General features: G+C 65.6%; 48 protein-coding genes, 2 tRNA genes, 1 other RNA gene and 3 pseudogenes (2 of these 54 cut by a window edge). 20 read left to right on the top strand and 34 right to left on the bottom strand.

The window, feature by feature from the left end:
* Positions 1-335, top strand: partial view of a gephyrin-like molybdotransferase Glp gene (gene glp, locus ACCD11_RS06840; RefSeq protein WP_413313136.1) — the end only. It extends 979 nt beyond the left edge of the window; 335 of the gene's 1,314 nt are visible here — the last part of the coding sequence; its start codon lies off the left edge, out of view; its stop codon occupies positions 333-335.
* Between the two features lie 14 nt (positions 336-349).
* Here the strand turns inward: glp and rnhA are convergent, their stop codons facing one another.
* Positions 350-799 (bottom strand): ribonuclease HI, encoded by a 450-nt coding sequence (rnhA, locus tag ACCD11_RS06835; protein WP_056518034.1) that lies wholly within the window; start codon positions 797-799, stop codon positions 350-352.
* Positions 800-841: 42 nt separating this feature from the next.
* Positions 842-1,612, bottom strand: a complete 771-nt coding sequence (locus ACCD11_RS06830; protein WP_193386569.1) for a class I SAM-dependent methyltransferase — start codon at positions 1,610-1,612, stop codon at positions 842-844.
* On the opposite strand from ACCD11_RS06830, the gene gloB reads away from it, so the two are divergent.
* Both gloB and ACCD11_RS06820 read left to right on the top strand, forming a co-directional pair.
* Complete coding sequence (gene gloB, locus ACCD11_RS06825; protein ID WP_007836677.1) at positions 1,611-2,399, top strand: hydroxyacylglutathione hydrolase; 789 nt, start codon at positions 1,611-1,613, stop codon at positions 2,397-2,399. The two genes, ACCD11_RS06830 and gloB, sit on opposite strands and share 2 nt — an antisense overlap.
* A complete protein-coding gene (locus tag ACCD11_RS06820; protein ID WP_007836676.1) occupies positions 2,396-4,003 on the top strand; it encodes a transglycosylase SLT domain-containing protein in 1,608 nt (535 codons plus the stop codon). Before gloB ends, ACCD11_RS06820 begins: the two co-directional genes overlap by 4 nt.
* A gap of 33 nt (positions 4,004-4,036) precedes the next feature.
* Here ACCD11_RS06820 and ACCD11_RS06815 read toward each other — a convergent pair whose 3' ends face one another.
* From ACCD11_RS06815 to dnaX, 8 genes are all read right to left on the bottom strand, one after another.
* A complete protein-coding gene (locus ACCD11_RS06815; protein WP_413313132.1) occupies positions 4,037-5,221 on the bottom strand; it encodes a low temperature requirement protein A in 1,185 nt (394 codons plus the stop codon).
* Positions 5,222-5,291: 70 nt separating this feature from the next.
* Positions 5,292-6,128: an ABC transporter permease gene (locus tag ACCD11_RS06810; RefSeq protein ID WP_413313130.1), complete on the bottom strand. Its 837-nt coding sequence runs from the start codon at positions 6,126-6,128 to the stop codon at positions 5,292-5,294.
* Positions 6,128-6,943 (bottom strand): ABC transporter ATP-binding protein, encoded by an 816-nt coding sequence (locus tag ACCD11_RS06805; protein WP_413313129.1) that lies wholly within the window; start codon positions 6,941-6,943, stop codon positions 6,128-6,130. Before ACCD11_RS06805 ends, ACCD11_RS06810 begins: the two co-directional genes overlap by 1 nt.
* A gap of 45 nt (positions 6,944-6,988) precedes the next feature.
* Entirely contained in the window at positions 6,989-8,026 is a 1,038-nt protein-coding gene (locus ACCD11_RS06800; RefSeq protein ID WP_007836672.1) for an ABC transporter substrate-binding protein, read from the bottom strand.
* 137 nt (positions 8,027-8,163) lie between these two features.
* Positions 8,164-8,556 (bottom strand): MAPEG family protein, encoded by a 393-nt coding sequence (locus tag ACCD11_RS06795; RefSeq protein ID WP_042673964.1) that lies wholly within the window; start codon positions 8,554-8,556, stop codon positions 8,164-8,166.
* A gap of 15 nt (positions 8,557-8,571) precedes the next feature.
* Entirely contained in the window at positions 8,572-9,162 is a 591-nt protein-coding gene (gene recR, locus ACCD11_RS06790) for a recombination mediator RecR (RefSeq protein ID WP_007836670.1), read from the bottom strand.
* Between the two features lie 9 nt (positions 9,163-9,171).
* Positions 9,172-9,504 carry a YbaB/EbfC family nucleoid-associated protein gene (locus ACCD11_RS06785; protein ID WP_007836669.1) on the bottom strand — a complete coding sequence of 111 codons (333 nt, stop codon included), beginning with the start codon at positions 9,502-9,504 and terminating at the stop codon, positions 9,172-9,174.
* 55 nt (positions 9,505-9,559) lie between these two features.
* A complete protein-coding gene (gene dnaX, locus ACCD11_RS06780) occupies positions 9,560-11,404 on the bottom strand; it encodes a DNA polymerase III subunit gamma/tau (protein ID WP_413313127.1) in 1,845 nt (614 codons plus the stop codon).
* A 181-nt stretch (positions 11,405-11,585) separates the two neighbouring features.
* On the opposite strand from dnaX, the gene ffs reads away from it, so the two are divergent.
* An RNA gene (ffs, locus tag ACCD11_RS06775) (signal recognition particle sRNA small type) lies at positions 11,586-11,682 on the top strand.
* Positions 11,683-11,741: 59 nt separating this feature from the next.
* On the opposite strand, the gene ACCD11_RS06770 is transcribed toward ffs, so the two are convergent.
* Genes ACCD11_RS06770 through ACCD11_RS06760 form a run of 3 tightly spaced genes read right to left on the bottom strand, consistent with a single transcriptional unit; the run spans position 11,742 to position 18,816 of the window.
* Positions 11,742-12,983: a TIGR03862 family flavoprotein gene (locus ACCD11_RS06770; protein ID WP_413313125.1), complete on the bottom strand. Its 1,242-nt coding sequence runs from the start codon at positions 12,981-12,983 to the stop codon at positions 11,742-11,744.
* Positions 12,980-16,240, bottom strand: a complete 3,261-nt coding sequence (locus ACCD11_RS06765) for a UvrD-helicase domain-containing protein (protein ID WP_413313124.1) — start codon at positions 16,238-16,240, stop codon at positions 12,980-12,982. The genes ACCD11_RS06770 and ACCD11_RS06765 overlap by 4 nt, the downstream gene beginning before the upstream one ends.
* A complete protein-coding gene (locus ACCD11_RS06760; RefSeq protein WP_413313122.1) occupies positions 16,237-18,816 on the bottom strand; it encodes a PD-(D/E)XK nuclease family protein in 2,580 nt (859 codons plus the stop codon). Before ACCD11_RS06760 ends, ACCD11_RS06765 begins: the two co-directional genes overlap by 4 nt.
* Positions 18,817-18,973: 157 nt before the next feature.
* On the opposite strand from ACCD11_RS06760, the gene trxA reads away from it, so the two are divergent.
* Together trxA and rho are read left to right on the top strand one after the other, a co-directional pair.
* Entirely contained in the window at positions 18,974-19,306 is a 333-nt protein-coding gene (gene trxA / locus ACCD11_RS06755) for a thioredoxin TrxA (RefSeq protein ID WP_019653039.1), read from the top strand.
* 182 nt (positions 19,307-19,488) lie between these two features.
* The gene (gene rho / locus ACCD11_RS06750) at positions 19,489-20,754 is read left to right on the top strand and encodes a transcription termination factor Rho (protein WP_007836663.1); all 1,266 of its coding nucleotides are present in this window, start codon (positions 19,489-19,491) and stop codon (positions 20,752-20,754) included.
* 54 nt (positions 20,755-20,808) lie between these two features.
* On the opposite strand, the gene ACCD11_RS06745 is transcribed toward rho, so the two are convergent.
* Complete coding sequence (locus ACCD11_RS06745) at positions 20,809-21,876, bottom strand: oxidoreductase (RefSeq protein ID WP_413313119.1); 1,068 nt, start codon at positions 21,874-21,876, stop codon at positions 20,809-20,811.
* 181 nt (positions 21,877-22,057) lie between these two features.
* Between ACCD11_RS06745 and ACCD11_RS06740 the strand changes: the two genes are divergently transcribed.
* The 3 genes from ACCD11_RS06740 (at position 22,058) to ACCD11_RS06730 (ending at position 25,482) form a co-directional block, all read left to right on the top strand.
* Positions 22,058-22,327: a type B 50S ribosomal protein L31 gene (locus tag ACCD11_RS06740; RefSeq protein ID WP_007836661.1), complete on the top strand. Its 270-nt coding sequence runs from the start codon at positions 22,058-22,060 to the stop codon at positions 22,325-22,327.
* Positions 22,328-22,405: 78 nt separating this feature from the next.
* Positions 22,406-24,142 (top strand): hypothetical protein, encoded by a 1,737-nt coding sequence (locus tag ACCD11_RS06735; protein WP_007836658.1) that lies wholly within the window; start codon positions 22,406-22,408, stop codon positions 24,140-24,142.
* Positions 24,139-25,482 (top strand): MATE family efflux transporter, encoded by a 1,344-nt coding sequence (locus ACCD11_RS06730; protein ID WP_007836656.1) that lies wholly within the window; start codon positions 24,139-24,141, stop codon positions 25,480-25,482. The genes ACCD11_RS06735 and ACCD11_RS06730 overlap by 4 nt, the downstream gene beginning before the upstream one ends.
* A 13-nt stretch (positions 25,483-25,495) precedes the next feature.
* Here ACCD11_RS06730 and phoR read toward each other — a convergent pair whose 3' ends face one another.
* From phoR to pstS, 7 genes are all read right to left on the bottom strand, one after another.
* The gene (phoR, locus tag ACCD11_RS06725; RefSeq protein ID WP_007836654.1) at positions 25,496-26,833 is read right to left on the bottom strand and encodes a phosphate regulon sensor histidine kinase PhoR; all 1,338 of its coding nucleotides are present in this window, start codon (positions 26,831-26,833) and stop codon (positions 25,496-25,498) included.
* Between the two features lie 44 nt (positions 26,834-26,877).
* On the bottom strand, positions 26,878-27,570 hold the full coding sequence (phoB, locus tag ACCD11_RS06720; protein WP_007836652.1) for a phosphate regulon transcriptional regulator PhoB: 693 nt from the start codon (positions 27,568-27,570) through the stop codon (positions 26,878-26,880).
* 131 nt (positions 27,571-27,701) lie between these two features.
* Positions 27,702-28,403: a phosphate signaling complex protein PhoU gene (gene phoU, locus ACCD11_RS06715; RefSeq protein ID WP_007836651.1), complete on the bottom strand. Its 702-nt coding sequence runs from the start codon at positions 28,401-28,403 to the stop codon at positions 27,702-27,704.
* Between the two features lie 9 nt (positions 28,404-28,412).
* Positions 28,413-29,195 carry a phosphate ABC transporter ATP-binding protein PstB gene (gene pstB, locus ACCD11_RS06710; RefSeq protein ID WP_007836650.1) on the bottom strand — a complete coding sequence of 261 codons (783 nt, stop codon included), beginning with the start codon at positions 29,193-29,195 and terminating at the stop codon, positions 28,413-28,415.
* Positions 29,196-29,212: 17 nt separating this feature from the next.
* Entirely contained in the window at positions 29,213-30,097 is an 885-nt protein-coding gene (pstA, locus tag ACCD11_RS06705) for a phosphate ABC transporter permease PstA (RefSeq protein ID WP_007836649.1), read from the bottom strand.
* The gene (gene pstC / locus ACCD11_RS06700) at positions 30,094-31,176 is read right to left on the bottom strand and encodes a phosphate ABC transporter permease subunit PstC (RefSeq protein ID WP_413313115.1); all 1,083 of its coding nucleotides are present in this window, start codon (positions 31,174-31,176) and stop codon (positions 30,094-30,096) included. The genes pstA and pstC overlap by 4 nt, the downstream gene beginning before the upstream one ends.
* Before the next feature lie 32 nt (positions 31,177-31,208).
* Positions 31,209-32,243, bottom strand: a complete 1,035-nt coding sequence (gene pstS / locus ACCD11_RS06695) for a phosphate ABC transporter substrate-binding protein PstS (RefSeq protein ID WP_007836647.1) — start codon at positions 32,241-32,243, stop codon at positions 31,209-31,211.
* 262 nt (positions 32,244-32,505) lie between these two features.
* On the opposite strand from pstS, the gene ACCD11_RS06690 reads away from it, so the two are divergent.
* The gene (locus tag ACCD11_RS06690; protein WP_007836646.1) at positions 32,506-34,026 is read left to right on the top strand and encodes a Ppx/GppA phosphatase family protein; all 1,521 of its coding nucleotides are present in this window, start codon (positions 32,506-32,508) and stop codon (positions 34,024-34,026) included.
* 6 nt (positions 34,027-34,032) lie between these two features.
* Here ACCD11_RS06690 and ACCD11_RS06685 read toward each other — a convergent pair whose 3' ends face one another.
* From ACCD11_RS06685 to ACCD11_RS06670, 4 genes are all read right to left on the bottom strand, one after another.
* The gene (locus tag ACCD11_RS06685; protein ID WP_413313113.1) at positions 34,033-34,881 is read right to left on the bottom strand and encodes a hypothetical protein; all 849 of its coding nucleotides are present in this window, start codon (positions 34,879-34,881) and stop codon (positions 34,033-34,035) included.
* A 199-nt stretch (positions 34,882-35,080) separates the two neighbouring features.
* Positions 35,081-35,542 carry a SixA phosphatase family protein gene (locus tag ACCD11_RS06680; RefSeq protein WP_413313111.1) on the bottom strand — a complete coding sequence of 154 codons (462 nt, stop codon included), beginning with the start codon at positions 35,540-35,542 and terminating at the stop codon, positions 35,081-35,083.
* A 19-nt stretch (positions 35,543-35,561) separates the two neighbouring features.
* Positions 35,562-37,700: a polyphosphate kinase 1 gene (gene ppk1, locus ACCD11_RS06675; RefSeq protein WP_237726152.1), complete on the bottom strand. Its 2,139-nt coding sequence runs from the start codon at positions 37,698-37,700 to the stop codon at positions 35,562-35,564.
* Positions 37,701-37,846: 146 nt separating this feature from the next.
* Complete coding sequence (locus tag ACCD11_RS06670; RefSeq protein ID WP_007836639.1) at positions 37,847-38,725, bottom strand: GNAT family N-acetyltransferase; 879 nt, start codon at positions 38,723-38,725, stop codon at positions 37,847-37,849.
* A 138-nt stretch (positions 38,726-38,863) separates the two neighbouring features.
* On the opposite strand from ACCD11_RS06670, the gene ACCD11_RS06665 reads away from it, so the two are divergent.
* The 3 genes from ACCD11_RS06665 to ACCD11_RS06655 all read left to right on the top strand — a co-directional run bounded on the left by ACCD11_RS06665 (position 38,864) and on the right by ACCD11_RS06655 (position 41,478).
* Entirely contained in the window at positions 38,864-40,543 is a 1,680-nt protein-coding gene (locus ACCD11_RS06665; RefSeq protein WP_413313109.1) for an FAD-dependent oxidoreductase, read from the top strand.
* 108 nt (positions 40,544-40,651) lie between these two features.
* Complete coding sequence (locus tag ACCD11_RS06660; RefSeq protein ID WP_007836635.1) at positions 40,652-41,356, top strand: glutathione binding-like protein; 705 nt, start codon at positions 40,652-40,654, stop codon at positions 41,354-41,356.
* Positions 41,357-41,401: 45 nt separating this feature from the next.
* A tRNA-Pro gene (locus ACCD11_RS06655) sits at positions 41,402-41,478 on the top strand.
* Positions 41,479-41,589: 111 nt separating this feature from the next.
* Here ACCD11_RS06655 and ACCD11_RS06650 read toward each other — a convergent pair.
* Positions 41,590-42,543, bottom strand: coding sequence for a hypothetical protein (locus tag ACCD11_RS06650; protein WP_413313195.1), 954 nt, complete (start codon positions 42,541-42,543; stop codon positions 41,590-41,592).
* A complete protein-coding gene (locus ACCD11_RS06645; protein WP_413313107.1) occupies positions 42,543-43,913 on the bottom strand; it encodes a glycosyltransferase in 1,371 nt (456 codons plus the stop codon). The genes ACCD11_RS06650 and ACCD11_RS06645 overlap by 1 nt, the downstream gene beginning before the upstream one ends.
* 243 nt (positions 43,914-44,156) lie before the next feature.
* On the opposite strand from ACCD11_RS06645, the gene ACCD11_RS06640 reads away from it, so the two are divergent.
* Both ACCD11_RS06640 and ACCD11_RS06635 read left to right on the top strand, forming a co-directional pair.
* Positions 44,157-44,233 (top strand) — tRNA-Arg (locus ACCD11_RS06640).
* 65 nt (positions 44,234-44,298) lie between these two features.
* Positions 44,299-44,547 (top strand): nucleoside 2-deoxyribosyltransferase, encoded by a 249-nt coding sequence (locus ACCD11_RS06635; RefSeq protein WP_413313194.1) that lies wholly within the window; start codon positions 44,299-44,301, stop codon positions 44,545-44,547.
* A 295-nt stretch (positions 44,548-44,842) separates the two neighbouring features.
* On the opposite strand, the gene ACCD11_RS06630 is transcribed toward ACCD11_RS06635, so the two are convergent.
* The 3 genes and pseudogenes from ACCD11_RS06630 to ACCD11_RS06620 form a co-directional block, all read right to left on the bottom strand.
* Positions 44,843-45,475 (bottom strand): hypothetical protein, encoded by a 633-nt coding sequence (locus tag ACCD11_RS06630; RefSeq protein ID WP_413313105.1) that lies wholly within the window; start codon positions 45,473-45,475, stop codon positions 44,843-44,845.
* Positions 45,475-48,870: an RHS repeat-associated core domain-containing protein gene (locus tag ACCD11_RS06625; protein WP_413313193.1), complete on the bottom strand. Its 3,396-nt coding sequence runs from the start codon at positions 48,868-48,870 to the stop codon at positions 45,475-45,477. The genes ACCD11_RS06630 and ACCD11_RS06625 overlap by 1 nt, the downstream gene beginning before the upstream one ends.
* Positions 48,871-49,212: 342 nt before the next feature.
* A pseudogene (locus ACCD11_RS06620) lies at positions 49,213-49,497 on the bottom strand (DUF6531 domain-containing protein); the annotation flags it as partial.
* A 955-nt stretch (positions 49,498-50,452) separates the two neighbouring features.
* Between ACCD11_RS06620 and ACCD11_RS06615 the strand changes: the two are divergent.
* A pseudogene (locus ACCD11_RS06615) lies at positions 50,453-50,668 on the top strand (IS30 family transposase); the annotation flags it as partial.
* 25 nt (positions 50,669-50,693) lie between these two features.
* On the opposite strand, the gene ACCD11_RS06610 reads toward ACCD11_RS06615, so the two are convergent.
* From ACCD11_RS06610 to ACCD11_RS06595, 4 genes and pseudogenes are all read right to left on the bottom strand, one after another.
* Complete coding sequence (locus ACCD11_RS06610; RefSeq protein ID WP_007828419.1) at positions 50,694-51,143, bottom strand: hypothetical protein; 450 nt, start codon at positions 51,141-51,143, stop codon at positions 50,694-50,696.
* 212 nt (positions 51,144-51,355) lie between these two features.
* Positions 51,356-52,012: pseudogene (locus ACCD11_RS06605) on the bottom strand (type II restriction endonuclease); the annotation flags it as partial.
* 187 nt (positions 52,013-52,199) lie between these two features.
* Complete coding sequence (locus tag ACCD11_RS06600) at positions 52,200-53,606, bottom strand: heavy metal sensor histidine kinase (protein ID WP_413313103.1); 1,407 nt, start codon at positions 53,604-53,606, stop codon at positions 52,200-52,202.
* Positions 53,603-54,286, bottom strand: a complete 684-nt coding sequence (locus ACCD11_RS06595) for a heavy metal response regulator transcription factor (protein WP_413313101.1) — start codon at positions 54,284-54,286, stop codon at positions 53,603-53,605. Before ACCD11_RS06595 ends, ACCD11_RS06600 begins: the two co-directional genes overlap by 4 nt.
* A gap of 190 nt (positions 54,287-54,476) precedes the next feature.
* Here ACCD11_RS06595 and ACCD11_RS06590 point away from each other — a divergent pair, with 190 nt between their 5' ends.
* The 4 genes from ACCD11_RS06590 to ACCD11_RS06575 all read left to right on the top strand — a co-directional run.
* Positions 54,477-54,866 carry a hypothetical protein gene (locus ACCD11_RS06590; RefSeq protein WP_413313100.1) on the top strand — a complete coding sequence of 130 codons (390 nt, stop codon included), beginning with the start codon at positions 54,477-54,479 and terminating at the stop codon, positions 54,864-54,866.
* Positions 54,867-54,924: 58 nt separating this feature from the next.
* Entirely contained in the window at positions 54,925-55,359 is a 435-nt protein-coding gene (locus ACCD11_RS06585; protein WP_007828408.1) for a hypothetical protein, read from the top strand.
* Positions 55,360-55,475: 116 nt separating this feature from the next.
* On the top strand, positions 55,476-55,847 hold the full coding sequence (locus ACCD11_RS06580) for a hypothetical protein (RefSeq protein WP_413313098.1): 372 nt from the start codon (positions 55,476-55,478) through the stop codon (positions 55,845-55,847).
* Positions 55,844-56,277, top strand: the beginning of a protein-coding gene (locus ACCD11_RS06575) for a TolC family protein (RefSeq protein WP_413313096.1). It continues 991 nt past the right edge of the window; 434 of the gene's 1,425 nt are visible here — the first part of the coding sequence; it begins with the start codon at positions 55,844-55,846; the stop codon falls past the right edge of the window. The genes ACCD11_RS06580 and ACCD11_RS06575 overlap by 4 nt, the downstream gene beginning before the upstream one ends.

The raw sequence follows: 56,277 nt of genomic DNA, 5'->3' as shown, positions 1-56,277 counted from the left end.
ATCCGGTGGCCGTGATGGTGACCTTCCTGGCCTTCGTGCGGCCGGCGCTGCTGCGCCTGATGGGCTGCCACGACGCGGCAGCCGCGCCACCGCCCTTGCTGCGTGCACGCTGCACGGGCCCGATCCGCAAGAAGCCGGGCCGCACCGAATACCAGCGCGGCTTCGTGAAGACCATGCCGGACGCGTTGCCTGAGGTGTGCGTCGCGAGCCACCAGGGCTCGGGGGTGCTCAGCTCGATGGTCGAAGCCAACGGGCTCGTGGTGCTGCACCACGAGCAGGGCAATGTCGCGGCGGGCGGCGAAGTCGACGTGATGATGTTCGACGGCAACATCTAAGGCGCCCCGAACGGTCAGATCCGGCCCAAGGCCTTGTCCACGCCCTTGTTGGCCAGCATGTCGGCGCGCTCGTTGCCCGGGTCTCCCGAGTGGCCCTTGACCCAGCGCCACTCGATCTGGTGGCCGCCCTCGCTCACCAGCTTGTCGAGCCGCTGCCAGAGTTCGACGTTCTTCACGGGCTGCTTGCTGGCTGTCATCCAGCCCTTGGCCTTCCAGCCGCGGATCCACTCGGTGATGCCCTTGCGCACGTACTGGCTGTCCAGGTAAAGCAGCACCTTGCAGGGCCGCTTGAGCGCAGCCAGGCCTTCGATGACGGCAGTCAGCTCCATGCGGTTGTTGGTGGTGTCGAGTTCACCGCCGAACAGGTCTTTCTCGGTGGAGCCCGACTTGAGCCACGCGCCCCACCCGCCAGGGCCGGGGTTTCCCTTGCACGCGCCATCGGTGTAGATCACGACTTCGTTCAAACCGGCTTTTCCTTCTTCATCATCATTCGTTCTCGTTCATTCTCAATTCTTGCCGACCTCGTTGCGGTGCACCTTGCCCGCGATGGGCACTGGCGCCGTGGCGCGGGCGCCCGAGCGGCGCCACTCGGCGCTCAGCAGGCGCATGCCGCGCACCCGCTTCACGGCGACCAGGAAGTAGGCTGCGCCAAAGATCGGCCACCAGCGCTCGCCGGCGGCATCCATCCAGCGCGAGCGCTCCAGCCAGGCTTCGCTGCGCACCGCAGGCCGGTAGACGCCGAAGCGGCCCGACTCCACCTCGAAGCTCAGGAGCCGCAGCCAGTCGCGCATGCGCCAGTAGCCGATGAACTCCCCGCCTTCGGGCAGGTACAGGTCGCCGATGCCGAGCCGGCGATAGAGGTGTGCGCGTCGCTGCCGCATGCCCCAGAGGCTGGCCGGGTTGAACCCGCAGATCACCACGCGGCCCTCGGGCACCAGCACCCGCTCCACCTCGCGCAGGGTGGCGTGCGGGTCGGGGCTCAGTTCGAGCGCGTGCGGCATCACCACCAGGTCGAGGCTGTTGGCTGCAAACGGCAATGCCGCGAAGTCGGTCAGGAGCGTCGCCCTGCCGCCTCGGGCAGGGTCGTCCAGCGCCAGCCAGCGGTGCGGCATGCGGTTGGCGCGCAAGCCGTCGACCTCGGCCGCACCCAGCTGCAGCGCGTGATAGCCGAACACGTCGGCCACCGCCTGATCGAACTGGGCCTGCTCCCAAGCCAGAAGGTAGCGCCCCGGGGGGGTCGCGAACCAATCCTGCAAACCTATAATTTGACCGCTCATGACCCTTGTTCCGCTGCCCGCCTTCGCTGACAACTACATCTGGATGCTGCACGACGGGTCCCACGCCATCGTGGTGGATCCGGGCGACGCCCAACCGGTGTTCGACGCGCTGGCGCGCCACAAGCTGCAGCTGGCCGCGATTCTAGTCACGCACCACCATCCCGATCACACAGGGGGCGTGGCCGCGCTGCACGAGGCCACCGGCGCACCCGTGTGGGGGCCGGCGCGCGAGCGCATTCCCGAGCCGTTCACGCCGCTGGCGCAAGGCGACATTGCCGAGGTGCTCGGCCTGCGCTTCGAGGTCATCGACGTGCCGGGCCATACGGCCGGCCACATCGCGTACTTCCTGCCTGCGGCGCAAACGGCGGGTGGCGATGCGCCGCTGCTGTTCTGCGGCGACACGCTGTTCTCCGGCGGCTGCGGGCGCCTGTTCGAAGGCACCCCCGGGCAGATGCTGGCTTCGCTCGATGCGCTTGCCGCATTGCCGGGCGACACGCGTGTCTGCTGTGCGCACGAATACACACTTTCTAACCTGCGTTTTGCCCAGGCGGTGGAACCGGGCAACGCCGAACTGGATCACTACAACGCGCGCTGCGAAAGCCTGCGCGCGCAGGGGCAGCCCACGCTGCCGTCGCAACTGGCAATCGAACGCCAGGTCAACCCCTTTCTTCGCAGCCGCGAAGCCACTGTCCTTCGAGCGGTGCGTGCCCACGCCGAGCTGGCTGCCGATGCAGCCGAGGCCGATGTGTTCGCCGCACTGCGCCAATGGAAAAACGACTTCCGATGAAACTGATCGCTGCCACCTGCCTTGCAGGTTCACTGGTGCTCGCGGGCTGCGCGGGCACGAGCAACAACAACAGCTCCTCCCCCTCTTCTTCGTCGGCCGGCGGCACCGGCGCCAAGGCCACGGGTAGTGCGGCACCCATCTACCCACGCGACTCTCTATCGCCCCTCGCCACCGGACAGGCCCAATCGCAGAGCGTGGTCACGCTCGCGCCGCCGGTCGACATGTGGGACCGCATCCGCCGCGGCTTCAAGATGCCCAACCTCGACAGCGACCTGGTGCGCGATCGCGAGCAGTGGTATTCCAGCCGGCCCGACTACATCCAGCGCATGACGGAGCGCTCGAACAAGTACATCTTCCACATCGTCGAGGAGCTCGAGCGGCGCAACATGCCGACCGAACTCGCACTGCTGCCCTACATCGAGAGCGCGTTCAATCCACAGGCCATCTCCAGTGCGCGCGCCGCGGGCATGTGGCAGTTCATGCCGGCCACCGGCACCGACTTCGACCTGAAGCAGAACATCTTCCGCGACGACCGCCGCGACGTGGTGGCCTCCACCCGCGCCGCGCTCGACTACCTGCAGAAGCTCTATGGCATGTTCGGCGACTGGCAACTGGCCCTGGCCGCCTACAACTGGGGCGAAGGCAGCGTGAGCCGCGCCATCGCCAAGAACCAGCGCCTGGGCCTGCCCACCACCTACAGCGACCTCACGATGCCCGCCGAGACGCGGCTCTACGTGCCCAAGCTGCAGGCCGTGAAGAACATCGTGGCGAATCCGCAGGCCTTCAACACCGAGCTGCCGCTGATCGCCAACCACCCGTACTTCCAGACCGTCACGCTCACGCGTGACCTCGACGTGGAACTCGCCGCCAAGCTTGCCGACGTGCGGCTCGAAGACTTCCGCGCGCTCAACCCCGCCGCGCACAAACCGGTGCTGATCGCAGCCGGCACGCCGCAGATCCTGCTGCCGTGGGACAACGCGGCCGTGTTCCAGCGCAACTTCGATGCCTATTCGCAGGGTCAGTACGCCAGCTGGACCGCCTGGGTCGTGCCCAACACCATGACCGTTGCCGACGCGGCCCAGCGCTCCGGCATGAGCGAAAGCGACCTGCGCGCCATCAACAACGTGCCGCCGCGCATGCTCATCAAGGCCGGCTCGACGCTGATCGTGCCGCGCGGCGCCCGCGTGAAGGAAGACGTGGCGGCCGTGGTGGCCGACGGCGGCCACCTGAGTTTCCAGCCCGAAATCGTCACCCACCGCACGACGGTGAAGGCCGGGCGCGCGGACAGCGTCGCCAGCATTGCGCGCCGCTACAACCTCAAGCCCGCCAACGTGGCCGAGTGGAACGACGTGAAGCCCAACCACGCCTTCAAGCGCGGCTTCAGCGTGGTGGTGTACCTGCCGATCCGCGCCACGGTGGCGGCGCGCGCCGGCACCGGCGTGGCGGTCGCGCGCGGACACGCGGTGGCGGTATCTGCGAAGCGCGGCGCACCGGTGAAGGTTTCGGCGCCGCGGGGCACCAATGTTGTCAAGGTGCCTGCCAGCAGCAAGCAGCAGGTGGTGCGCGAGAAGCGCGGCGGCATGCCGGCCAAGAAAAAACGCTGAAACGGCGCTCTTCCTGCTTCGGCCTCTGGAGGTTCAGCGGGCCGCTGCCGCAGCCCATGCCCTGCGGCGCACCACGGCTTCGAGTGCGGCCACCGCGATCATGACGAGCGTCGTGAGCGTGCCCACCACCATCACCGAGAGGTGCGGAGCAAAGACTGCGAGCACGGCCAGCAGGCCCAGGCCGTAAAGATGCGACTGCGGCAGGAAACCGCGCACCACACGCTTGAACAGCGCATTGCCGAACAGGTACAGCGCCGGCCCGCCGATGAGTGCGCCGAGATACTTGAGCTCGGCATGGTGCGAGCCCTCGTTGATCGTGAGCTCGTCCGCCACCGCGCACACGATGATGCCCGCCACCAGGATCACGTGCGTGTAGTGGAACTTGGCGCCGATGCCACCGGGGTCGGGCGAATGCTCGATGGCATGGGTCGCCTCCCTCGCGCTGGTGTCGAAGTACATCCACCACATCGCGAGGCTGCCCGAGAAACCCACGAGCAGCGCGAACAGGTCGATGCCGTGCCATTCAGTGTGCCGGCCGAAGGCGATGCCGGTGGCCAGCACCGACTCGCCCAGCGCGACGATCACGAACAACTGGCAGCGTTCGGCGAGGTGCCCGCCGTCAATGGTCCAGTCGGCGGTCGTGGAGCGGCCCAGTCCCGGAAAGCGCAACCCGATCATCGGCGCGATGTATTCGCACAGCACGCCGACGAACCACAGCGCGAGGCGCGCCTGCCCTTCGGCCAAGCCGCCCGCGATCCAGAACGCTCCGGCCAGGCAGTTCCATGCCAGCAGCCGGCGAAAATTGGGTGTGAGCGGATCGTTCGAGCCGATGGCGATCAGCATGCAGAACGTGCGCCCCGCCTGGATGCCCACGAAGCACAGCGCGAACACCAGTCCGCGCTCTGCGAAGGCACCGGGCAGCGCCGAGGCCATCACCATGGCCAGCAGCATGATGGCGAACAGCACGCCTCGAATGCGTAGCGCGCCAGGGTTGAACCAGTTGGTGGTCCATGCCGTGTACTGCCAGCCCAGCCATACCGCGAACCACATCACCAGCGTCTGGAACGCGCCCGACAGCGTGAGGTGGTCCAGCAGATAGTGGGAGAGTTGCGTGACCGAAAAAGCATAGACCAGATCGAAGAACAGCTCTTCGTTCGAGACCCTGGCAGCCTCGTTGCGCGAGCGCAGGGTCGTGGCCCGCTTGTTGTCGTGGCTCATTGGCTTACTACCCCCGTGAATTCGTTGCCGCGCTCTCCGGAGCGTCGCGCAAGATCATCGCATGAGGGAGCTACAGCTTCTCGGTTTCGCCGGTCTTGGGCTGCCACTTCATGAGCCGCTTCTCGATCAGCCCCACGATGCCGTCGAGCACCAGCGCAAAAGCCGTGAGCACCACGATGCCGGCGAACACGGTGTTGACGTCGAAGGTGCCTTCGGCCTGCAGGATCAGGTAGCCCACGCCGCGCGCCGAGCCCAGGTATTCGCCCACCACCGCGCCCACGAAGGCCAGCCCGACCGAGGTGTGCAGGCTGGAGAACACCCAGCTCGTTGCGCTCGGCAGGTACACCGTGCGCAGCAGCTGCCGCTGGTTCGCGCCCAGCATCTTCGCATTGGCCAGCACCACCGGGCTCACCTCGCGCACGCCCTGGTAGACGTTGAAGAACACGATGAAGAACACCAGCGTGACGGCCAACGCCACCTTGCTCCAGATGCCCAGGCCGAACCACAGCGCGAAGATGGGCGCGAGGATCACCCGCGGCATCGAGTTGGCGGCCTTGATGTAGGGGTCGAGGATCAGGCTCGCCGTGGGCGCGAGCGCCAGCCACAGCCCGCAACCCAGGCCGAGCACCGTGCCGATGCCGAAGGCCAGCACCGTCTCCAGCAGCGTGGTTCCCAGGTGCAGGTAGATGTCGGCGTTGCCCTTGAGCCCGTCAGGGAACAGCGCATTGGGCGGCACCTCGAACGGCAGGAACCAGCTCCAGATGCGGCCCGCCACCTGGATCGGCTCGCCGACGAAAAAGGCGAACTGCTGGTTGCGCGAGGCAATGTGCCACGCCACCAGGATCACTACCAGCAACGCCAGCTGCCAGAAGCGCGCGTTGCGCTCGTTGAGTCCGAGGCGGGGCATCACGCGGCCTTCCTCAGCTGCTGCGCGTAGCCCTTCAACACCTCGTCGCGCAGCACCTCCCAGATCTGGGTGTGCAGCTCGACGAAGCGCGGCTGCGTGCGCACCTCGGCAACGTCGCGCGGACGCGCCAGGTCGATGGCGAACTCGCCGATGGGGTGCGTTGCCGGGCCGGCCGACAGCACCACCACGCGGTCGCTCATGGCAATGGCCTCGTCGAGATCGTGCGTGATGAAGAGCACGGCCTTCTTCCTTGCGCTCCAGAGGTCGAGCACTTCGTTCTCCATCAGTTGGCGCGTCTGGATGTCGAGCGCGCTGAAGGGTTCGTCCATGAGGATGATGTCGGGGTCGAGCACCAGCGTCTGTGCCAGCGCCACGCGCTTGCGCATGCCGCCCGAGAGTTGGTGCGGGTAGCGGTCGCCGAAGCCTGATAGGCCCACGCGCGAGAGCCATGCCTCGGCCTGCTGGCGCGCTTCGGCATCGGACACACCGCGGTACTGCAGCCCCACCATGACGTTGTCGATGGCGCTGCGCCAGGGCATCAGCGCCTCGGTCTGGAACATGTAGCCGGCGCGCGTGTTGATGCCCGCGAGCTTCTGGCCGAAGACCTTCACGGTGCCCGAAGAAGGTTCGAGCAAACCCGCACCAACGTTCAGTAGCGTCGACTTGCCGCAGCCCGTGGGGCCGACCACCGAGACGAACTCCCCCGCCTTGATGCGCAGCGTGGTGTCGGCCACCGCGGTGTAGCGCTGGCCTGGATCGTCCTTCGAATGGAAGGTGCAGCTGATGGAGAGAAGTTCGAGTGCGTGGTCGGACATGGCGTAAAAAACCCGGCCTGAGCCGGGTCGCGGGGACGTTCGAAATCAGGCTTTGAACCGGTCTTTCGCGCGCCGAGCAAAATCGTTGGTGTAGGTCTTTGCGAGGTCGATCCTGTCGGCCTTCACGGTGGTGTCGAAGCTGGCGATCGCGGTCAGCGCGGTCTTGGGACCGTCGACCGGCACGAGGCCGTCGGTGGCGATCGACTCGCGCACCTTGTCGAAGGACGCGAGGTACAGCGCCCGGTCGCCGAGCAGATAGGTCTCGGGCACCGTCTTGATGATGTCGCCGGGCCCCGCCGTCTGCAGCCACTTGAGCCCGTGCACGATGGCATTCGCCAGCGCCTGGCAGGTGTTGGGATTCTTCTGGATGAACTCGCTCGACGCATACAGGCAGGCTGCCGGCATCGGGCCGCCGAACACCTGCTGCGTGCCCTGGAGCGTGCGCGTGTCGCTGATGATCTTCACGTCGCCCTTCTGTTCGAGCATCGTCATCACCGGGTCGGTGTTGCTGATCGCGTCGATCTGGCCCGAGCGCAGCGCGGTGAGCGCGCCGGCCGCCACGCCGACGCCGATGTAGCTCACGTCGCTGGCCTTGAGGCCGCCGCGCGACAGCACGAGGTTGGCGACCATGTTGGTCGACGAGCCTGGCGCCGAGACGCCGATCTTCTTGCCCTTGAGGTCGGGAATGCCGGTGTAGCCCGCCATGTTCTTCGTCGACACGCCCACGGCGATTTGCGGTGCGCGGCCCTGCAGCACGAAGGCCTGGAAGAACTGGTTCTTGGCTTGCAGGTTGATGGTGTGTTCGTAGGCGCCCGAGCAGACATCGGCCGAACCGCCGACCACCGCCTGCAGTGCGCGCGCGCCGCCCGCGAAATCGGAAATCTCCACATCGAGCCCCTCGGCCTTGAAGTAGCCGAGCTGTTCGGAAATGGTGAGCGGCAGGTAGTAGAACGCCGCCTTGCCACCCACCGCGATGGAGATCCTGGTCTTTTCCAGCTTCGCCTGCTGCGCAAAGACGCGCGGCAACGCGATGGTTGCGGCGGCGATGGCGGAAGCTGAAATGAGGGTTCGGCGATGGAGCATGAAACGGTGCCTGCGGGCTCGGTGATTCCTGGGACTGAATCGAGCTTAGGGGCCGCATCAGGCGACGGCATCGGGGTGATCCCGTGCGGGTTTTCACGTAATCATGAAGGCCTCGCCGCGAAGCCCGCGCCGAAGCGTCAGCGCGCCAGGAAAAGTATCGCGACGTTGACCATGAACCCGAGCGCCCAGACAGCACTGCGCGCGCTGCCCAGACCCTTGATGTAGAGCACGATGTAGATCGCGCGCAGCACCACGTAGGCCGCGGCGAGCATGTCCAGACGCGCCTGTGCCGCGCCGAGCTGGTGCGCGATGATCACCGCGCCGATGAAGAACGGCAGGCCTTCGAAGCTGTTCGCCTGCGCGCTGTTGGCGCGCGCGCGCCATCCGCCCTGCTTCGCGGCCCAGTCGCGCGGATGCTGGTTGTCGCGCGGGCCGAAGCTTCCAGCCTTGGCGATCCACGCCGCGAAATACGGCAAGCCGCAGGCGATGAAAACGCACCAGTAGGCGATGGTGAGCAAGGAAAAAGTCATGCTCGCATGCGCGTGCTACCTGCGATCCACCAGGGCATGCGCGATGGTGCCGAGATCGACGTATTCGAGTTCGCTGCCGGCCGGCACGCCGCGCGCAAGGCGCGTCACCGTGAGACCATGCTGCTTCAGCGCCTCGCCGATCACGTGCGCGGTGGCTTCGCCCTCGGCGGTGAAGTTCGTGGCCAGGATGACCTCGCTCACCGTGCCGTCGCGCGCGCGGTCGAAGAGCTTCTGCAGTCCGATGTCCTTCGGCCCGATGCCGTCGAGCGGACTGAGCTTGCCCATCAGCACGAAGTAATAGCCGCGGAACGCGCCGGTGCGCTCGAGTGCGGCCTGGTCGGCCGGCGTCTCGACCACGCAAAGCTTGGTTCCGTCGCGCCGCGAGTCCATGCAGACGCTGCAGATCGGCGCCTCGGTGAAGGTGTTGCAAAGCTCGCAATGCCGAACGTGACCCGCGGCCTGCTGCAGCGCGCGCGCGAGCAGCTGCGCACCCTCGCGGTCGTGCTGCAGCAGATGGAACGCCATGCGCGAGGCCGACTTGACGCCGACACCGGGCAGGCGGCGCAGCGCATCGATCAATGCGTCGAGCGAACCGGCGTCTGCCATCTCGGCCGCTTAGAACGGCAGCTTCATGCCGGGCGGGAGACCAGGCATGCCGGCCGTGAGCTTGCCCATCTTCTGCTCGCTGGTTTCCTCGGCCTTGCGCACGGCGGCGTTGAAGGCGGCCGCCACGAGGTCTTCGAGCATGTCCTTGTCGTCCGCCAGCAGGCTGGGGTCGATGGTGATGCGCTTGACGTCGTGCTTGCAGGTCATGACGACCTTGACGAGGCCGGCGCCGGATTCGCCTTCGACCTCGATGTGGGCGAGTTCTTCCTGGGCCTTCTTGAGGTTGTCCTGCATTGCCTGCGCCTGCTTCATGAGGCCGGCCAGTTGTCCTTTGTTGAACATCGTTGGTCCTGATTGTTGGGTTGAAAAGTGGGTGAAGGATAAGAGAGATGGGAGCTCAGGCCGGTTTCAGGGTTCCGGGAACGATCTTCGCGTCGAAGTCGCGCATCAGCGCCTGCACTTCAGGGTCGCTCATGATGGCCTCTTCGGCCACGCGCTGGCGCTCGTCGGCGGCCTGCTTGTTGCGGCGCGCGGGGCTGTCGACCACGCCGCCGATCTCGATGGCGAGCTTGATGTTGTGGCCGAGGTTGTTCAGCGCAGCTGTCAGCTTTTCGCGGCTCGACGGCTGGTTGAGCGTCTCGCGCTCGATGCGCAGCAGCCACTGGTCCGTGTCGCGGCCCACCAGCTGCGACTGCAGCGCCAGTTCGCGTGCAAGGGCCGTGATGGCCTCGGCCGCGACCAGTTCGGAGACCGTGGCGTACCAGAAATCGCCGTCTTCGCTGGTCGGAATGGGGGTGAATGTGCTGCGCGGCTCATCGGGGCGCGGCGTGTCCCGGACACTTGGTGGAGGCTGCACGCGAATGGGCACGCCGACGACCCTGGCGGTCGTATCGCTGGCCTCGGGGCGGGATTCGGCCTGTCGGGGTTCGTCGACCACCGCGAGGCGATGGCCCGCCGGGACCGGGGCGGCATGGGCGGGCGCCGCAGCAGGCGCTTCAGCTTCAATCGGAGCGCGAACGACCGGCATGGGTGCCGGAGCGGGGGCTGCGGCACGCACCGGAACCTGCGGCGCCGCGGCCGCAGCTTCATTCAGAGTTTTTTTTTCCGTGGAGGCCGTCGAAGCAGCCGCGTTGGAGGGTTTGAAGGCCAGTAGCCGCAACAGCACCATGGTCAGCGCGGCGTACTCGTCCGGGGCCAGGCCCAGTTCGCCGCGGCCGTGCAGGCACAGGCTGTAGAGCAGTTGCGTCTCGTCGGCCGGCATCAGCGCAGCGAGGCGCGCGGTGTCGGCCGCGTCGGGATCGGTGGCGGCATCGGCCGACTCCGCCCGCGAGGGCACGGCCTGCAGCACGGCCATGGCCTGCAGCACAGCCGTCATTTCTTCCAGCGTGGAGGCGGCGGACATGCCGTCGACGCGCAGCGCCTCGGAGGTTTCGACCACCGTCTTGCCGTCGCCCTGCGCGAGCGCCTCGATCAGGCGGAACACATGCCCTCGATCGACGCTGCCGAGCATCTGGCGCACGCCCGCTTCCACGAGTTCGCCGTTGCCGAAGGCGATGGCCTGGTCGGTAAGCGACAGCGCGTCGCGCATCGAGCCGCGCGCCGCGCGCGCCAGGAGGCGAAGCGCCTGCGGCTCGGCCGGAACATTCTCGGTGTGCAGCACGCCGGTGAGGTGTTCGAGCACCGTCTCAGGTGCCATCGGCCGCAGGTTGAACTGCAGGCAGCGCGACAGCACCGTGACCGGCACCTTCTGCGGATCGGTCGTGGCCAGCACGAATTTGAGGTACTCGGGCGGTTCCTCGAGCGTCTTCAGCATCGCGTTGAACGCGGTGTTTGTGAGCATGTGCACTTCGTCGATCATGAAGACCTTGAAGCGCCCCTGCACCGGCTTGTAGACGGCTTGCTCGAGCAGCGACTGCACCTCGTCCACGCCGCGGTTCGAGGCCGCGTCGAGCTCGGTGTAATCCACGAAGCGGCCCGAATCGATGTCGCGGCAGGCCTGGCACACACCGCACGGCGTGGCCGTGATGCCGCCCTGCCCGTCCGGGCCCTGGCAGTTGAGCGACTTCGCCAGAATCCGCGAAACAGTGGTCTTGCCGACACCGCGGGTGCCGGTGAAAAGATAGGCGTGATGCAGGCGCTGCGTGGTCAACGCGTTCTCGAGCGCCTGCACCACGTGCCCCTGGCCGACCATCTCACCGAAGGTTTTCGGACGGAACTTGCGAGCGAGCACGAGATAAGACATTGGGGGCATTCTAAAAGGCGCGAGGCGCCGATCCGGCCCCGGTCACAAGAAAGGAGAGGCTTCTCTGCCCCGCTCCGGAGGAGCGCCGCGCACGGCCGCCCGAAGCGGCCGCCCCGCCTCCTGGAAGGGGGTTGGCGAAGCGACACGAAGTGCGCGAAAACTGGGGGTTAGAATCCAGGCTGACGGGCCTCCCTGCATGGTGAAGTGGCCAACCGGGTCAGGTGGGGAACCAAGCAGCCCTAACTGCGTAGTCAGTGCCAGGGGTAAGGCTCGTCAACCTCTTCAGCAGCTTCGTTTCATTCCGTGCGAAATGAAACGAGGCTTGCAACAATCACTCTCAGCCCAGACCCAGACGACGAATCGCGCCGCGCGCCGCGGCCGCGCCGCTGGCCATCGACGCTGTCAGCAGGTAGCCGCCGGTCGGCGCCTCCCAGTCGAGCATCTCTCCTGCCGCAAACACGCTGGGCAGCGCGTTCGACATCAGCTGCGCATCCAGCGCGTCGAAGCGCACGCCGCCTGCCGTGCTGATCGCCTCGTCGACCGGCCGCGTCGCGATGAGCTTCAAGGGCACCGCCTTGATCGTCGCGGCCAGTTGCGCGGCGTCCTGCATCGCTTCGCGGCTCAAGGCCTCGTGCAGCACCCCCGCCTTGATGCCCTCGAGCCCCAGCCGGCTCTTGAGATGGCTGCTGAGCGAACGCGCGCCGCGAGGGTGCGTCACTGCGGCCAATACCTGTTCGGCACTGCGGTCGGGCAGCAGATCCAGCAACAGCGTCGCGCTGCCCTTCGCGGCAATCTCGTCGCGCAGCAGCGCCGACGCCGCATAGATCAGGCTGCCTTCGATCCCCTTGGCCGTCGCGACGAACTCGCCCTTGCGCGCAAAGTGCCTCCCGTGGCTGTCGGTGAACGAGATCGCGACCGACTTGAACGGCTGCCCGGCAAAGCGGCTGGAGAAATGCTCACTCCAGCCGGTGCCGTCGAAGCCTGAATTGGCCGCCAGCAGCGGCGCCACTTCCACACCCTGCGCCTGAAGCCACGGCACCCACGCGCCATCGGAGCCGAGGCGAGCCCAACTCGCGCCGCCAAGCGCCAGCACTACCGCATCGGCCTTTGCAGCAATGCCGCCGGCAGGCGTCGCGAACCGCAGCGACGCCGTGTCGAAAACCCCATCGCCCATCCAACGATGCCGCATATGAAACTGCACACCCGCCGCGCGCAAACGATGCAACCACGCGCGCAGCAGCGGCGCGGCCTTCATGTCGGTCGGAAACACGCGCCCCGACGTACCGACGAAGGTCTCGATGCCCAGGCCGCTCGCCCATTCGCGCATCTGCTGCGGTCCGAACAGCGCCAGCATCGGTTCGAGCTGCGCGCGGCGCTCGCCGAAGCGGGTCATGAACACATCGAAGGGCTCCGAGTGCGTGAGGTTCAGCCCGCCACGGCCGGCCAGCAGGAACTTGCGGCCGACCGAAGGCATCGCGTCATACACATGCACCTGTGCGCCGGAAGCGCTCAGGACTTCAGCCGCCATCAGGCCGGCAGGTCCGCCGCCGATGACGGCGACGGTAGGGGAAACAGTCATTCGAGATTTACCAGTTCGCCCTGCCCGGTGAGGAACGCGACGCGCACCGTGGCACCGGGATAGGCATGTTGCACCGCTGCGCGATAGCGCTGCATCTGTGCGATCAGCGCAGCGTCCCGTTCGGGGCGCGCCGCAGATTTGTAGTCGAGGATCCACCAGGCGCCGCTGTCGCGCTCGCGCACCAGACGGTCGATGCGCAAGGTCTCGCCTTCATGCACCAGCGTGACTTCGTTGCCATGCCAGTCGACCCTGCGATCGTCCCACACCCAGGCGCCCTCGCCCGCGCGGATGCGCTGCGCCAGCGCGGCGGCACCGCGCGCCTGCTGCGCATCGAGCATGAATTCGCGTGCTGCAGCGCGCACGTGGGCCGCAGGCAGCGGCTCGCCAGGGACAGCCCATTCGAGCAGTCGGTGCATGGCCTGGCCGAAGGCGGCGGCGCGCGCGTCAACGGTGGTGTCTGGCGCTTTCTTGGTGGCAGGTTGTTCGACCAACACGGGCGCCGCAGGCATGCGCTTCATCGAGAAGCTGCCCGCGCCGGAGTCGGTCGGCAAGGCGACCAGCGGCTCGTCGGCCTCGGTAGGCTCGCACAGCGGCTCCAATCGCGCCCACCAGCTGCCTTCGTTGGCGCGCGCCGGGCGCACCGACGACAGCACCAGCCGCTCGCGTGCCCGCGTGGTCGCGACGTAAAGGCCGTTGAGCTCTTCACGATGGCGCGCGCGCTGCTCCTCTTCGAGCAATGCCGCCGTGCAGGCCGGCGGCGTCTTCTCGCTCGCAAGGAACACGAAGCGCGTCGGCGCGCTGTCGCTGCCCTTCCATTCGACCAGCACGCCCATGGTCTGGGCGCGCGGTGGTGCCGCGTCGCAGTCGAGCATGAGAACGGTATCGGCCTCCAGTCCCTTCGCGCCATGCACGGTCAGCAGTTGCACCGCATCGGGCGCGGCAACGGCCGGGGCGCGCACGCCGCCAGCGCGCAACGCACGCACCAGTGCATACGGTGTCGCGAAACGTGCGCCGTCAATCTCGAGCGATGCGGACAGCAGGCCGCGCAGATTGGCCAGCGCGCTCTGGCGCATCGCGGCGGAAACTGCGGCGCCGAATTTCGCGAGCAGATCGCCATCGTGAAAGATCGCGTCTAGCGCGTCGTGGGGCGGCAGTGTCATCAGCCAGCGCTGCCACTTCCTGAGCTTTGTGCCCGCCTCGATCAACGCCGGCGGCAGGCTTTCGTCCTTCAGGATCAGCGCGAACCAGCTCACCGGGCCGCGCTCGCGCTGGCGCAGTGCGAGCTGCACCAGCGCCTCGTCACCGATGCCGAACACCGGCGACTTCAGCGCCCGCGCCAGCGAAAGATCGTGCGCGGGCGACACCAGCGCGTCGATCAGCGCGACCACGTCCTGCACTTCGGGTGCGTCGTGCAGATCGTTCTTCTCTGGCTGCTGCACGGGAATGTGGCGCTGGCGCAATGCGTCCTGCATGGCCGAGAGCCGGCTGCGGCGGCGCGCCAGCACCATGATCTGGCGCGGCGGCGTGCCGTCGGCGATGCGCTGCGCCACCCATTGCGCGGCCTGTTCGCATTCCTTCTGCAGCAGCTGTTCTTCGGGCAGCACGCGCGGTGTGACGAGGCTGTCGCGCCAGTGCAGCATGCCGCCGTCGGCCGGTGCCGCGTCGGACGCATCGCCGAGTGCGTCGCGGTCGATGGCCGGCAGCTTGAGCAGTTCGCCTTCGTCGCCGCGCTCGGTGGTGTGGGCGCGGTAGCCATCGAACTCACCGGCCTCTTGCGCCGCCAGCATCGCCGTATTGACCAGCCCGACCACGGCCCGCGCATTGCGGTGGGTGTGGTCGCAGTTAAGCAACTCGCCGTCGAGCCCTTCGCGCACGAACTTCTTCGCGGCGATGAACACCTGCGGCTCGGCGCGGCGGAAGCGGTAGATGCTCTGCTTCGGGTCGCCCACGATGAACACGCGCGGCGCGCGGCCCTGCGCCCCGGTGTACGCGCTGAGCCAGCCGTACAGCGCCTGCCACTGCAGCGGGTTGGTGTCCTGGAATTCGTCGATCAGCAGGTGCGCAATGCGCGCGTCGAGCCGCTCCTGCACCCAGCCCGACAGCGCCGACTGGCCGAGCAGCAGTTGCGCGGCCTGCTCGACGTCGTTCATGTCGACCCAGCCGTGGGCACGCTTCACATCGGCAAAGGCTGCGATCAGCAGGCGTGTGAGGCGCGTCATGCGCTGCTGGTAGAGCCATGCGGCGTGCTGGGCCTGCGCGCCGCACAGCACCTGCAGCTCGGCCTCGGCTTCCTGCGCGGCGGGGAACTTCTGCAGGTTCTTGTTGAGGCGATCTTCGGTGGCGATGAAGAAGTTCTTGCGCAGGTGCGCGAGCGCGGCCGCCAGCGAATCGGCTGGAGGCTCGCCCATGCCGAACACGTCGATGATGGCCTCGGCCGCCTTCTGCGGCGTCTTGTTGCTCTCGCGGCCGAGCGCGGCGGCGCGGTCAAGCCAACGGCGGCGCACCGGCTCGCCGAGCAAGGCCTCGGTCGGTTCATCAAGGCCTTCGAGCGACGGAAAGAACACGCTGAAATGCTGGACGGCATTCTCTGCATCGGCCAGTGAGAACTCGACGCGCTTCGAGAGCGCCTCGCTCAGGGCCTTGGCCGTCTGCGAGCGGCCGTGCGTCGCGACGACGGCGTAGTAATCGGCCAGCGCATTCTTGTCGGCGGTGACGGCCTCGAAGAAGGGCCGCCACGTGTGGCCGCGCGCCTCGGCGTCGTCTTCGAGCAGTTCGTAGTTCGACGGCAGGCCCAGCTCGCGCAGCACCGCGAGCGGCGCATTGCGCAGCAGGCCCGCGAACCAGGCGTGGAAGGTGCGGAACTGCACCGGCCTGCCGCCTTCGAGCAGGCGCCTGTAGAGGCCCTTCAGGCGCGGCACGGCGGCCAATGCGGCCGCCGGCTCGACGCCGCGCATCACGAGCTGGCCGACCAGTTCTTCCGGCGTCCGTTCGGCAAAATCCTCGAGCCACTGGTCGAGCCGCTCGCGCATCTCGCCGGCCGCCTTCTTCGTGAAGGTGATGGCCAGGATCTCATGCGGCTCGCAGGCAGACTCGCCTTCTTCGAGCAGCGCGCGCAGGATGCGCGACACCAGCATCCAGGTCTTGCCCGCGCCCGCACAGGCTTCGACGGCGACCGAGCGGCGCGGGTCGCAGGCGACGGTATAGAAGGCCTCGCGCGTGACGTGCCGGCCGTTGTGTTCGTAGGCAGCGCCGTTCATTTCGCAATGCCCCCGGGCCGGGGGACCTCGTTGCCCCAGAAGTCCTTGCGGCAAAGGCCGCGTGCGGCGCAGTAGTCGCAGACGGCGCCCTCCCCTAATGGCGGCAGTGCTGCCCCCTGCGCAATGCGCGTGAAGTCGTCGATGATGCCGGCCACCAGCGCATCCCGCGCCTCGACCACGGCGGGCTGCTCGACGGTCTGCGTGCCGGAGGACTTTTCCCCGACGTTCACATAGGCCGCACGCAAGGTGTCGTCGGCCACCAGCGCGGCATAGAAGGCCAGTTGCGTGTCTTCGGTCGGGTCTTTCACGCGCTCCTTGCTGACGGCGGCGGACTCGGTCTTGTAGTCGATCACGAAAGCCTGGCCGTCTGGCATGCGGTCGATGCGATCGAGCCGGCCGATCAGCCGCAGCGTGCCCAGGGACTGCTCCTTCCAGGGCTCGGCTTCGACGAAAACCGCGCCGCCCGCCTCGTGCCCCGTCAACCAGTTGAGGTAGCCGTCGCGCACCGCGGGCCAGGCCGCGGCGAAAGGCAGGAACTCGGCTGCGGACAGGCTGAGCTCCTGCGTCGCGCGCCGGGCGGCCTCTTCGATGAGCGCGGTGCGTTCCTGGGCGTCCTGCGTCGCAGCCTCAGCCAGCGTCTCGTGGAAGTGACCAAGCACGGCATGCAGCCAGTTGCCGAAGTCGCGCTTGTCGATCTCGGCATCGAGCTCGTCGGCGCTGCGCAGGCCCAACTGCCGCAACGCGAAGAAGCGGTAGGGGCAGCGGCGCAGGTCTTCGTACACGCTGGTCGAGATGTTCTCCAGTGGCAGGAGCGCGCCGGAAGGGGTCGGATATTCGGTTGGCTGCACGGTCACGTCGCGCGGCGTGCGCGGATCGGCCGAGGGCTGCAGCGCGTGATCGAGCTGCAGCGCCTGCACCAGCGGACTGGGCCGTACCGGCTCGCCGCTGGCGTCGGACTGGCGCCAGATCAACTCGCACGACGAGTTGTGCAGGGCCGCGGCCCAGGCCGCGCGTTGCGCAGCTTCGAGCGTTTCACGCGACGCCAGGCCCAGTTCGAGTCGTTGGGCGGCGCTCCAGTTGCCGGGCGGCTCGGGCGACGCAGGCAGGCGCCGGTCGTCGCAGCCGGGGATGACCACGGCGCCGAACGCACGGCCCAGCAATTGGTACAGCGGCAGCACGACGACCTTAGGTGCCTGGTCGCCCGCGGGGGGCACGAAGCTCGCGTCTTCCAGCACGTCGCGGACCCAGGCGGTGAATTCGGCCAGCGTGTGGCGCCCGCCGGGGAAATCGTCGTCGTCGCCATGCGCGCCGGCATCGAGCCACAGGGCGCCGATCACTTTGCCGCCCGCGAGGTCTTCGTCGAGCAGCGCCCATTGGCCGCTGGCTTCCAGCAGCTCGCGCAACGCGCGCAGCCAGTCGGCCAGGGGGCGGGACCGGGCCATGGGCGCGCGTCGCGCCTCGATGGCCCCGGTGAAGGACAGCAACGTGGCGTCCTGCGCTTTCTCGCTGCGCGCCACCAAGGCACACCAGGCCAACCAGTCGCGCAGGCCCTCGCGGCGCAAGCGGGCTTCGAGCAGTTGCACAGCCGGTGCATCGCCATCGGCGCCGCTCTTGAGCCATTCGAGCACCTGGTCGCTGGCGGCGTCGTGGGCGCAGGCGCGCAGCGCGCTCATCAGCGTGGCGGCAGCGCGCGTGGTCGACAGCTTCCAGCCCGTTTCGTCGTGCGTGACGATACCTTGCGCACTCAGCTGGGCACTGATGCGGCGCGTGAGGGCGCGGTCGGTTGCGATCAAGGCGACCGGTGCGCGGTCTTCGGCGAGGTGGCGCAGCACGCAGGCGGCGGCGAGTTCGGCTTCGTCTTCGGGGTCGAGGGCGACGTGCGAAACCGCAGCCTGCGTGGGCGCGCCCGAAGGCACGAGCGAGAGATGAAGAGCGCGGTCGCCCCACAGCTTGCAGAGCGACTGCGTGAGCGGATCGGCCAGGAAGCCCTCGAGCACGATCAGCGCGTCGACCTGCGCGCGCGTGCTGTCGCGCAGGAGCACGTCGGTGGCATAGCCCGAGGTCGAGGCCCACGCGACGGCGATGCGGATCAGCGCGCTCTCGATGCGAAACCATTCCGACTCGCTGCCCGCCTCGGCCACGCCCGCCGCGCGTTGCGCCCATTCGCCGCCCCGCTCTTCGGGACTCACGGCAGCTGCAAGAGGGGCCAGTTGATACGCCAGTTCGACGACGCGGCCGGCAAGGGCGAAGCGCTCGGCGCTGAAACCGGCTTGCGACAGCAGCGCCTGCGCCGTGACCAAGTCGCGCGCCATGTCGTGCGCGATGTCGTAGCCGGCCGGCACGAAGCCGCCCGCGCTGCGGGCCCAGTTATGGGTGGTCTCGAAGCGCGGCACGAAGCCTGGGCTGCCGCAGCGGGCCCACATGGCGCGCGCCACGGCCATCAACTGCGCGTAGGGCACCAGCACCACGGTGCGGGCGGCATGCAGCTGGCGATCGGCCAGCGCGCGGACGATCCGCGCAACGACGCCATTGGCGGGATCGCACCACAGGGCCTGGACAGGGAGGCCTTCGTTCATGTTCTATCGAGGGGTTGGAGAGCGCGTGGACGTGACGCACAAGGGCTTTTGGCTATCGCCGCCATAGCGTCCCCGCACGGCACGCCACCCCTTGGTTTCTGTCACAATGACCAGCACTTTAGCTGCACCGAAACTCTCTGCGCACAAGGACCCACACATGGCCAGCGAACTCATCAAACACATCTCCGATTCCTCCTTCGAGGCCGACGTGCTCAAGTCCAGCCAGCCCGTGCTGGTCGATTACTGGGCCGAATGGTGCGGTCCCTGCAAGATGATCGCCCCGATCCTCGACGAAGTGTCGACCGCCTACGAAGGCAAGCTGAAGATCGCCAAGCTGAACGTGGACGAGAACCGCGACATTCCCGCCAAGTTCGGCATTCGCGGCATCCCCACGCTGATGCTGTTCAAGGACGGCCAGTTGGCCGCCACCAAGGTCGGCGCCATGAGCAAGGCGCAACTCACGGCCTTCATCGACCAGCAGCTCGCCTGAGCGATTTCCACCGGCCAGCGCGCAATGCGTTGGCCGGCGCGTTTTTCCTGTCATAATCTCCCACAGATCACCGGCCCTTTATCCAGGCAACCGGTTCGAGTTCCCCGGTTGGTGAGGCACCTCTCGCTTCACACCCAACCTCCCCCCGTTTTCCGTTCGATTACCCCGCGAGGGGTCATTCCATGCACTTAAACGAACTCAAGGCACTCCACGTGTCTGAAGTCCTCAAGCAAGCCGAAGCGCTTGAGATCGAAAACGTCGGCCGCATGCGCAAGCAGGAGTTGATGTTCGCGATCATCAAGAAGCGCGCCAAGGCCGGCGAACAGGTCTTCGCCGACGGCGTGCTCGAAATACTGCCCGACGGCTTCGGCTTCCTGCGCAGCCCAGACACCAGCTTCACGGCCAGCACGGACGACATCTACATCTCGCCGAGCCAGGTGCGCCGCTTCAACCTGCACACCGGCGACATGATCGAAGGCGAGGTGCGCACGCCCAAGGATGGCGAGCGCTATTTCGCGCTGACCAAGCTCGACAAGGTCAACGACGGTCCGCCCGAGCAGAACAAGCACAAGGTGATGTTCGAAAACCTGACGCCGCTGTTCCCCAAGGAGCAGATGAAGCTCGAGCGCGACGGCATCAAGGGCGACGAGAACATCACGGGCCGCATCATCGACATCATCGCTCCCATCGGCAAGGGCCAGCGCGCCCTGCTCGTGGCGCCGCCCAAGAGCGGCAAGACGGTGATGATGCAGCACATCGCCCACGCGATCAGCGCCAACTACCCCGACGTCCACATGATGGTGCTGCTCGTCGACGAGCGCCCTGAAGAAGTGACCGAAATGCAGCGCACGGTGAAGGGCGAAGTCATTGCTTCGACCTTCGACGAGCCCGCAGCGCGCCACGTGCACGTCGCCGAAATGGTGATCGAGCGCGCCAAGCGCCTGGTCGAACTGAAGAAGGACGTGGTGATCCTGCTCGACTCGATCACCCGCCTCGCCCGCGCCTACAACAACGTCGTGCCCTCGTCGGGCAAGGTGCTGACCGGCGGTGTGGATTCGAATGCGCTGCAGCGTCCCAAGCGCTTCCTGGGCGCCGCGCGCAACGTGGAAGAAGGCGGCTCGCTGACCATCATCGGCACCGCGCTGATCGACACCGGCAGCCGCATGGACGAAGTGATCTTCGAAGAGTTCAAGGGCACCGGCAACTCCGAAATCCACCTCGACCGCCGCCTCTACGAAAAGCGCGTGTTCCCCTCGATCCAGCTCAACCGCAGCGGCACCCGCCGCGAAGAATTGCTGTTGGCACCGGAGATCCTGCAGAAGACCCGCATCCTGCGCCAGCTCATGTACAACATGGACGAGATCGAGTCGATGGAGCTGATGCTCAAGAACATGAAGGCGACGAAGACGAATGTCGAGTTCTTCGACATGATGCGTCGCGGCGGCTGAGCACCACGCTCTTCCGCAAAAGCGCGTTGGCCCTCGAGGGCCGACGCGCTTTTTTCATGGGCGCTCGATGCGGATGGCGCGGCCTTCGACGGCGCTCTGGCGGCCGATGTCGAGCAACTCCATCAGCGCGACGGCCTGCTCGGGCGGCACGGGGTTCGGGCCGTGGCCGAGGATCGCGTCGCGGACCGCAGCGTAGTAGTCGACGTAGTTGCCTGGCCGCGTCGGCAAGGCGCGAAAGCGCGGCGCCCCATCGCTGCCGATCAGCGTGAGCTCGCCATCGAGCGGATCGGCGCCCCACCCCACGGCCGGCGGCCGCTGCCCGGCGCGCAGCGCATCCTCCTGGGTATCGACGCCGTGCTTGACGTAGCTGCCACGCGTGCCGTGCACGATGTAGCGCGGCGCCGCATGGGCGGCGAGCGTCGTCGAATGCAGCACCACGCGCAGCGGCGCATGCGGCCCCAGCTCGTAGCGCAGCACGGCATGAAAGTAGTCTTCGACCACAGCACCGTCGCGCAGCACGGCGGTGTCGAGCTGGATCGTGTCGGGCCGGCCGAAAAGCTGCACCGCCTGATCGACCAGATGGGCGCCCAGGTCCACCCACAGGCCCGACCCCGGCACGGCCTGCTCGCGCCAGCGCGCCTTCACCTCGGGCCGGAAGCGGTCGAAATGCGACTCCAGGTACACCGGCCGGCCCAATTCGCCGGACGCCAGGACATCCTTGAGGGTCAGGAAATCGGCATCGAAACGCCGGTTCTGATACACCGCCAAGACAAGGTTGTTGCGCTTGGACAACGCCTCGAGCTCCCGCGCCTCAGCCACATCGAGCGTGAAAGGCTTGTCCACCACCACGTGCTTGCCGGCCTCCAGCGCTGCCTTGGCGACCGGATGGTGCTGTGCATTGGGCGTCGCGACCACGACGAGGTCGATGTCGGCGCGGGCCACCAGCGCCGCCACGTCGGGCACCACGGGCACACCGGGCCAGTCGGCGTGCACTTTGTGCGGCTGCGAACTCACCACTGCGGCCAGTTCGAGCCCCGGAACGGCCGAAAGCACCGGCGCATGGAAGGTCTGGCCGGCAAAACCGTAGCCGACGAGGCCGGCGCGCAAAGGTGCGGAGGTCATGGAAGGGTTCCGTTTGCTCGAAAATAGGGCAGTATGCGATAATCGTGGGCTCCGCGAAAAGTGCGGCTGGGCAGCTTCGCCCGGCCTCCTGGATTTCCCAGGGCAGCGCGCCAGACCATTGGCACGCTGGTGGCTCTCGCATCGACCGCGCATTGATTCCAACAGCGCAAAAGGAAAAACCATGGCAAAAGAAGGCATCCACCCGAATTACCGCGAAATCCTGTTCGTCGACATGTCGAACGGCTTCAAGTTCGTGACCCGTTCGTGCGCGAACACCAAGGAAATGGGCAAGACCGACGACGGTCGCGAGCTCCCCCTGTTCAAGCTCGACACCACCAGCGAATCGCACCCGTTCTACACCGGCACGCAGAAGTCGGTCGACAACATGGGCGGCCGCGTCGAGAAGTTCCGCAACCGTTTCGGCAAGACCACCGGCGCTGCTTCGAAGTAAGGCACGCGCTTTCGCGTCGAGGGCAGCCCGGTTTACCGCGCTGCCCTTTTTCTTTCTGAATTCCGCCTCTTTCGCCACTTGAACCAGCCCACCCCCGCGATCGTTGCCCAGAGTGCCGTGCGCCGGCTGCCGCGCATCGCGTTGCTTCTGCTGTGCGCGGCCTACCTGCTGCCGGGCCTGGTCGGCCGAGGCCCCTGGAAGAGCGCGGACATCACGGCCTTCGGCTACATGGCCGAACTGGCCCGCAGCACCGAAGGCATCGCGCGCTGGTTCGATCCTCTCCTGCTGGGCCTGCGCCCCGAAACGCCCGCGCTGATCCCGTACTGGATCGGCGCCCTGGCGATCAAGATCGCGCCGTCGTGGCTGAACCCCGACCTGGCCGTGCGAATCGCATTCGCGTTCCTGCTCTGGGGCACCTTCACGGCCAGCTGGTATGCGGTGTACTACCTGGCCCGCACGGCGCGTGCCCAGCCCGTGGCCTTCGCCTTCGGCGGGGAGGCACGGCCGACCGACTACGCACGCGCGATTGCCGACGGCGGCCTGCTGGCACTGATCGCCTGCCTCGGCCTCGCCCAGCTTGGCCACGAGACCACGCCCGCGCTGGCACAGCTGTTCTTTGCCTCGCACCTGTTCTACGGCGTGGCCGCACTGCCCTATCGCCGTGCGGGCCCGTTGATCGCACTGACGGTGGGCACCATCGGCATCACGCTGAGCGGTGCGCCCACCGTGGGGCTCGCGCTGGCCGTCGGCAGCGTGCTGTACATCGCCTACGAGCGCCGGCTCGCCATGCAGTCCGAGCGCGAGAACATCAACGACGAAGACAACGGCCCCGGCTACACGCGAGGCGCCCTCCTCGCGATGACTGGCATTACCGCGCTGGCGGCGGTGCTCGTGTTCGGGCTGAAGCTGCCGACATGGAAGATCACCGTGCTCGGCGGTTCGCTGCTCGGCGACGCACGCAGCCAGGCCAAGCTGCTGCTGTGGTTCACTTGGCCGGTCTGGCCGCTTGCCATCTGGACGCTCTGGCGCTGGCGGCGGCAGCTCACGGCACGCCACGTCGCGCTGCCCTTCTGGTTCGCGCTGGTGCCGCTGGCGGCCACCTGGACCACCGACTACTCCGACCGCTCGCTGCTGCTGGCGCTACCCGCGTTCGCCACCCTGGCCGCCTTCGCCCTGCCCACCTTCAGGCGCAGCGCAGCGGCGCTGATCGACTGGTTCAACGTGCTGTTCTTCAGCGGCCTGGCCGTGCTCGGCTGGATCTACTGGGTCGCCATGCAGACCGGCGTGCCGCCCAAGCCCGCCGCCAGCGTGGCGCGGCTGGTGCCCGGCTTCGTGCCCGAGTTTTCTCCCATTGCCGTGGCTCTCGCGGCGGCCGCGACCATTGCCTGGTGCTGGCTGGTGCGCTGGCGCACGGGGCGGCACCGTGCCGCGCTCTGGAAGACGCTGGTGCTGCCGGCCGGCGGTACGGCGCTGTGCTGGATGCTGCTGATGACGCTGTGGCTGCCGCCCATCGACTACGCGCGCAGCTACGTGCCGCAGGTGCGGGCCGTGGCCGAACGTGTCGGCCAGCCGCGCTGCATCGCGGAACTCGCGCTCAGCCGCCCGCACATCGCGGCCCTGCGCCACCACGGCAACTTCAACGTGCAACCGCTGCTGCTGGGCACCGATTGCCCATGGTTGCTGGCGAGCCCAGAGACCATCGAGCGCCTGCACACCATCATTCCCTTCGACCAGTGGCGCTTTGCCGGCACGCTGCGCCGACCCAGCAGCGCGGCCGACGACCTCCTGCTCTACCAGAAGATCACGCCACAGTGAGGGGCGGCGAACGGGCCCTGATCGCGCGGCACGCGGGCACCGTGCTCGCCGGGCAGCTGGCCGTGATGGCTTTCGGCGTGGCCGACACCATCATCGCCGGGCGCTACTCCGAACAAGCACTGGCCGCCCTGTCGGTCGGCGCCGCCATCTTCGTCAGCGTGTACGTCTCGCTGATGGGCGTCCTGCAGGCACTGCTGCCGGTCTGGGCCGAACTGCATGGCGGCGGCCGCGCCGGCGAGGTGGGCCGCTCGGTGCGGCAATCGCTCTACCTGGCCGCCATTGCCATCGTGGCCGGCATGGCGATCCTGCTGCTGCCCGACGCGGCGCTGCGGTGGACCCAGGTGCCGGCTGCAATGCGCGGCGAAGTCGAGGCCTATCTGGCGGTGCTGGCCTTTGCACTGGCGCCGGCCCTGCTCTTTCGCCTATTCAGCACGCTCAACCAGAGCCTGGGCAAGCCCCAGCTCGTGACATGGCTGCAGCTCGGTTCGCTGGCCGTGAAGCTGCCGCTGTCGATCTGGTTCACCTTCGGTGGCGCGGGCCTGCCGGCCATGGGCCTCGTGGGCTGCGGCTGGGCCACGCTGTGCGTGAACTGGGCGATGCTGGGCTGCGCCATCTGGCTGTTGCGCAACCGCGCGTTTTATCGCGACTACGGGCTCTGGAAGCGCATCGAGGCGCCCGACTGGCAGCAGATCCGCAAGTTCGCGCGGCTCGGCGTGCCAGGCGGCTTGGCGGTGCTGGTCGAAGTGACCTCGTTCACGCTGATGGCCTTGTTCATCGCCCGCCTTGGCACGGCGGCCGCGGCGGCGCACCAGATCGCGTCGAACCTGCTGGCCGTGGCCTACATGACCCCGCTGTCGCTGGCCATCGCGACCAGCGCGCGCGTGAGCTTCTGGCTCGGTGCCGGGGATGCGGCCAGGGCCCGGCACGCCTGTCGCCTGGGCTTCGAGCTGACCGCGCTGTGCGCTTTGTTCTACGCCGCCGCCATGGCTGCGCTGCGCTACGAGCTCGCCAACGTGTATTCAGACAACCCCGCTGTGATCGCGATGGCCGGCGCACTGCTGCTGGCGGTGGCCATGTATCACTTCGCCGATGCGGTGCAGACCTTCTGCGTGTTCGTGCTGCGGTGCTACCGGGTCACGCTGGCGCCGCTGGTGATCTATTGCGCGATGCTGTGGGGACTGGGCCTCGGCGGAAGCTACCTGCTGGCGTACCGCGGACTTGGCCCCTGGGCGGCCATGCAATCGCCGCTGGCGTTCTGGATCATGAGCGCCTTCGCGCTGGCGCTGACGGCCCTGCTGTTCGGCGCGCTGCTGCGTTGGACGATGCGCCAGCGCGCTTGACAAGAGCTGCCTGCTACCTGGCCAGCACGCGCGCTTCCCGCACGCGCACTGCGGGAAACACCAGCGCAAAGCGCGAACCCTTGCCCACCGTGCTTTCGATGCGCAGCTCGGTGCCGTGCCGCTGTGCAATGTGCTTGACGATGGCCAGCCCCAGCCCTGTGCCGCCTGTCTCGCGCGAACGGCTGCGGTCGATGCGGTAGAAGCGCTCAGTCAGCCGGGGAATGTGCTCGGCGGCAATGCCGGGACCCGTGTCTTTCACCGCGTATTCGCCACGCCCGTCAGGCAGCACCCGCCAGCTCACCGCCACCTCGCCGCCGCCTGGCGTGTAGCGGATGGCATTGCTCAGCAGGTTCGACATCGCGCTCTGCAGCTCGGTCGGTGCGCCCGACACTTCGGACTCGGCTTCGATGGTGAACGACAGCCGGTGTCCCTGCGGCGCCACACGGCCCGACAGCCCGCGGCCCTCGTCTTCGCACTGTGCGAGCAGCGCACGAATGCGGATCCACTGGTTGCCCGAAGGCGCCGCGCTGCCTTCCAGCCGCGACAGCGTCAGCAGGTCGTTCACCAGCGTTTCCATGCGGTGCGACTGCTGCCCCATCAGCGACAGGTAGCGCATGCGTTCGTCCGCGTCGAGCGGCAGGTTCTGCAGCGTCTCGACGAAGCCCGCCAGCACCGTCAGCGGCGTGCGGATTTCGTGCGACACGTTCGCCACGAAATCACGCCGCATCGCCTCGGCCTGCTCCAGCGCCGTGATGTCGCGCGTCAGAAGCATGCGGCGGTTGCCGGCATAGGGATGCACCTGCACCGACAGCCGCACCAGGTGGGGGCGCTGATGCGAGTGGCCGGGTCCGGAGGCGTCGATGACCACGTCGCGGCTGTAGTTCCACGATGCAAGGTAGGCGACGAAGGCCGGATCGCGCACGAGGTTCGCCAGATGCTGCGCAAGGTCGCGCTCGGCATCGATGCCGAACTGGCTGGCGGCCGTCTGGTTGCACCATTCGATGCGGCCCTGCTCGTCGAGCAGCACCACGCCATTGGGTGAGGCCTGGATGGCCGCGAGGAACTCCTGCAGCCGCTCTTCGGCTTGCCGCGTCTGCTGCTCGCGGTCACGCAGCAGCTTGCGGATGCGCTCCGACAGCTCGCCCCACACGCCCGCTCCCCTCGTCGGCAGGCCCGCCGCGTCGTTGCGCAGCACCCGCATCAGCCGCTCGGCGCGCCAGGCATCGAGCGCCAGCCAGAGCACCGCGCCCAGCCACGCGCCCAGCCATCCGAACTTCCAGCCAAAAATCGCGACAGCGCCCGCTCCTATTGCAAGGGACGCTATTAAAAAAGTAGCTATGCGAAAAGGCATGGCGGGCGATTATCCGCGCCCGCGGCCAAGGGACGCCACTGCGGTCAAACCGTGACTTGGGCGGTCAGCCGGTAGCCCGCTCCGCGGACGGTTTCGACCATCGGCGCCGCCGCACCCAGCGATTCGCGCAGGCGCTTGACGTGCACGTCGACCGTGCGCTCCTCGATGTAGACGTGGTCGCCCCACACCTTGTCGAGCAGTTGCGCGCGGCTGTGCACGCGCTCGGCATGCTGCATCAGGTAGGCCAGCAGCTTGAACTCGGTCGGCCCGACCTTCAGCGCGCCGCCCTGCCAGGTCACGCGGTGGGTGGAGGTGTCGAGCGCCAGTTCGCCGATCTCGACGCGCTCCGTCACCACTTCCGGCGCCCGGCGACGCAGCACCGCACGGATGCGGGCCAGCATCTCCTGGGTGGAGAAAGGCTTGGTGATGTAGTCGTCGGCACCGGCATCGAGGCCGGCCACCTTGTCGGGCTCGTCGCCGCGCGCGGTCAGCATCAGGATCGGGATGGCCTTGGTGCGCGGGTCCTTGCGCCACTGGCGCGCGAGTTGCAGGCCGCTCTGGCCCGGCAGCATCCAGTCGAGCAGGATCAGGTCCGGCAGGAAGGCGTCGATCTCGCGTTGTGCTGCCGCACCGTCTTCAGACCAGATCGGCTCGAAGCCGTTGTGGCGCAGGTTGACGGCGATCAGCTCGGCGATCGAGGACTCGTCTTCGACGATCAGGACTCGGGGTTTCTTCATGTTATCTGCTCACTTGATGGTCGCCCCGGTCCCTTCCAGCGAACGCCGCGGAACCGGCTTTGCCGGGCCGCTGGCGTTGCCCCCTGCAAGGGGATTGGCGGCCACACGAAGTGGGCAAGCCTGGGGGTTTGTCATTGAAGCGCGGACTCGATTTCCTGCATCGAAGTGTGCCGCACATCGGCGCCCTTGACGATGTAGATGATGAACTCGGCAATGTTCTTGGCGTGGTCGCCGATGCGTTCGATGGCCTTGGCCAGGAACAACAGGTCCAGGCTGGCGGAGATGGTGCGCGGGTCTTCCATCATGTAGGTGACCAGCTTGCGCACGAAACCGTCGAACTCCTTGTCGATCAGGTCGTCGTCCTTCAGGATCGACAGTGCCGCGGCCGTGTCCAGGCGCGCGAAGGCGTCCAGCGCGGTGCGCAGCAGGCCCGAGGCCAGGTCGGCCGCGATGCGCAGCTCGGTCGTCGGCAGCTGGCGGGCCGCACCGCTCTCGATGATCGACTTGACCATGCGCGCGATCTTGTTGGCCTCGTCGCCCACGCGCTCGAGGTTGGCGGTGGTCTTGCTGATGGCGATCAGCAGGCGCAGGTCGCGGGCGGTCGGCTGGCGGCGCGCGATGATGGACGACAGCTCGCGGTCGATGTCGATTTCCATCGCATTGACGCGGTGCTCGGTCTCCATCACGCGGTCGGCGGCTTCGGTGTCGAACTGCAGCAGCGCGTACACAGCCTGGTGAATCTGCGACTCGACCATGCCGCCGAGCTCCATCACACGCGACGAGACGCCGTTGAGTTCGCTGTCGAACTGGCTGGAAAGGTGTTTCTCGGTCATGGTGTCTCCTTAGCCGAAACGGCCGGTGATGTAGTCCTCGGTTTCCTTGCGCTGCGGCTTGAAGAACATCTGTTCCGTCGCACCGAATTCGATCAGGTCGCCGAGGTACATGTAGGCGGTGTAGTCGCTGCAGCGGGCGGCCTGCTGCATGTTATGCGTCACGATGACCACTGTGTATTCATTCTTCAGCTCGGCGATCAGTTCCTCGATCTTCGCGGTGGAGATCGGGTCGAGCGCGGAGCACGGTTCGTCGAGCAGCAGCACTTCGGGCTTGATCGCGATGCCGCGCGCAATGCACAGGCGCTGCTGCTGGCCGCCCGAGAGGCCCGAGCCGCTTTGCTGCAGCTTGTCGCGCACTTCGGTCCACAGGGCGGCCTTCTTCAGGGCCCACTCGACGCGGTCGTCCATTTCGCTGGCCGAGAGATTCTCGAACAGCTTCACGCCGAAGGCGATGTTGTCGTAGATCGACATCGGGAACGGCGTGGGCTTCTGGAACACCATGCCGACCTTGGCGCGGATCAGCGCCACGTCCTGCTTGGAGGTAAGCAGGTTCTCGCCGTCCAGGGCGATGGTGCCTTCGGCACGCTGCTCCGGGTAGAGCTCGAACATGCGGTTGAAGGTCCGCAGCAGAGTCGACTTGCCGCAGCCCGAGGGGCCGATGAAAGCGGTGACCTTGTTCTCGGGAATCTCGAGGTTGATGCCCTTGAGCGCGTGGAACTTGCCGTAGTAGAAGTTCAGGTCCTTGACCGAGATCTTCGAGCGCGACGGTTGTTGTGCGACGGTGTTTGGCATGTTGTCTTCTTCTGGATTCAGTGTTTGGTGCGCGTCAGGACCCGCGCCAGGATGTTGAGGGCGAGCACGGCAATCGTGATCAGGAACACGCCGGCCCATGCCAGCTGTTGCCAGTTCTCGTACGGGCTCATCGCGAACTTGAAGATCGTGACCGGCAGGCTGGCCATCGGCTGGCTCACGTCGGCGGTCCAGAACTGGTTGTTCAGAGCGGTGAAGAGCAGCGGCGCGGTTTCGCCCGCGATGCGCGCCACAGCAAGCAGCACACCCGTGACCACACCGGCGCGTGCAGCGCGCAGCGTGATGCTCAGGATGACCTTCCACTTCGGCGTTCCCAGCGCGTAGGCCGCTTCGCGCAGGCCCGGCGGCACCAGCTGCAGCATGTTCTCGGTGGTGCGGATGACCACCGGGATCACGATCAGTGCAAGCGCCAGCGCACCGGCCAGGCCCGAGAAGGTCTTGAAATAGGCCACCACCACGGCATAGACGAACAGGCCGATCACGATCGACGGCGCCGACAGCAGGATGTCGTTGACGAAACGCGTGACGGATGCGAGCCAGCCCTTGGGGTTGTACTCGGCCAGGTAGATGCCGGCCATGATGCCGATGGGCGTGCCCACGAAGGTGGCCAGCGCCACCATCACGAACGAACCGAAGATCGCGTTCGCGATGCCGCCCACCTCGTTCGGCGGCGGCGTCATCTCGGTGAAGGTGGCGATGGCCAGGCCGCCCACGCCCTGGCGCAGCGTTTCCCAGAGGATCCACACCAGCCAGAACACACCGAAAGCCATCGCAGCGAGCGACAGCGTGAGCGCGATCTTGTTGACGCGGTTGCGCGAAGCGAACCGGGCCTGGCGCGTTTCGGCAAGCGCCTTGGCGTTCAAGAGGTTTTGAGCGGTACTCACGATTTGGCTCCTTCGCTCTTCTTCATCTTGGCCAGCAGCATCTTGGAGAGCGACAGCACGACGAAGGTGATGAAGAACAGCACGAGGCCGAGGTACATCAGAGCAGCCTGGTGCAGGCCCGCGCCGGCTTCGGCGAATTCGTTGGCGAGTGCCGAGGTGATGCTGTTCGCAGCCTCGAACACCGACAGCGAGTTGAGTTGGTTCATGTTGCCGATCACGAACGTGACCGCCATCGTTTCACCCAGCGCCCGGCCCAGGCCGAGCATGATGCCGCCGATGACGCCGGCCTTGGTGTAGGGCAGCACCACCTTGGAGACGACTTCCCAAGTGGTCGAGCCGAGACCGTAGGCCGACTCCTTCAGCAGCGGCGGCGTGACCTCGAACACGTCGCGCATCACCGAGGCGATGAACGGAATGATCATGATCGCCAGGATGATGCCGGCCGACAGAATGCCGATGCCCACCGGCGGGCCGGAGACCAGTGTGCCGAGGTAAGGCACGCCGCCCAGCAGCTTCTGCAGCGGCTGCTGCACCCAGGTGGAAAGGATCGGCCCGAACACCAGCAGGCCCCACATGCCGTACACGATGGAGGGCACCGCCGCCAGCAGTTCGATGGCCGTGCCCAGCGGGCGCTTGAGCCAGCTGGGCGAAAGTTCGGTGAGGAAGAGCGCAATGCCGAAGCTCACGGGCACCGCGATCACCAGCGCGATGATCGAGGTGGCCAGCGTGCCATAGATCATGACCAGGCCGCCGTACTCGTCCTTGACCGGGTCCCACACGCTGCTCGTGAGGAAGCCGAGGCCGTACTTCGAAATGGCGGGCCAGGCGCCGGCGATCAGCGACAGCAGGATGCCGATGAGCATCGCGAGCGTCAGCAACGCGGCGCCCTTGGCGGCCCAGCCGAACAGCCGGTCGGCCATCGGGCCGGAGCGCGCTGCCTTCACGGGCGGCGGAGGGGCGGTGGCACGACCGCGCTCGGCCGCGAGGTCGAGGGAGGTGGCAGCGGCGGGAAAGGTGGATGACACAGGTCGCTCCGGCAAAGACGAAAGCGGCGCGTCCTGGAGCGAGGGTTTGCTCATGGACACGCCGTTCTTCTGGACTGATGGGTGGATTACTTGAACGCGACGGCCTTGCCCGACGCATCCTTCACTTCACCCCATGCCTTGGCGATGCTCGCCTTCACGGCGTCGGGCATCGGCACGTAGTCGAGGTCGTCGGCCGTCTTGTCGCCGCTCTTGTAGGCCCAGTCGAAGAACTTGAGCACGGTAGTGGCGTTGGCGGGCTTGTCCTGCACCTTGTGCATCAGGATGAAGGTGGCACCGGTGATGGGCCATGCATCCTTGCCGGCCTGGTTGGTCAGCACCTGGTAGAAGCTCTTGTTCCAGTCGGCGCCGGCGGCGGCGGCCTTGAAGGCCGAGTCGTCGGGCGACACGAAGGTGCCGGCGGCGTTCTGCAGTTGGGCGTACGTCATCTTGTTCTGCTTGACGTAGGCGTACTCGACGTAGCCGATCGAGTTGGGCAGGCGGTTCACGAAGGCTGCGACGCCTTCATTGCCCTTGCCGCCCGCGCCGGTGGGCCAGTTCACGGCCGTGCCTTCGCCGACCTTGCTCTTCCACTCGGCATTGACCTTGCTCAGGTAGTTGGTGAACAGGAAGCTGGTGCCCGAGCCGTCGGCGCGGCGAACCGGGGCGATGGCGGCGTCGGGCAGGTTCAGCGAACCGTTCAGCGCCTTGATGGCGGGGTCGTTCCACTTGGTGACCTTGCCGAGGTAGATGTCGCCCAAGACCTGGCCGTTGAGCTTCAGCTCACCGGGCTTGATGCCGGGAATGTTGACCACGGGGATCACGCCGCCGATGACGGTGGGGAACTGCATCAGGCCCTTGGCCTGCAGTTCGTCGTCCTTCAGGGGAGCGTCCGAAGCGCCGAAATCGACGGTCTTGGCTTCGATCTGCTTGATGCCGGCGCCCGAGCCGACCGACTGGTAGTTGATCTTGACGCCGGTGGCCTTGTTGAAGTCGGACGCCCACTTGGCGTACAGCGGTGCCGGGAAGCTGGCGCCGGCGCCGGTCACGTCCTGGGCGAAGGCGGAAATGGAGAACACCGCGGCCACCAGGCCGGCTGTTGCAAATTTGAACGTCGTTTTCATGAAGCTTCCTTTAGAAGTAAGAAGTAGTCCCTTTTTTGGGCTTGAACGGACTCTAGAAAGCTTGTGTGACATCGGTGTGACACCCCTCTGTCGAGGGAAAATGCCTTCGTTTCCCCCGCGATCCATGTGACGCTGTCACGCAACCGTCATGGTCCGCGCCTAGCCTTGCGAGCCTCGCTGTCGCGCGAATCTGGAGGCTGCGCGCTCTGTCACGGCGCTACGATCAAACACAACAAGACACCCGCCTTCTTCTCGGAACCACATGCAAAACGGCACCCGCCTCGCAGCAGTCGACCTGGGCTCGAACAGCTTCAGGCTCGAAATCGGACAGGTCGATCACGGCCAGATCCACCGCACCGAATACCTCAAGGAGACCGTGCGCCAGGGCAACGGACTGGACAGCGCGCGCAACCTCACCACCGAAGCCATGCAGCGCGGCTGGGACGCCCTCGCTCGCTTCGGCGAGCGGCTGGCCGGCTTCAAGCGCTCGCAGGTGCGAGCCGTAGCCACGCAAACGCTGCGCGAAGCACGCAACCGCGAAGAGTTCCTGCTGCGTGCACGCACCATCCTGGGCTTCGGCATCGACGTGATCCCGGGCCGGGAAGAGGCCCGCCTCATCTATCAGGGCGTGGCGCACATGCTCCCGCACACCGACGCATCCGAGCGCGAGCGCCGGCTGGTGGTCGACATCGGCGGGCGCTCCACTGAAATGATCATCGGCCACGCGCTCGAGGCCGAACTGGTCGAGTCGTACCGCGTCGGCAGCGTCGCCTGGTCGATGAAGCACTTCGCCGAGGGCCAGTTCACGCCCGCAGCCTTCCGCGCCGCCGAAGTGGCCGCCAAGGCCGTGCTCGACGACGCGCTCGGCAGCTACACCCGCGACCAGTGGGACGTGGCCTACGGCGCCTCGGGCACCATCGGCGCGGTCGGCGACGTGCTCGCTGCCGCGGGCGCCGAATCGGGCCTGGTCACCCGCGAAGGCCTCGACTGGCTGCTCGACCGCTTGCTCAAGGCCGGCAGCGCCGACAAGCTGCGCATCGACGGCATGCGCGAGGATCGCAAGGCCGTGATCGGCGGCGGCGTGAGCGTGCTGCGCGCGGTGTTCGACCTGCTCGGCATCGAGGAGATGAAGGTGGCGCAGGGTGCATTGCGCCACGGCGTGCTCTACGAGTTGCTGGAACGCGACGAGAGCGTGGCCGACATGCGCACGGCCACCGTGGCCCGTCTGGCCAGCCGGTTTTCGGTCGATGCGGCCCAGGCCAAGCGCGTGGGCGAAACGGCCGCGTCGCTGTTCGTGCAGCTCTCCCCCGCCGCGCGCGGCGGCAGCACGTCGAGCCGCGCCGGCCGCGCATTGCGCAAACTGGGCTGGGCGGCGCAGCTGCACGAGATCGGCACGCTGGTCTCGCACAGCGACTATCACAAGCACGGCGCCTACATCCTCGACAACACCGACGCGCCCGGCTTCGCGGTGAACGAGATGCACGCGCTCGGCCAGCTGGTGCTTGGCCAGCGCGGCAAGCTGCGCAAGCTCGAAATCGCGCTGGACGACGAGACCTTCGTCATGCAGCTGCTGTCGCTTCGGCTCGCGATCATCCTGTGCCATGCACGCCGCGATCCCGATCCGCTCGCGCTGCATCTCGCGGCATTGGGCGCCAGGGCTTTCACGATTGCCTGCGCGCCCGACTGGGCCGAAGCCTATCCGCAGTCCGCACACCTCCTGCGTGAGGAAGTGCAGGCCTGGCAGAAGACCAGCACCTGGCGCGTGGAACTCAGCGGGGCCTGAGCCGCTTTACTTGGGATCGGGGCCAACCGTCCGACCGGCTGCCACATGGGCCATGCGAGGCTCGTCGTCCCCGAACATGCCGGCATAGGCAGGCTGAACGACCTGGGCAAGCCCTTGCCTCAGCCCTTCCCGGGCAACCGCGGGGTCGTTGAGCAGGCCGTCATACCGGAAGTAGGTCGGCTGACTCAAGTCGGAGGTATGGCTTGCCTGGTAGAGGACAGCCTGATGCTCGTCTCTCAGCAACTGCTCGACCGCCACGATGGGCTTGAAGCTCGAAGTCGCATCGGATGCCCCATAGGCAGTCGTGATCCGCAGGATCAACGTGCCGTAGCCGGGGGTCGGCTGGAGTTCCGGCACCTGCATCTCGGGGAGCTTTCCAGTCGCGCGCATGAAAGGCGTCAGCTTCACCTCGCGGCCGCCGTCCCGCAGGCGCGCCGCCAGCCGCTCTGCGAAATAGCTGTTGAGCCCCATGGGCACACCGCTGTTCCTCACCGCGGCCGTGAACTCCTTGCTGCGCCGGTCCGTGCGGTCGGCCGTCGTCATCCGGCTGTTGGTATCGATGCCAAGTGCCAGCAGCGCGCCGATGGGCCCCAGGAACCCGGCAAAGCTCGTCAGCCCCGAACCACCGCCATCCACGACGATCAGTTCGTCCTCCTGGTTGTAGATGATTTCGACCTTCGCCACCGACCGGGCGGCATCGCGGCTGACCTGCAGCGCAGGCAGGGGTTTGTCCGTCGCGCACCCTGACACAAGGGCTGCGGCAACAAGCAAGGGAGTCAGCATTTTCAACGACATGCCTGCGCTTTCCCGCAGCAGGTTCGTGAAGCTTCTTGGCGAGAGGTTGAGCAGTTTCATGCGTGTTCCCCAGTGAGGTGGCCGACTGGCAATGGCCTTTCCCCTCATCGGGGTCAAGCGAACTGCCGTGGAGTCACTGTAGAAATTGCGCCGCTTGCGCACATGAGCGGTGCGCCCCTTTTCCAGGGAGACAAGCGCCCCGCCCCACCCGGTCTGCAACCATGACAAAGCGCCTGCCCGGAAGCGGCAGGCCGGGGGGCTAGATGAGCTCGGGCGACTGCACCGTGACGACGACGGTCTGCACGTCGCCGTCGCGCTCGCGCGTGCGGATCCACCACAGCGCGCCCTTGCGCACCGGACAGCTGTCCTGCTTGAGGCCGAGCAGGAGCGAGATGGCCTGCCCCACCGAGGGCTGGTGGCCGATCATCAGCACCACCGATTTGCCGTTGGGCCAGCCGGCCGCACCGAGCAGCGCCTCGGGCGTGGTGTCGGGCGCGAGTTCCGAACGCAGCTTGTACTTGCGGCCCAGGGCCAGCGCGGTCTGCTCGCAGCGCCGCGCGGGGCTGCAGATGATGCGCGTGCCGTCGGGCAACTGGCGGTCCAGCCAGCCGGCCATCCGCTTGGCCTGCTTCTCACCGCGCGGGGTGAGCGAGCGCTGCATGTCGTCGCAGCCCTCGGTCCAGTCCTCGGCTTCGGCGTGGCGCCAGAAGATCAAGTCCATGGTCATGGTCCTTCGTGCGTCAGTTGCTGGATGCATCGCGCAGATGCCCTCGTGAAGCATAGCGGTTCATGAGCGCAGACTGCGCACCATGAGCCTCGATGGCGCGCGCCACGCCGTCCTCGCCCGGATGCGTGTCGTGGTCGACGCGCGTGTAGATGCCGTCTGCACCCAGGTCCCAGGCATCGCGCCCGTCGTGCAGATAGGCCACCAGGCATTCGTCGATCAGCCGCTGGCGCAGCGCGGCGTCCGTCACGGGCCAAGCGAGTTCGATACGCCGCATCATGTTGCGGTTCATCCAGTCGGCACTCGACAGGTACAGCGACTCGTCCTCGCCGTTGCGGAAATAGAAGACCCGCGAATGCTCCAGGAAGCGCCCGATCACCGAGCGCACGCGGATGTTGTCGGTCAGCCCCGGCACCTGCGCGGGCAGCGTGCACGCACCGCGCACGATCAGGTCGATCTTCACGCCCTTCTGTCCCGCGCGGATCAGCGAGGCGATGATCTCCTCGTCGGTCAGCGCGTTCATCTTGGCGACGATGCGCGTGGGGTGGCCTGCCGCAGCGGCCATGCCCAGCGCGTCGATCTGCGCCGTGATGTTCTTGTGCAGGTCGAACGGCGCCAGCCACATGCGGTTGAGTCTGGGCAGCCGGCTCTGGCTGGCCATGTGCACGAACACCGCTTCCATGTCGGCCGTCAGCAGCGGGTCGGCCGTGAGGTGGCTGATGTCGGTGTAGAGCCTGGCCGTGCGCGGGTTGTAGTTGCCCGTGGACAGATGGCCGTAGCGGCGCATCTGCTTGCCCTCGCGCCGCGTCACCAGCAGCATCTTGGCGTGGGTCTTCAGGCCGACCACGCCGTACACCACCTGCGCGCCGATCGACTCGAGCATCTCGGCCCAGTTGATGTTGGCCTCTTCGTCGAAGCGTGCCTTCAGCTCCACCACCACCGTGACTTCCTTGCCGCGGCGCACCGCTTCGCGCAACAGGTCCATCAGTTCGGAATCGGTACCCGTGCGATAGATGGTCTGCTTGATCGCCAACACATGCGGATCGAGCACCGCTTCGCGAAGGAACGCAAGCACACCCTCGAAGCTCTCGAAGGGCTGGTGGATCAGGACGTCGCCGCGCTGCAGTCGCTCGAAGAACGACTGCGCCGGCGACAGCGTGACCGGGTACGACGCCGGGTATGGCGGAAACCGCAACTGCGGCTCCTCGAGCAAGTCAGCCAATTGCGTGAGCCGTGCCAGGTTGACCGGCCCGTGCACGCGGTACAGGGACTGCAGCGGCAGGTTGAACTGCGCCAGCAGAAAGCTCGCGAGCGACTCGGCGCAGCTCGCCGACACCTCCAGTCGCACGGCCTGCCCGTAGTGGCGATGCTGCAGCCCCTGGCGCAAGGCGGTGCGCAGGTTCTTCACGTCTTCCTCGTCCACTGCCAGGTCGGAATGCCGAGTGACGCGGAACTGCGAAAAATCGCCCACCTCCCGCCCCGGGAACATGCTGGCAAGGTGCGCACGCACCACGCTCGACAGCGCCACGAAGAGCGTCTTGCCGTCCGACACCTTGGCCGGCATCTTGATCAGGCGCGGCAGCACGCGAGGCACCTTCACGATCTGGATCGGGTTCTCGCGCCCGAACGCGTCCTTGCCACCCAGCCGCACGATGAAGTTGAGCGACTTGTTGGCCACCTGCGGAAACGGATGCGCCGGGTCGAGCCCGACCGGGATCAGCAGCGGGCGCACCTCGCGTTCGAAGTATTCGCCGACCCACTTGCGCTGAGCCGGATTGCGCTCGCCGTGCGAAATGATGTGGATGCCGTGCGTGGCAAAGGTCGGCATCAACTCGTCGTTGTACAGCGCGTACTGGCGCGCCACGAGCTTGTGTGCCGCTTCGGCCAGCCGCTCGAACGACTCGACGGTGTAGACGCCCTTGCGGTCGCCGGCGCTGCCCGCGATCAGGTGCGGCGCGGCGCGAACCTCGAAGAACTCATCGAGGTTGGAAGACACGATGCAAAGGTAGCGCAGCCGCTCGATCAGCGGCACCTCGGGCCGATGGGCCCAGTCGAGCACCCGTTCATTGAATGACAGGATGCTGTGGTCGCGGTCGAGCAGCGTGAACGTGGGCGCCGCGACGGCTGGCGACCGGTCTGCGGGGGCGAGTGACATGGGCACTGATTCTGGAGCAAGCGGCACGGGAGCACACGTAGGCGGAAATATGACAGTGTCGATGTCATTTGTGACGCTCTCATGACATTCTCGTGACGCCACCGCCGCCGTCTTGTGCCCGTCGTGGGACGGGGCAGCCGCCGGCTTCATGCGCCCAGGAAATGCTTGCGGTAGCGCGCCGGCAAATCGTCGATGCGCATCAGCATCGGCAGGTCGGCCGCGTTGAAGTCCGGGTCCCAGGCCGGCGCGCCGAGCACCTTGGCGCCCAGCCGCAGGTAGCCCTTGATGAGCGCCGGCGGCTCCACGTCGAGCGTGCTGTCGAGACGCTCGACCGGCAGCGGCAGGCGGGGCTGCACCTGGTACTGGATCGGCGCCATGTGCTTGGCCGACACCTGGCGCCAGATGCTGGCCGCCGCGTCGCCGTTCGTGACACCGTTGTGTGACATCGGAATGCTCGCGCAGCCGATCATCGTGTCGAGCTTGTTGCGATGCATGAAGCCAGCCAGTGCACCCCACAGCGCGAGGATCACGCCGCCCTGGCGGTGGTCCGGATGCACGCAGCTGCGGCCCAGCTCGACCATGCGCTCGCGCAGGTCGCGCAGCCGGGTGAGGTCGAACTCGGTGTCGCTGTAGGTGCTGCCGACGCGGCGGGCCTGGGCCGGCGTGAGCACGCGGTAAGTACCGATGACCTGCTGCGTCAGCTCGTCGCGCACCAGCAGGTGTTCGCAGAAATCGTCGAACAGGTCGATGTCGTGGCCGGCCAGCGGCGAGGAGACCCGGGCGCCCATTTCGCCGACGAACACGTCGTAGCGCAGTCGCTGGGCGGCTCGCACGTCGTCCAGGTGACGGGCCCAGCCCACGGTGATGCCTTGCTTGGTATCGGCAACCGGCGGCAGGATGACAGCAGGCGCCTGGGGCACCGACGTGCGGGCAACGGCAGGCACACCGGTCGCGGGAGCGGGCCACAAGGCCGCGCGCAGCCCGATCTGTGAAAGCGGAAACGTCGGGTTGGGCAGTTCTTTCATGGGGAACCCTTTCTGCCGAGGGAGTCTCCGCACCTGCCATGAAGCGCGCGTGTCAGGAAGATTGCAGCCGCATGACGATGTTGCGCCGCGCCGCTTCGTCGTTTAATGCAGTGGATTCGCGACATGGAGTTTCCCCACATGGCCCTCGACGCAAACGGCACCGACAGCAACCGCCTTCACCAGACTTTTCCTGTCCTCAGTGACACCGAGATTGCGCGCATTGCGCGCTTCGGCACCGTGCAGCAGTTTGCGCGCGGCAGCCGGCTCTTCACCGCCGGGGAAACCGGTCCCGGCATGTTCGTGCTGCTCAAGGGCGTGGTGGCCGTCACGCAGCGCGACGGCCTTGGCCACGTCGTGCCCATCGTGCGGCAGGGGCCGGGCGAATTCCTGGCCGAAGTCGGCCAGTTGAGCGGCCGCCCCGCCCTGGTCGATGGCCATGCCGACGAAGACGTCGAGGCGCTGCTCGTCTCCCCCGCGCAGTTGCGCGCGTTGCTCGTGGCCGAAGCCGACCTGGGCGAGCGCATCACACGCGCGCTGATCCTGCGGCGCGTGGCGCTGATCGAGTCCGGCGCCAGCGGCCCGGTGCTGATAGGCCAGCCGCAGTCGCCCGACATGGCACGGCTGGAGAACTTTCTTCGCCGCAACGGCTATCCATATCACCTGGTCGACGCCGCCGAAGACCCCGACGCCGCCGCGCTGCTTGCGCAATACGGCGCCAGCAAGCTGCTGGCCGTGTGCCCCGACGGCTCGGTGCTGGTCAACCCGGCTGACGACGCGCTCGCGCGCTGCCTGGGCATGGTCGACACCGCCGAGCGCAACGAGTTGTTCGACGTGGCCGTCGTCGGTGCCGGGCCGGCAGGGCTCGCCACCGCCGTCTATGCGGCCTCCGAAGGCCTGCGCGTCATCGTGCTCGACTGCCGCGCCTTCGGCGGCCAGGCGGGCGCGAGCGCGCGCATCGAGAACTACCTGGGCTTCCCGACCGGCATCTCGGGGCAAGCGCTGGCGGGCCGGGCTTTCGTGCAGGCGCAGAAGTTCGGCGTCGAGATGCTGATTCCAGCCAAGGTGGTGTCGCTCGACTGTTCGCGCGACAACGCCCTCGACAGCCTGGCCGTTGCCCTGGCCGATGGCCGCACGATCCATGCGCGCACCGTCGTCATTGCCAGCGGCGCGCGCTACCGGCGTCCCGAAGTACCGCGTCTCGCCGAATTCGAAGGCCGCGGCATCTGGTACTGGGCCTCGGCCATCGAGGCGAAGATCTGCGCGCAGCAAGAGGTGGCGCTGGTGGGCGGCGGCAACTCGGCGGGACAGGCGGCGGTGTTCCTGTCGCGCCACGCGGCCAAGGTCAACGTGCTCGTGCGCGGCCCGTCGCTGGCCGCCAGCATGTCGCGCTACCTGATCGATCGCATCGAGGCCACACCCAACATCTCGCTGCAGCCCCACACCGAGCTCGTACGCCTGCACGGCGACTCCGACGAAGGCCTCACCGGAGCGACATGGCGCTGTCACACCAGCGGCGCCGAACATGACTGCCCGGCGCGCAACATCTTCCTGTTCGTTGGCGCCGAGCCCGAAGCCTCGTGGCTCGAAGGCTGCGGGGTGGCCGTCGACAAGCACGGCTTCGTGCTCACCGGCGCCGCCGCGAGCAGCGGCTTTCCGGCGCGGCCGGCCGCGGCGCTCGAATCGAGCGTGCCGGGCGTATTCGCCGTGGGCGACGTGCGATCGGGTTCGGTCAAGCGCGTGGGCGGCGCCATCGGCGAGGGCGCGGCCGCGGTCGCGCTGATCCATCAGCACCTGTCGCAGGCCTCGGCCGTGGCTTGAGGCGCGCATCCATCCGCCAAGCTAGGCCAAACACTTGCGCCCCGCACGCGTTCGAAAGGCCGCGTATATGCTGCCGGGCTCGCATCACATCACGGAGTGCAAGTAGATATGCCCGCATCACCCATCGAGGTCTATTCCTGGCCCACGCCGAACGGCCACAAGGTTCACGTCATGCTCGAGGAATGCGGCCTGCCGTACCACGCGCACCCCGTGAACATCGGCAAGGGAGATCAGTTCGCGCCCGAGTTCCTGCAGATCAGCCCGAACAACAAGATCCCCGCCATCACCGACCCCGACGGTCCCGATGGCAAACCCATCTCGCTCTTCGAATCGGGCGCCATCCTCGTCTACCTTGCGGGCAAGACCGGCAAGTTTCTGCCCACCGGCGATCGCGAACGCTACGACGTGCTGCAGTGGCTCATGTTCCAGATGGGCGGCGTCGGCCCCATGCTCGGTCAGGCGCACCACTTCCGTCTGTACGCGCCCGAGAAGATCGCCTATGCCATCGACCGGTACAGCAACGAAGCCAAGCGCCTGTACGGCGTGATCGACAAGCAGTTGTCGAAAAACAGGTTCATTGCCGGCAAGAGCTATTCGATTGCCGACATTGCAATCTTTCCATGGCTTCGCAGTTGGGAGAACCAGGGCATTACCCTCACCGACTTTCCGCACCTGAAGGCCTGGTTCGACGGCATCGCCGCGCGCCCCGCCGTGCAGCGCGGCGTGAAAGTGCTGGCCGACCTGCGCCAGCCGATCACCGGCGACAAGGAGCGCGAGATTCTTTTTGGCAAGACGCAGTACGAGAAACGCTGAGAAGTCCGAGAAGAGTCAATATCCGGGCTAGAATCAAAGGCTTGTCGGGGTGTAGCGCAGCCTGGTAGCGCATCTGGTTTGGGACCAGAGGGTCGAAGGTTCGAATCCTTTCGCCCCGACCATAGAAAACGCAATGCGGACAGTCACTCAAGTGGCTGTCCGCATTTTCGTTTCTGCGTGATGGTGTCCCTGTATGCCGTCGGCAGTGTTCACTTCGGGTGCGGGCCTTGCGCTCAAAAAAGGACCACCCATTCGCCGCGCAGGTATCGGTAGTGGTAGCTGGGCCCCGAAAAGGTAGTGCTGCGGCTGTAGCCCGCGCCAAAACGAAATACCTGCGAGCCCCTGACCGGACTTTGAAGGCTCAGGTCGAACAATCTCGTTGGTTGATTCAAATCGTGATTGATCGTCTCATTGCCAAGCCCCGCCGTCAGGGAAGCCGTCCATCCCTGGAAGCGGTGCCGCCAGCCGATCGCCAGCATCGACTCGCTGTAGCTCTTCGGATTGAAATAGGCTCTGTCCACGTCCTCATGGGTGCTTCGGTACGTTCGGTAGCGCGCCTGCAAGGTCAGCCCCAGATCGAGTGACGGCTGATAGATCAGCCGCAGGCGGGCATGGTCCCGTCGGTTGCCGTCCGAAAAATATTGCTGCCCCAGCAGTCCGACCAGAGTCAAATGGCTTCCCAGCCCCTGGTCCACGGCAACCCCGACAAACGAAAAATCGATCCCGCGGTCCAGGGACTTCGGAGTTTCCACCCAGTCGCGGGTTACGAGAAACTCCACCGCGGTACTCTTCGTGGGTGACATGCGGTAACTGCCGTCCAGTGTCAGCAGCGTGTGTCCTCCCTGCTGAAACAGGCCGGCCTCCAGGGCCCCTCCATCGCCAGTCCTGGATTCGATCGAACGGGCTAGAAATGAAATCTTCTTTCCGGCCCTTTGCCAGCTATTTTGCTTGTATTGGTAGTCGGAGAGACGAAAACCCAGGTAGCGATCGGCATTCTCGAAAGCGGGGAAGAATTCGGCCGACACCCTCCTCGATTGAAAATTGTCGCTGTCGCTGGTCAGGAAAAATTCCGTGCCAAAAGCCATGTCGCTTGGTTTTTCCTTGCCTTTTTCTTCGTCGGCTTTACAGGGTCCAGCCAGCACCACGGCCCCAGAGAGGACGGCAATGGAATATCTCAATGCCCCCATCATTTCGTCCCCCAGGCCTTGGGCTTTCTGAACAGCTCATCCAGATATCCGAGAATACTGGCGGGCTGCAGCAGCAGGCTGTACAAGAGCACATAAACGAAGAAGCCCTGGATATTTTTTCGCACGACCAAGCCCGTTTTTTTGAACATTCTGCGTTCGATTGAAAACATCAGAAGACTCAACGCGAATGCCGCCGGTATCAGCGCGAGCGTCATTACGCCCACAATCCAGTAATAACCGAAAAGCGCGAATATGATTCCTGGAATGAATCCGATGGTGTATGCCAGATCCAGCCATGGAAACACCAGGTTCCAATAAATGAAAAATGTCGACAACCTGGGTTTGAAGAGGATTCCCGGGTGCTTGACAAAGGCCTCGGTCATGCCGCGTGCCCATCGCTGGCGCTGCTTGACCAACTGCCTGATGGTGCTGGGCACATTGGTAAACAAGCACGCATCCTCACAGTGACCCACCCGGTACCCGGCTTTCAGCAGGGCCCACGTCAGCACGATGTCCTCTCCCACGCACTCAGGCCACCCTCCAACCTCGATCAGCGCGGCCCGGTCGTAAATGGAAAACGCACCCTGCGCAACCAATGTGCCTTGGAACAGCGATTGCACCCGCTTGATTGCTGCGATACCGTGAAAATAGTCCCATTCCTGGCAGCGGGTGATCCAATTTTGCCTCGAGTTCCGGACCAGGATTTTTCCTGCGACGGCCCGGGTATTGGGTGGATCGGCCCGGTAACGCTCGACAATACTGGCGAGCGCTCCTCGGTACAGAAAAGAGTCGGCATCCACGGTAACAACCAGGTCATGCAAGACTTCCTTGAATCCGATATTCAAGGCCCGGGCTTTGCCTCCGTTTTTTTTCAGATCGACGAAGGTGAGCCAGGGGTACTGATCCTTGGTTCGCTGGACGACAAGAGAAGTGTTGTCCGTGGATCCGTCATTGATCACGAGAACCTGCAGTTCGCCGGGATAATTCTGGCGCCCGATGCTGGCAAGCGTCTCCTCAATGGAGGCTTCCTCGTTGTAAGCGGCCACCAGAATGGAAATTGGGGGATAGACGGACAGCGGGGAATGGGTCGGCCTCTTGTCGAGCAGCAGGCTTATGGCCATGAAGGCATTCATGAAGCCCGGAATAATGGCAATTCCATATACCAGGAAAATGGCCAGCACGGTACCGAGGTAACTCTTCAAATCGGCCAGCCACGCCTCCGCAGCCCATATTGAAAATCCCATCCACGCGGTGGCACCAATTAACGCGATAAGGAATTTCCCTGAAACCGACAGGTAAAGCAATGGCAGTGCTTTTTGACCATCTTCGTTCATATCGCCCTTGATAGTTCCATGGAATGTAACGCTCAAGAAACGTGCTGAACAGTGTGTTCAACCCCCTCGCGCAGCTTTGGCGCCACGCGGATTCGGTCAGACCTTCCCTGACTACGAAATTAGACTTCCTCCAATCAAACTCGATTCGGCTCCCACACGGATTCGAACTACGGTCCCGCCCCGCAAGTCAAGGCGCGGAACTCGGTAGAATCCGCCGCTGCCGACTGAAGGTAAAGCATCTAAGTCGTTGATTTTCCGGGCTTCCCTTCAGCCTGGAATCTGCCCGTAGCTCAGTTGGATAGAGCACCTGCCTTCTAAGCAGGTTGTCGGGGGTTCGATCCCCTCCGGGCAGGCCATTTTGTTGCTCCAGACCACATGCAACAAGTTTGGCCTGGAACCGCTGGCCCCCTCAGATGGACTGGTGCCGCCTTGGGCTCCGGAGGCCGAGTTGCCCCAACGGATCTACGCCACCAACATGGGGCTGCTCCGGCAGGCAGATGGTGTCATCGCGAATCTAGCACCGTTCCGCGGCGTCGAGCCGGACTCAGGCACCGTCTTGGAGGTGGGCGTGGCCGTGGCCCCGTGGCTTGCCGGTCGTCGCTTACGGCATACAGCCCGGCAGCTATGCCGACAGAGTGAAGGCAGGCATGCGCACGACCCGTGGAGATGATGGCGCGCTTCGAGACGCCAATGGGCTAATCGTCGAAGACCTCGGGCTCCCTTTGAACCTCATGCTGGCGTGCTCGGTGAGGTTCGCAGCATCCGCCGAAGAGGCGCTTCGGCAACTCGCGCAGGTCCTGAAGGCAGCTGCTTAGGCTGCGTCACCACGCTGACGTGCCGCTCGCAGATGTCACCGGCGTTCTTACTAAGCAGCGGTGGGCCGCGCGAGCTCGACCGGCAACTGGGCAATGAGGTGGTGCCGGCGCTTCGCGCATTCAGAACGCCGGCACCTCAGGCATCCCTCCTCAATGAAACGCTCGCAAGCTCACGATTTGAGATTCGATAGTCGCTGCGGCGCCAAGAGCTAGATAGATGCAACTTGTAGGTGTCGTCTCAAGGCACTGCATGAGAATCAGATCTTCTGAGCGCGCCATATTCAAGAGATCACTTGGTGGCAAGGCTCCGGTGCTACCCCAACCCTGGCGAAACCAAGAGCGCAAGGTCGCGACGGACATTGGGCGCATGCTCAAAACCAACCAACTACTCTTCATCTGCCGCCAGATAGCTAAAAGGCTTGCATCACCTAACGCATCTTGAAGAGCAGCGCCAAAAAATCGTATCCCCTCCTCATATTCAACAAGCCACTCACCGATACTTTCGCTAGGCAACCCCTTGAGATCCACGCCTAGCGGCTTCCAGATTCCTTGATGTCGCGTGACGCGATTTGCGGGTTGCAGCGTCTCATGACTAACCAAAGTCCATTGATGGGCGTAGCCATGTTCAGCCAGAGCCCTTCTAGTCTTAGCAAGAACATCGCCGCAACTGCTTCCAGAAACTGCTCGCGGCCAATGGAATTCCATGCCTGCGCAGCCATGCATTTGCAGATGAACCAAAAGTTGCTGGTTCCAGCCGGTTTCCTCAAGAGAGTAAATTTTCATCAGTAGTCGAAATGTCGGCCGCACATGTCGTTGAAATGTGGTCCCCGATTTTGAGGATCGCTTGGCCCAAAATCGTGCCCCTTCGCATCATCTCTGATGGTGACTCTTCGCGTACCCCCTCCCGGAGCCGGGATATCGAAATCGTATTGTCTGCCTGGCTGTGGATTTCCGCGTAGATCAGCGTTCGGCCGAGTTTGACTCGGCGACTGACTTGTGGGCACGTCGCTGAGCCGTTTTGCTTCATTAAAGGCTCCAGATCGACCACTTCCGAGCGGGGAAAAATTCATTGGTCGCGATCCGCCACCCGCCAAAGGGATCGGCGCTATCTGCGGTCCGCCGTTACTAGAGGGGCGGCCACCTGCCATAGGCAGTGGATAAACGCGCTTGCCGTCTCCCATCAACCCCGAAACATCACTATCGCCCAACGGATTTGCATCCACATAGCCAAACCGATTCCATCCCCCATCCAACCCAATCGGGTCCGGCTGGCTGTACCGCCCGGTCCTCGCGTCGTAGCTCCTGAAGTAGTTGTAGAACAGTCCCGATTCCTCATCCGCATACTGCCCCGGATAGCGCAGGTTGAACTTCACGTCCGAGATCCTGGTGGTGCCCGGGTTCGGTGTGATGTCGAGGTTGGCGAACCGGTGCTTCCCAACGGTCGGCTTGTCCTCCCCGAACGCGCTGTAGCTCCATTGCCAGACGGGCTGGCCATCCGCGTTGCTGAGTTTGCGCGGCGTGTTCAAGTGATCGCTGTGCACCGCATAGGTCGCGCCGTTGATCACGGCCGCAATCGGCATCGGTCCATTCGCCGTCGGCAGGTAGATGTAGCTGGCCTGCCCCGCACTGTTCGCGCCGCCGCTGCCTGCCTCCGAGATCAAGCTGCCGTTCTCGTCGTAGACGTAGGCATACCCCAGCTGCTCCGCCTCGGCCGTGGCCGGGCTCCACAGCTTCGTGAAGAACGCGATCAGGCTCTGCATGAAGCCCGGGTCGGCTTCGTCATCCTGGCCCGGCGGGTACAGCGGCTCGGTCTTGAACACCCGCTGGCCCAGCGCGTTGTGCGCGTAGCGCGTGGTCGGGCTCACGTCGGTCGCGCCGGTGGTGGCCGCGGCCAGGCGGCCCTCGGCGTCGTAGGTGTAGCTGCGAAGCCCATCGCTCACGAGGTCGCCGTTGGCGTTGTAGCCGTAGGTGACGCTGGTGCTACTCGCGCCGTTGATGCTCTGGGTGAAGCCGGTGAGCTGGTTGCTGGTGGCGCCCACGCTGTAGGTGCGGCTGGTGCTTTGGGTTCCGAGCACCCGGGTGCTGCTCGATCGGTTGCCGTTGGCGTCGTAGCCGAAGCCGGCGGTGCTGCCGGTGGCATTGAAGGCGGTGATGCGGCCCACGGCGTTGTAGCCCACAGTCCAGGTGATGTCGCTGGCGCCGATGGTGCTGTGGGTGGGGTCGGTGTCGCCCGGCGCGTAGAGGTTCTGCGTCAGGCTGGTGATGCGCCCGGCCGCGTCGTAGACGTAGCTGCTGAACTCGGTGGCGGTCATGCGCCCGGCGGGGTCATAACTACGGCTGGCGGCCAGGCTCGGGCTGGCGAAGGCCCAGGTCCAACCGGTGGGCTGGCCCAGCGGGTTCCAGGCGATGCCGGTGATGAGCGGGTTGCCGCTCAGGTTCAGGCCCGTGAGGCGGCCGGTGGCGTCGTAGCTGTGGGTGAGCAGTCCGCCATTGTTGGGATAGCCGATGCTCGCCAGGGTGCCGTTGGGGTTGTAGCTGTAGCTGACCTGCTGCACGCTGCCGTTGGCCAGGGTCTGCTTCTTGAAGGTGACGCGGCCGAAGCCGTCGCGGGTGTATTCGGTGGTGCCGCTGCGGTCGAGGATCTCCGAGAGGTAGCCCTTGCTGTTGGCGCTCAGGTCATAGCGCAGCGTGGTGGTCTTGCCGTCGGCGAAGACTAGGCTGGTGGGACGGCCCAGGGCGTCGCGGGTGATGGTGGTGGCCTGGCCGAGGGCATCGGTGGTCTGGCTGGGCAGGCCGAGGGCGTCGTATTGGATGCTGGCGCCGCCGGTGTCGGCGCTGCTTTCGGCCATCGCGTTCCCTTGGGCGTCACGGGCGTAGGTGGTGGTCACGCCCTTGAAGTCCTTGGCTTCGGTGACGGCGTCCAGAGTGTTGTACTTGAGGGTGGCGGTGGCGTTGGCCGCATCGGTCACGGCCTTGATGCGGCGCAGCCCGTCCAGGCTGTACTGGGTGCTCTGGTTCAGGCCGTTGGTCTGGGTGACCAGTTCGCCGTTGGCGTCGTAGCCGAAGGCGCTGGCCTGGTTGGGACCTTCGGTCTGGGCGCTGAGGCGGTTGATGGCGTTGATGGTGCGCGCGGCGTTCCATGCCACGTTGCCGGCGCTGTCCTTGATCTGCTCGGCGGTGCGGTTGCCCATGCCGTCCAGGGTGAAGCTGCCGCTCTCGCCGCGGTTGTTGCTCCAGCCGGTCAGGCGGTGGGCGGCGTCATAGCTGTAGGTGAGGACCAGGCCGGTGGGCAGCGTGATCGTCTCGACCGTGCCGTAGGGCTTGTAGGTCAGGACCGTGGTCTGGCCGCCGACGGTCTGGGTCAGCAGGCGGTCGCGTGGGTCGTAGGTGTAGGTGGTGACCAGGCCGTTGGGGGCGGTTGCGCTCACCACGCGGTTGGCGTTGTCGTAGGTGTAGCTGGTGACGTGGCCCAGGGCGTTGGTGGCCGTGAGAGCGTTGCCGCGGGGGTCATAGGTGTAGCTGGTGACGGCGCCGTTGGGCTCGGCGGCGGTGGCCACCAGCTGCTGGGCGTTGTAGGTCCATTGCCAGAGCTGGGCCTGGTTGGTCACCGTGTCGGTGATCGTGCGAGTCAGGACATTGCCGAGGGCGTCGTAGGTGTAGGCGGTGGTGCGGCCGGTCTGGGTGACCAGCGCGGGCAGCGAGAAGGTGGGATGCCACTGGGTGGTCACCATCTGCGCTTCGGGGGTAGCGGAAGCTCGCACAACGGTGGTCGGCAGGCGACGGGCAACGTCCCAAGTCGTTGTCGTGACCACGCCCTTGAAGTCGGTCTCGGAGGTGATCAGGCCGTTGGCGTCTTGGATGCGCGAGGCAGCGTCGGCCTCGCCCGTCCCCGATGGCAACGAGCCACCTGTTACCGCGAGCTTGCCTTTGATGGTGCTGTAGCTGTAGCTGCGGCTGGTGCCCAGTGGGTCCGTGATGTGCGCATTGCCAGCGGAAGGATAGCTGACCCCATAACGATCCACCGAGCCTGCCAGCGCTGAATCGATTGCGCGTCCCTGTGGGTCATATGCGAAGGTAGCGAAGCGCGCTCCAGTCTCGTCGAGGATGCCCGTGAGAGCCTGCGAGAAGGAAACGTTCTCATAGACGAAGGTGCGGCTCTTGGCGTCAGGATAGGTCACAACGGCGAGGCGACCCATCGAATCATAGGCAAAGCCGATGGAGCGCAAGTCTGGCGTGAGAACACCGACCAGTTGACCGGCCGAGTTGTAGTTCAGTGCAAGCGTTCGACCGAAGCCGTTGCCGATGGTGGCAAGTCGACCAACCCCGTCATAGGTATAGGCCCAGCTCCAACCGTTTCGGCGGGCCTGGGTTTGGAGCTTGCCATCGGAAGTGAAGCTCAGGACGGAATCGTCGTCGAAGCGGCGATAGGTCCAGTTGCCTTGGCTATCCCTCGTGAGCGTGTCTGTGCTTTCAGTCGTGCTCCAAGTGCTGGTCCCGACGAGTTTCGAAAAGGTGCGCGTGGAGCCGTCGCCTCTCACAATCGTCGCCGCGACGGGCGCGGAGGCCGGCAGGGCCATCAATCTGATGTCGTGGTTGTGCGACCAGGCTTGACCCAGACCGGCATTCGAAACCCCAACATTGATCCATCCGCTGCGGTAGGTACGGGTGAACGCCAGGGCATTCGGCCCCTTGTCTACGAAATCGGTTTCGGAACGGAATTTCTCGGCCGAAGCAGGAAGGATCGGGTTCGGGGTCCGCGCTCCGGCGCTGCACTGGTTACGCGGTTCAGGAACCGGGATGGGCACGCAGACTTTCCCAGAGGGATCTTCCTGGAACTTCGTGTTGCAGAGACACCGACTCGAACCTATGCTGTACGGCGTGGTATTGGCAGGGCATTCGTTAAATCTGCTCCATGACCCGATCGACGAGATCAGGTAACCGTATCGCGGAAGAAACAAGTCTGCGATGCAGCCAAATCCAGAGCTGCCTGGGTCGGTGTCAACACGACCGTTAGTAAACGTACCATCGGGCCACTCAACATTGGCTGCTTCTCCGGCGGCAGCGCAAGCTTCCGAGGCAGACGAATATGGGCCTACGTATGGCCCATTTACAAAAGCGTACTTGTAGACAACCTCAGCAGGAATCTCTGCGTGCGCGGAAAACCAAACAGAACATAGCAACCCCAATAGCGCAAGACGCACTCGGGTCCACAGAAATCCTCTACAGCCTCTATCCTCCGCGAGAGTTATCACGTGTTTTTGGCTGGACACTTTCTGCCGAACAGCGGACCTCCGGATACGGCGTACCAGTTGATTCAAATCCCTCACAGCGCACTCCCTCGGTCGGTTCTGCTGACCTAGTTTTGACTGGCCAAGACCCTGAGGTCAGGGCATCACGACGCGGCACAAACCGCACAAGCCGTTACAAAATAGCCCAAGCGTTACAAGAAGACAACGACAGTTCAGAGTCGCTCGCTTCTGTTTAGATGGGATGAATATGAAAGTTCGTGCGCGCTGTTGTTGCGACACGACTGTCCAGCCGGCAGCGCTCGCCGAACCACGGCGGGCTAGCGATGCGGCGAATTACCGACGGTGTAGTCAGGTATTCCGAACAATGTTCGATTGCGGACGGTGCCGATCAGAAGACTTACTTCGGCGTCTCGTCCTTCAACAACAAGTCGACCTCGTTCAAGTAGCTCTCGACCTCGCGAAGCCACGTCTGCGAGGACTGCGCGTCGGGCGCGTCCATCACCACGTCGCGATGCACAAGTTAACGGGGCGAGGTGCAATGCGCTCACCCGGTGCTCCTTCGCTTCGGCGAGAGGTAGAGCGGCGGTTCTGGGAGCAGATTGCCACCGGAATTACGAGTGCGAAGGCGGCCGAGGCCGTTGGCGTGTCGCAACCGGTGGGCACGCGTTGGTTCTGTCATCGTGGCGGCATGCCATTGTTCATGTCGGACCCCATATCGGGAAGGTATCCGTTGTGTCTGGCGGCTCCGTACATCAGCGACGAGCGGTCGCGGGTGCATCCGGCAGTTGACCCTGCTGGGTGAGACGTTCCACCGGTGCGCCGAATTCGGGCTGTTCACCGCGCAGGCGCGCGTACTCGGCAGCGGCTTGCCGGTAGGCGGGGCGGGTTGTGTCTGCACCCGCTTCGCCGTTCGTGGCCGCGGCCAGACCCGAACGCATCCAGGCCAGGGTGTCGGCTTGAACCGTGGCACGGGTGTTGGAGGACACGCTCACGACAGCGCGCGGATTGCCCTCGGGGTAGCCCTGGTCCATCGAGCTCTGCAGCCAGCGCTGCGTGTCCAAGGCCACGGCTGCGCGGCTGGTGCTGGAGCTCAGCGGCGCCGGGCGGGGATCGCCTTCGGCATAGTTGCCGGCCAGCGCGGGGCTAGCCATCGCGCCGAGCAATGCGGCCAGCGTCAGGGAGGTCTTGAGGGAAGTCTTCATGTTCGATCCTTTGGCAATGAGAGGGTTGGCGATCCGGAAGTGAACAGCTCTGTGGCTTGCCTCTTTCCGATGCATCAACTCTAGGCCGCCGGTCGGCGAGTTACCGCACACGAAGATTACAGTTGCGTTATCCATCACCGCGTTAACGTCCGCGATGACGACACATCTTCAATGTGTCAAAGCAGATGAGAAATCGGTGGCCCAGCGCTTGTGCGCGGCGGCGCCGCGCGCCGGCCTGAGCCGATATCGAAGAGGAGGCCTGCCAGTACGCCCATGTCGTTGGACAGCAACTGGCGGTGCTGGTCGTTCAGCCGAAGGCAGCCGTCGCGCATGGAAAGGTAATGGTCCCACTTGCCGAGCTTGACGTTGCTGCCGGTGACCGCGTTGTAGCCCTTCACGATCGCCGTGTTGAACGGCATCACGATCGTGGGATGAACGAAGTACAGCAAGTTCGCCACAGCCGGCCCAAGGCCTTTGATCTGATGCGCGTCGATCCGGCGGATGGCCTCGATCACCTCCTAGGCGTTATCGCAACAGTCGCACGCATGCAGCAGTCGGGCGAAGGCGCGCTGGTTGGCGGCGTTCTCATAGATGTCGGGGATGCGCAGCTTGGGCTTCCAGAGAAACGCATGCTCGGCGCCCTTGAAGATCTGGCGCTGCTCTGCCACCGAACCCACGACCGTCTCGAGCGAAGAGCCGCGGAGCGCGCTGCCGAAGGTGCCAGCATCAATGTCCTTGACCACCTAGGCCAGGCCACGGCGGATGGAACGGAAGTTCTTCAGCCGCTCTTCCCACAGAAACCGCGAGTTGTAGGTGCTTAGTGGGTCGACCTTCCAGTGACCGATGAGAACTTCAAGACCAGGAGACATGAGCGCAGAAGGTTGAAGTGCGCAGGGCGCGACACCATTGATTGAAGCACGGCTCGATCTGGCCGGGTCAGTGTTTCGCGCAGGAATCTCTAGCAGTCGACTTACAGCCAAATCTAGCAATAGGCCGCATGAGGCAAAGATGGCTCGCGCTCGTCAGGGAGGAGAACGACGCGGTAAGCAAGGCGTATCAGCCTTCCGGCGTCATGGAAAAGCTGATCTCGGTGACGCCGGATCGGGATGTGGCGCGGGTCTGGCCTCCATGCATTCGCGCGATCGCGGCCACTATTGCCAGGCCGAGTCCGTGGTGCTCCGACGAATCGGTGCGAGACCGTTCCGCCCGAAAGAAGCGCTTGAAAAGATTAGGCAACACATCAGCGGAGACCGGCTCGCCCCGGTTGGCAACCTTGATCCAGGCGCCATCGGGTTGCATGTCGATAGCAACCGCGATCGTGGAGCCGGGCGTCGCATACCGGCTAGCGTTGCTCAGCAGGTTCGACAATGCCCGACGCACCAGTGCGGCGTCGACGCCAATAGTCGCATCGCCGCTGACATGCACCTTCAGTCCGACGTCTTCCAGCGTGGCCTCATGAAAGTCCAGCACCGTGCGCACCTGGTCGGCCAGGCTGACCGGGGCCGAGCGGCGTGCAACCGCCCCACGGTCCGCGTGGGACAAAAAGAGCATGTCGATCACGATCGCAGAGACGCGCCTTGCTTCTTCGAGTGCCGACAGCAGGGCATCGCGTAGTTCCTCGACTGATCTGGGCCGCGCCAGTTCCACCTCCACCATCCCGATCAGGTTGGCCAGCGGCGTGCGCAGTTCGTGCGCGACATCCGCGTTGAACGATTCCAGCTGCTGATAGGCCTGCTCGGCCCGGTCGAGCACTGCGTTGAACTGCGCGACCCAAGGGGTGATTTCGGAGGCATACGGGGAGGGATCGATACGCCGTCCGGGGTGTGCCGGTCCCGTGGCTGCGGTCTGCCGAATCAGCTTCTTCAAGGGTTTCAGGCCCCGGCGCACCAGCAGCGCACCGGTCAGGGCGATCATTGCGGACCCCAGCACGACCGCACCGACCAGCGTCCAGGCAAGCCGACTCAGGAGCCGGGAGTCTTCCTGGATGTCGATGCCGAGCTGCAGTTGCATGGTGGCCTCGCCCGGCTGTGCCGGATGCTCTTCTGTCGGCTTCCACAGCCAGCGCGCGGATGCCCGGGTGGGCGTGGTCGAGTAGATGGTCTCGTCGCCGCGGCGAAGCACCAGGCTGATCTCGGCATGCGTGAGGAAGAAATCGTCCAGCTTGTGACGCAACCCGTCCGTCCCTGTATCGCCCCGCGACTCCTGGATCAGGTGCCTGATCAGTTCGGACTGGCGCTCGAACTCGCTGGCCTGCTTGACTTGAAAGCTCCACGCCGTGACGCCGTAGATCGCCACGCAGACGAGGCTGAGGCCGATCAAGGCCTGCGCCGCAAACCAAAGAGACAGCGCGGCCTGGATGGAGCCTGTGCTCTCGGTGTTGGAGGCCGCATCGGTTGCCGCTGACTTGACAACCACGAGGTCGGCTACGGCGCTGGACTCTCCGATGGTTTCGATGGCGTTCACGATCCGCTGCCCTGCCGGCTCTCCAGCACATACCCCATGCCGCGCACCGTGTGCAGCAACTTCTCTTCGAAAGGATCGTCGATCTTGCTGCGCAGCCGCCGGATGGCCACTTCCACCAGGTTGGTGTCGCTGTCGAAATTCATGTCCCACACCTGCTCAGCCAACTGCGTGCGCGACAGCACGTTGCCCTGGCGGCGCATGAGCAGGGTCAACAGCGCGAACTCCTTGGCGGTCAACTCGAGCCGATGTCCGTTGCGCGAGGCCTTGCGCGCAACCACATCGAGGCGCAGGTCCTTGAGCACGTAGTTCGACACCTCGTGCAACTTGCCGCGACGCAGGAGGGCCTGGATTCGGGCGAGCAATTCGGAGAAGGCGAACGGCTTGGCAAGATAGTCGTCCGCACCGCTTTGGAGTCCGCGCACCCGATCGGTTACTTCGTCACGCGCTGTCAACATCAGCACCGGCATCGATCTGGATTTGCGCACTGCATCCAGCACCGCAAAGCCGTCGATGCCAGGAAGCATCACGTCGAGAACCAGAAGGTCGTAGTCCCCATCGAGCGCAAGGCTGCGTCCCTCGATACCGGTGCGCGCGAGGTCGACCACGAAGCCGCTCTCGGTGAGTCCCTTCACGAGGTAATCGCCAAGCTTTTGTTCGTCTTCGATGACCAGTATGCGCATCGCCAAATGGTACGGCGCGAGGTCTCGTGCATGGATTACTTCTTTGTAATCCAAGTGATGGGAGATTGGCGGACTGGCTTCCTAGAGTACTTGTACGCCGGTCGACAGGCTGGCACCGCCGGCTCGGTTGTCGATCCCGGCGAGTTCAGTGCAGCTCACGAAATTGAGCCAACCGTTGAAGGAGACCATCATGAAGAACCGTCAAATCCTTTCGTTCGCACTCGCCGCAGGCGGCGCGTTCGTCACACCGCTCGCGGTTCACGCGGAAGGCCCCTCTCACTTCGCGCCGAACGAAGCCGGCGTGGTCTACCACCCGGCCGAGGCCGGCGCCGCCAAGACCGATGCCCAGGTGGCGGCCGAACTCGCGACTGCGCGGAAAACACCCGACGGAGCGAGCATGCTGCGCTGGGGATCGATGGGTACCCCGAAGGTGGGAGCGAGCAAGACGCGCGCCGAAGTGGTGGCCGAACTGGAAGCCGCGCAGAAGCAGCCCAACTGGGACGCCGCGGCAAGGCTCGGTGCGCCCCTGCCAGCGCCCAAGGCCGACACGAGCAAGGCTCGTGCGCAGGCGCAACCCTGAGGGTTGTGCGCAGAACTGGATATACGCACGGGCCACCTGACACACCGCTCCAACCAGAATGCTGCGCATGTATCGGGTTCGCCTGTTCGTTCTCTGGATCGTGATGTTCGCCGTGCCCTTTCAGGGGTACGCGGCGGCAGCCATGGTCTTTTGCGGACCCGGACATGCCGGTGCGATGGCCGACATGTCTGTCGAGCTGTCCGGGGGGCATGACCATGCCCGGTCTCCGCATGCCGACGGGCGCAGCGACCATCACCACGAGGCGGCACAGGCCGCCAAGCCACCGGCGAAAGACGGCACCGACAAGACCGCAAGTGCGGAGCCTGACACGATGCACAAGTGCGGCACGTGCGGCGCGTGCCATGCCACGGCGCTGACCAGCACGTTGGACCTGGCCGTCTTCCACGATCTTCCGCACGCCGATCTGGTGGAGCCGGCCATCACGATGGTCACGCTCGCGCCGCGCGTACTCGACAAGCCTCCTCGCGCCTAACGCGTTCGTGCGCCTGTGACTCGCGTCACGGGCCGCCGCGGACGCTCATGCATCGCCTGCGTCATGCCCTTTCGGGCAGCTCGGACGCAATCCGTTCATGAACTTGCGAGGACCCCATGTTCCATTCATCGTCAGCCCGTTGGCTGGTTGTTTTCCCCGCTATGGTGGCACTGGCCGCCGTGGCCCAGCCTGCGCCCACGCCACCTCCCGCACCTACATCTGCTGGCTCGGCCGCGACCGCGGCACCGCTGCCAGTCCTGACCTTTAAATCCGCGCTCGAAGGCTATCAATCCTTTGCTGACGAAAAGCCCATCCCCTGGAAGGAGGCCAACGAGACGGTCTACCGCCGCGGTGGCTGGCAAGCCTACGCCAAGGAGGCGTCGGGCATCGGCACGGCTGAGGCCGAATCGCCCAAGGGCGCAGCCGCTGCACCTGCCACGCAGCCAGGCCATTCCATGCCTATGCCTGCGAAGAAGGAGAAGCCATGAAGCGCGCCTTGCGTTTGACGGCCATCGCCGTCGCAGCCGCATTTCTGGCCGGGTGCGCCTCGGTCGGTATCGACGACGCCCTGCAGGACACGAACACCAATGCCAAGCAGTTCACCGGCGGCAAGCTCGAACTCAGCCGGACCCAGGAGCAGCGTGATCGCCGCTCTGCGTTGACGCAGGAACTGCTGGCCGAGCCGCTGTCGCAGAACGATGCGGTGCAACTCGCCCTGGCCAACAGTCCCTCCGTCCAGGCCCTGATTGCCCAGAGCTGGGGCGATATTGCTGCCGCAAACCAGAGCAGCCGGCTGCCCAACCCGATCTTCACGTTCGAGCGCATGCGCCTGAACAGCGAACTCGAGCTCGGACGCCTGCTGTCCTTCGGGCTGGTGGACCTCATCCTGCTGCCGCAGCGCTTGTCGATCTCGAAGAG

Origin of the sequence: Variovorax sp. Varisp36 (genome assembly GCF_047304235.1) — a bacterium.
In the GTDB taxonomy this organism is placed as follows: Bacteria; Pseudomonadota; Gammaproteobacteria; order Burkholderiales; family Burkholderiaceae_C; genus Variovorax.
This window is presented reverse-complemented; position numbering and strand designations above follow the sequence as displayed.

Bases quoted from the DNA above. Each gene is read 5' to 3' on its own strand.
- ACCD11_RS06685 (WP_413313113.1), bottom strand. From the start codon at position 34,881: ATGAAACTGCTCAACCTCTCGCCAAGAAGCTTCACGAACCTGCTGCGG.
- trxA (WP_019653039.1), top strand. From the start codon at position 18,974: ATGGCCAGCGAACTCATCAAACACATCTCCGATTCCTCCTTCGAGGCC.
- dnaX (WP_413313127.1), bottom strand. From the start codon at position 11,404: ATGTCTTATCTCGTGCTCGCTCGCAAGTTCCGTCCGAAAACCTTCGGT.
- ppk1 (WP_237726152.1), bottom strand. From the start codon at position 37,700: ATGTCACTCGCCCCCGCAGACCGGTCGCCAGCCGTCGCGGCGCCCACG.
- ACCD11_RS06785 (WP_007836669.1), bottom strand. From the start codon at position 9,504: ATGTTCAACAAAGGACAACTGGCCGGCCTCATGAAGCAGGCGCAGGCA.
- ACCD11_RS06610 (WP_007828419.1), bottom strand. From the start codon at position 51,143: ATGAAGACTTCCCTCAAGACCTCCCTGACGCTGGCCGCATTGCTCGGC.
- phoU (WP_007836651.1), bottom strand. From the start codon at position 28,403: ATGACCGAGAAACACCTTTCCAGCCAGTTCGACAGCGAACTCAACGGC.
- pstC (WP_413313115.1), bottom strand. From the start codon at position 31,176: ATGAGCAAACCCTCGCTCCAGGACGCGCCGCTTTCGTCTTTGCCGGAG.
- recR (WP_007836670.1), bottom strand. From the start codon at position 9,162: ATGGCAGACGCCGGTTCGCTCGACGCATTGATCGATGCGCTGCGCCGC.
- ACCD11_RS06660 (WP_007836635.1), top strand. From the start codon at position 40,652: ATGCCCGCATCACCCATCGAGGTCTATTCCTGGCCCACGCCGAACGGC.
- ACCD11_RS06765 (WP_413313124.1), bottom strand. From the start codon at position 16,240: ATGAACGGCGCTGCCTACGAACACAACGGCCGGCACGTCACGCGCGAG.
- ACCD11_RS06810 (WP_413313130.1), bottom strand. From the start codon at position 6,128: ATGCCCCGCCTCGGACTCAACGAGCGCAACGCGCGCTTCTGGCAGCTG.
- ACCD11_RS06580 (WP_413313098.1), top strand. From the start codon at position 55,476: ATGTTCCATTCATCGTCAGCCCGTTGGCTGGTTGTTTTCCCCGCTATG.
- ACCD11_RS06830 (WP_193386569.1), bottom strand. From the start codon at position 1,612: ATGAGCGGTCAAATTATAGGTTTGCAGGATTGGTTCGCGACCCCCCCG.
- ACCD11_RS06680 (WP_413313111.1), bottom strand. From the start codon at position 35,542: ATGGACTTGATCTTCTGGCGCCACGCCGAAGCCGAGGACTGGACCGAG.
- ACCD11_RS06630 (WP_413313105.1), bottom strand. From the start codon at position 45,475: ATGAAAATTTACTCTCTTGAGGAAACCGGCTGGAACCAGCAACTTTTG.
- gloB (WP_007836677.1), top strand. From the start codon at position 1,611: ATGACCCTTGTTCCGCTGCCCGCCTTCGCTGACAACTACATCTGGATG.
- ACCD11_RS06745 (WP_413313119.1), bottom strand. From the start codon at position 21,876: ATGACCTCCGCACCTTTGCGCGCCGGCCTCGTCGGCTACGGTTTTGCC.
- phoR (WP_007836654.1), bottom strand. From the start codon at position 26,833: ATGCCTTTTCGCATAGCTACTTTTTTAATAGCGTCCCTTGCAATAGGA.
- ACCD11_RS06805 (WP_413313129.1), bottom strand. From the start codon at position 6,943: ATGTCCGACCACGCACTCGAACTTCTCTCCATCAGCTGCACCTTCCAT.
- phoB (WP_007836652.1), bottom strand. From the start codon at position 27,570: ATGAAGAAACCCCGAGTCCTGATCGTCGAAGACGAGTCCTCGATCGCC.
- ACCD11_RS06800 (WP_007836672.1), bottom strand. From the start codon at position 8,026: ATGCTCCATCGCCGAACCCTCATTTCAGCTTCCGCCATCGCCGCCGCA.
- ACCD11_RS06595 (WP_413313101.1), bottom strand. From the start codon at position 54,286: ATGCGCATACTGGTCATCGAAGACGAACAAAAGCTTGGCGATTACCTC.
- ACCD11_RS06820 (WP_007836676.1), top strand. From the start codon at position 2,396: ATGAAACTGATCGCTGCCACCTGCCTTGCAGGTTCACTGGTGCTCGCG.
- ACCD11_RS06760 (WP_413313122.1), bottom strand. From the start codon at position 18,816: ATGAACGAAGGCCTCCCTGTCCAGGCCCTGTGGTGCGATCCCGCCAAT.
- ACCD11_RS06690 (WP_007836646.1), top strand. From the start codon at position 32,506: ATGCAAAACGGCACCCGCCTCGCAGCAGTCGACCTGGGCTCGAACAGC.
- ACCD11_RS06665 (WP_413313109.1), top strand. From the start codon at position 38,864: ATGGCCCTCGACGCAAACGGCACCGACAGCAACCGCCTTCACCAGACT.
- ACCD11_RS06670 (WP_007836639.1), bottom strand. From the start codon at position 38,725: ATGAAAGAACTGCCCAACCCGACGTTTCCGCTTTCACAGATCGGGCTG.
- ACCD11_RS06740 (WP_007836661.1), top strand. From the start codon at position 22,058: ATGGCAAAAGAAGGCATCCACCCGAATTACCGCGAAATCCTGTTCGTC.
- ACCD11_RS06590 (WP_413313100.1), top strand. From the start codon at position 54,477: ATGAAGAACCGTCAAATCCTTTCGTTCGCACTCGCCGCAGGCGGCGCG.
- ACCD11_RS06795 (WP_042673964.1), bottom strand. From the start codon at position 8,556: ATGACTTTTTCCTTGCTCACCATCGCCTACTGGTGCGTTTTCATCGCC.
- ACCD11_RS06770 (WP_413313125.1), bottom strand. From the start codon at position 12,983: ATGACTGTTTCCCCTACCGTCGCCGTCATCGGCGGCGGACCTGCCGGC.
- rho (WP_007836663.1), top strand. From the start codon at position 19,489: ATGCACTTAAACGAACTCAAGGCACTCCACGTGTCTGAAGTCCTCAAG.
- ACCD11_RS06585 (WP_007828408.1), top strand. From the start codon at position 54,925: ATGCTGCGCATGTATCGGGTTCGCCTGTTCGTTCTCTGGATCGTGATG.
- pstS (WP_007836647.1), bottom strand. From the start codon at position 32,243: ATGAAAACGACGTTCAAATTTGCAACAGCCGGCCTGGTGGCCGCGGTG.
- ACCD11_RS06815 (WP_413313132.1), bottom strand. From the start codon at position 5,221: ATGAGCCACGACAACAAGCGGGCCACGACCCTGCGCTCGCGCAACGAG.
- ACCD11_RS06650 (WP_413313195.1), bottom strand. From the start codon at position 42,543: ATGGGGGCATTGAGATATTCCATTGCCGTCCTCTCTGGGGCCGTGGTG.
- pstB (WP_007836650.1), bottom strand. From the start codon at position 29,195: ATGCCAAACACCGTCGCACAACAACCGTCGCGCTCGAAGATCTCGGTC.